Origin of the sequence: Antarctobacter sp., assembly GCF_965277915.1 — a bacterium.
GTDB lineage: Bacteria > Pseudomonadota > Alphaproteobacteria > Rhodobacterales > Rhodobacteraceae > Antarctobacter.
Genome location: NZ_OZ255849.1, coordinates 3,097,354 through 3,151,734, shown reverse-complemented (window position 1 = coordinate 3,151,734; position 54,381 = coordinate 3,097,354). Strand labels below are relative to the sequence as shown.

Sequence of the window (54,381 nt, the reverse complement as noted above, 5' to 3'; positions counted from 1 at the left end):
CTGCACGCGGTCGTCATCGGTCGATTCCTCGTGCTCGACGACCTTGGCCCACGCCACTTTCGCCTCGGGGATGCGTTTGGCCCGGACCAGTGACTTGGCAAAGCCGCGGCGGATGTCGATCCGGTCGGGGTCTTCCTTGAGCGTGCGCTGGAAATAGGACACGGCCTCGTTCGGGTCGCCCACGGTCAGCATGACCTCGTTCAGGTCGCTTTCGTCGACGACGTTCACGCCCTGGAACTTGCGGTCCATTTCAGCGGTGTCGATGCCCTTGTCACAGGCCGACAGCGCGACGACGCCCGCCGCGCAGAGGGAAACGATGATGGGATGGCGCATTTTGCCTGCGTCCTTGTGCTGCTCTGCCTCTCGCCCGCCTTTTCGGCGGTTGTTCTTGTGCCCCGTTTTTCGGGACGATTGACCGTCAACCGCCACTGCGCCGGATCAGGTAGTCCCCATGCCCGCGACGTACGATCTTGTATTCTTGCTCTAACTCCTCACCATAACCGGAATTTTCCATTTTTGCGAGCGCCAAGCGAAGATTGTCGCGAATTGAGTCACTTTGGCCATTGTCCAATGCATAGGCCCGGCGAAAGACCTCGGAGGCCTCGGCGGTCTCTCCCTTTTCGATCAGCACGATGCCGAGGTTGTTCCAGGCTTCGGCCCAGTCCGGTTCTTCCTTGACGGCGCGCCGCAGCAGCGGTTCGGCCTGGTGCAGGCGCCCCAGAGCCAGGTTGGCTGACCCCAGCGCCATCAGCACCTCGGCGGTCAATCCCCGGTCTGCGGCAGCGCGTGTAAAGGCCTCGAGCGCGAGTTCGTGCTGGCCCGCGGCCATCAGGCGGTGGCCCACAGTCAAACCGTCCACCGCTTCGCCCCGAGGGTCGAGACCGGGCGCATAGGGAGATGCGGGATCCTCGCGCGCAAGCGGGCCGCCTGCGGTGCAGGCGGCCAGGGGCAGAATCATCAGGGCGGCCCATAGAGCCTGTTTCATGCAGTCAGTTGCCCACGGCCATGGAGCCCATCTCGGAAATGCCGACCGCGGACGGGCCCACGAGAATGATCAGCAGCGGCGGCACCGTGAGCATCATAGTGGTCAGCGTCATCTTTGTCGGCAGTTTGTTCGCAGCTTCCTCGGCACGCATGACTCTTTTGTCACGCATTTCGCCCGCATAGACCCGCAACGCCTCTGAGATCGAGGTTCCGAAGGTCGCCGCCTGGTTCAGCACGGTCACGAAGGAGGAGATATCTGGCAGGCCACAGCGGTCAGCCATGTCGTTCAGGACCTGGCTCTTGTCCTTGCCGGCTTTCATCTCGTAGCTGATGATCTCGTATTCTTCGGCCAGGGGAGGAAAGGAACTGCGCAGCTCGCGGGCGACACGAACGATGGATTGGTCCATCGACTGGCCCGCCTCGACGCAGACCAGCATCATGTCGAGGCTGTCGGGAAAGCCCTGCTGGATCTGCTCCTGGCGGCTGGCGACGCGCTTGTTGACCCAGTACTTGGGGGCCATGTAGCCAACGCAGCCGGGGCCAAGGATATACATCAGTTTGGTCTGCATCGTTGCCGTCTCTGGGTCGATGAAGAAGATGTAATACACCACGCCCGCGCAGAGCAGGGCGATGCCAAGCGCGAATTGCAGGAAGTAGTAGATCTGTACCGCGTCCTTGGACCGGTAGCCGGCCTGCATCAGCTTGGTGCGGATCTCGGAATATTCCTTGGCGTCCTGGGGTTCCAGGAACTGCGCGTACTTGTTGAGCTTTTCGTTCTTGCTCTTTTCCCGCAACACGGCGCGGGTTTCCGCGTCCAGGCGCTTCTTGCCGTCCTGCTTGAGCTTTTCCAGCGGGTCGGGGCGCGAGTTGAGGAACAACGGGATCGTTGCAACGATCAAGAGCGCCGCCAGTCCTGCGACCACGATCAGCGGACCGGCGGGTCCCAGGGCATCGATGATCATCGTGTTGAGCGTATCGAACATGGGGCAGCCTTTCTCAGACCTTGATATTCACCAGCCAGCGCATGACGATCATGTTCGCGACCAGCATGATGCCGACGATGAAGCAGGCGGGTATGAACCAGGGATGGTCGAGCACCTCGTCGTAGTAGTCGGGCTTGGCGACCTGGATGAAGATCAGAGCGGCGACGGGAAAGCCGGACAGGAATTTGCCCGACCATTGCGCCTCGGCGGTGATCGCCTTGACCCGGCGGAACAGGCGAAAGCGGGCGCGGATCACCTTGGCCAGGCCTTCGAGGATCTCGGCGAGGTTGCCGCCGGCCTGCTGCTGGATCGCCACGGCCACGGCGAGAAAGCGAAGGTCCTGCATGTCCAGCCGTTCGGCCATGTGTTTCAGCGCCTCGCCCACGTCGCGGCCATAGGTCGATTCATCCGCGATTATGCCGAATTCAGTGGCCAGCGGGTCCTTCAGTTCCTTTGCGACGATCGAAATGGCCGAGCTGAACGGGTGGCCGACCCGCAATGAGCGCACCATCAGTTCCACGGCGTCGGGAAGCTGTTCCTCGATCATGCTGAGACGTTTGTTGGCCCGGTGGTTGACCCAGAAATAGACCCCGCCCACGCCCATGAAGACGGACATGACAGCGCGCACGGCGGCGCCGGCCTCTGTCCCGATGCTCAACCCGACAAAGGCAAAGACGGATGCGGCCACCATGACCAGGATCAGCTGCTGTGGCGTGAAGGCAAGCGCCGCCTTCTGTGCCTTGCTGGCCAGCATCGAGTAGATGGGCAGCGAGCGGCTTTGCATGTGCTGGTCCATCTCCTTGCGGAGTTTGGCCAGCACGTCTTCCCGGCGTTCGCCCTTGTCGAGCATTTCCAGGCGGCGGTTGACCCGGTTTGTCAGGCTGATCGACTTGCCGAAGGCGACAAGATAGACGCCGTTGACCAGGATCAGCACGCCCAGGAAGATCCCGCCGTAAATGATCGGTTCTGCGCTGAGCATTGGTGTTACTCCGGTCTGAAGGGTTCGTAGATCGAGGCGGGCACGTCGTAGCCCCACATCCGGAACCGTTCGGCAAAGGCGCTGCGGACGCCGGTGGCCGTGAAGTGGCCGATGATCTTGTTATCGGGTGTCAGGCCGACACGCTGGAAGCGAAAGATCTCTTGCATTGAAATCACATCGCCTTCCATGCCGGTGATCTCGGTGATCGAGGTCATCCGGCGCGAGCCGTCCTGCAGGCGGCTGGCCTGGACGATCAGGTTGACCGCGCTGGCGATCTGGCTGCGCATCGCCTTGAGCGGCATCTCGATGCCCGCCATCGCAATCATGTTTTCCAGTCGCGCCACACCGTCGCGCGCGCTGTTGGCGTGGATCGTGGTCATCGAGCCGTCGTGGCCGGTGTTCATGGCCTGCAGCATGTCGATGACTTCCTCGCCGCGCGTCTCGCCCACGATGATGCGGTCGGGGCGCATCCGCAGGGCGTTCTTCAGGCAGTCGCGCGGGGTCACGGCGCCCTTGCCCTCGACGTTGGGCGGGCGGCTTTCCATGCGGCCGACGTGGGTCTGTTGCAGTTGCAGTTCGGCGGTATCCTCGATGGTCAGGATGCGTTCACTATCGTCGATGAAACTTGACAGCGCGTTGAGCGTGGTGGTCTTGCCGGAACCGGTACCGCCCGAGACGATGATGTTCAGGCGCGTGGCGACGGCGGCCTGAAGGTAGACGGCCATTTCCTCCGTGAAGGCGCCGAAGTTGACCAGGTCGTCGATGCCCAGCTTGTCCTTCTTGAATTTCCGGATTGACACCAGGCTGCCGTCGATGGCCACGGGCGGCACCATCGCGTTGAAACGGGACCCGTCCGCAAGACGGGCGTCGACGTAGGGGTTCGATTCATCGACGCGCCGGCCCACGGCCGAGACGATCTTGTCGATGATCCGCATCAGGTGCTTTTCATCCTTGAATGTCACGTCCGACAGCGTCAGCTTGCCGCTCTGTTCGATGAAGATCTGCTGCGGACCGTTGACCAGGATGTCAGAGATTGTCTCGTCCTTGAGCAGCGGCTCCAGCGGGCCAAGGCCCTTCACCTCGTCGTAGAGGTCGGCCATCATCGTGCGGCGTTCGTCGCGGTTCAGCACGACGCCCTTGTCCTGGAGCGTTTCATTGGCAATCGCGCTGATTTCCTCGCGCAACTCGCCCTCCGAGGCCTTGTCCAGCGCGGCCAGGTTCAGGTTTTCCAGAAGCGCGCGGTGCAATTCCAGCTTGATCTCGCCAAGTCGCTCCTTGCGCTTCTTTTCCTTGTCCACGGGGGCGGCCTGCGCGGCGGGTTTCGCCTTGCGGCGCACGGCGGCTGGCTGGGCGGCAGGCTGCGCGGCGACGGGGGCCGCCGGGGCGGGGGCCTTGACCGGCTGCGCGCCGGGAGCGGAGGTTTTCTTGTAGCGCGAGAACATGTTTTTCCCCTGGGTCAGGCGGCTTCGGCGTCGCTGTCGCCGATCGCATTGAGCTGCTGGGCAAGCTTCACGATTTCGCGGCGCAGCGGGTTCTTGGCAGCGTGGCTGGCCAGCGGCAGCCCGTGATCGCAGGCCTGCATGACGGTGCGGCCGCCATCGGGCAGCTGCACGTCCAACGAAATCGCAAGGCTGTCGGCCAGCCGCTTGACGCGGCTCTTGCCCTGCAGGTCGGTGAATTTGGGTGCGCGGTTCAGCGCGAAACGGATTTTCTCGAAAGGAAGATCCTCGGATTGCAGTGCCCGCTTCAGGCGCAGCGTGTTCTGGGCCGAGCGCATGTCCAGTTCGATCAGCGCGAAATAGAGTTGTGCTTCGGTCAGGACGGTTTCCGTCCACTGCACGACGGTGGAGGGCATGTCGACGATGACGTAATCGAAATGCTCGCGCGTGATGTCCAGCAGGCGTTTGATCTCGGCCGGGCCGATGATGTCCAGCGGCAGGATGTCCGAGGGCGCGGTGAACACCTGCATCTTGTCCTCGAAACTGACCAGCGCCTGGCCAAAGCTGTCGCCGTCCATCGCCTCGATGTCCGAGAGCGTTTCGTAGACGGCCTCGCGGCGGGGCAGGTCGAGATAGGTCGCGACAGAGCCGAATTGCAGCCCCAGGTCGATCAGGCAGACCTTCGGCTGTTTTTCCTTGCCGCCTGTTGCCAACTCGTAGGCAAGATTGACGGCCAGGGTGGTCGCGCCGACACCGCCGGCAAGGCCGTGCACCGCGATCAGTACGCCGTCGCCCCCGCCGGACAGGCGGACACCCTCGGCATTGGTGGCGGGCGCGCTGTCGGGTTGTGCGGCAGTGGGGGCAGGGCGGCGCAGCCGTTCGAGTGCCCCGGCAAGCTCACCTTCGGGCAAAGGATAGGGGACGAATTCATCGGCCCCGTCGCGCAAGAGTTGATGCAGCGAGGCGGGCGTCACGTCCTCGGCGATCAGGATGACCTTGACGCCGTTTTCCTTGGCAACGTGAATGACCTGAGACAACATCGGCAAGTCCGGCTCGTCGATGGCGTCGATGGCCATCGCCACGAATTCCAGCGACCGGCCGTCCGGCTGGTTCAGAAAGGCCGTGGCCTCATCGAACCCGAGGTCCCCCCAGCCTTCGCCAAGCAGGGCTTCCATGTCGTCGATGAGCAGGTCAAAGTTCTGGACGTCGCGGCTGATGGTGCAGGCGACGATTGGTGCCGGCTCCGTTTGCTGTGGTGTCGCGTTGGTCATGCCTGTCGTCCTTTACTCTTGCCGGACCGGGTGAACGTGGCGAAGACTTTTCCCCCGGACCCGCGGTGCGCGACTCGGGTCTTGCGCACGCACTGGTTCTCCAAGGCGACAGTCCCCCACAAACGAGGCAACATTTGGGCTAAAAAACCGAAATTGTACGGTGAACGGGGACTGATGGCGGGGCCTGGAACGCCGCCGCGCCCCTCTGGTGGTCAAGGGGATTTCCGGCTCAATTCACGCGGGTGTGGCGGGGGCGCAGGATGGGCGACCAAGGGGCGGACATGAAAAAAGGGGCCGTCTGGCCCCTTTCCTTGCAGGTCCGTTGTCGGGATCACTCGGTGATCGCGAGGTCCTGGCCTTGCTGTCCGGTCAGCCCCGTCTTGGGCTCGGCGCTGTTGATGTATTCGCGGTAGATGACCTCGGCATATTTGCCGTCCAGCACCGTGGGGTGGCTGGACACAAAACCCGATACTTCGGTCACGGTGCGCCGGTTGCGGCGTTCGCGGCCCTCGGTCACGATCAATGGCTGTGTCTCGCCGTAGGAAACGACGGCTTCGAGCCGCGAACGGCTGATGCCCTGGCTGACGAGGTAGTTCACGACCGCATTGGCACGCCGCAGGCCAAGGCTCTTGTTGTAGCCATTGCTGCCGACCTTGTCTGTGTGGCCGTAGACACGGAACCGGATTTCCGGGAACTGGCGAATCCACTGGGCCTGTTCGCGCAGCGTGTCGCGCGCACCGTGGTCCAGCACGGCGCTGTTGAAGGCAAAGTTGACCGTGGTCATGACCTCGGAGGCGAAACGCTGCGACAGATCGTAGAGGACCTGCTTTTCGCCGGTCATCAGCTGGTGGTTGTTCATCGTGGCGTTGCCGAAGTGACCGGTGTCGATCAGCGCGCCCGCCTCGCGGTCAAACCCGACTGGGGCTTGGCTGCAACCGGCGATCAAGAGGCCCGCGGTCAGCGCGGCGGAAAGGGGGAGCCTGATCATCATTCGCCTCTGCATCAATCCATCACATATCCGTAGGACCCGGTGAAGTCCTGCTTGGCCACTTCCCCCGCAGCGCCGGCCTTGGGGGCTTTCTGGCCCGGCTTGCCGGCGACCTTGCCGCGCAGGAAGAGGTCACGTTCGGTCGGGGGCACGACGCGGTCGGTCGGGAGGGCCAGGTATTCGCCCCGCGTCGGCGTCACCAGGTGCGGGGTGACGATGATCACCAGTTCGGACTGCGACCGCTGGTATTCCGCGCTGCGAAAGAGGGCGCCCAGCACCGGAACGTCACCCAGCCAGGGCAATTGCGAGTTCCGGTCGGTGAAATCGTCCATCAAGAGGCCCGCGATGGCAAAACTTTCGCCGTCACGCAGTTCGACAGTGGTCGAGGTTTCGCGCCGTTTGAAACCATTGATCGAGATGTCTGAGAGCACGATCGAGTTGTTGGTGTCAATCGACGAGACCGCGGCCTCGAGCTCGAGGTTTATCAGGTCGCCATCGACCACCCGGGGGATGAAGTTCAGCTCCACGCCAAAGGGTTTGTACTCGATGGTGATGGTGTTGTTCTGCTGGCTGACCGGCACAGGGTATTCGCCACCCGCCAGGAACTTGGCCTCCTGGCCCGACAGCGCGGTCAGGTTCGGTTCGGCAAGGGTGCGCACGATGCCCTTGCGTTCCAACGCCTCCAGCATGATGCCCACTTCGAGCCCGCCGGCGTTGAAACCGAAGAGAACCGCGCCTTCGACGTCCAGCCCCTGCGGCGCCAGCTTGTCGGCGACGGCGTCGACGGCCGCATCCGAGGCGGCGCTCAGTGTGCCCAGTTCAAGGCCGAGATCGCCGCCAGCGACGGATCCGCCGGTGGCCAGCGAGGTTCGCAGCATCTTGGCGGCGGTGCGTTCCATCTCTGCGAAGCGGACCTTCAGCATGACTTGCTGGACGCCGCCCACCGACATCAGGTTCGACACGCGTTCGGGGGCGTACCGCTGGGCAAGATCCAGCGCCCGCTGCATCCGCGCGGTCGAAGAGACGGTGCCCGACAGCACGATGCCGTCGTTTGCGGTGCGGACCTCGATCTTTTCCTGCGGAAGGATCTGGCGCAGGCGTTCCTTGAACTCGGACACGTCCGGCGAGACCCGGATATCGACGTTCGAGATCAGCTCTCCGGCGGCGTCGAGGATGGTGAGCGTCGTTGTCCCCGGCGCCTTGCCAAGCACATAGATATTGCGGTCGTTCAACGAAGAGATGTCCGCGATCGCAGGGTTGGCGATGGACAGTTCCGCAAAGGGAACGTCGCTTTCGACCACCAGCGCGCGGTTCATCGGAACGTTGAGCACCGGTTGCGTGCCATTGCGCAGGATGCGCAGGTTGTCCGCCTGTGCGTACTGCGCCGCAAGCGGCGCAACCGCAAGCGACAGGCCCAAAAGGGCCGTCTTCAGGAATCTGTCAATGGTCATGTGACCTGCCTCTCGATCACTGCTCGGACGCAGGTCTGACGCCTGCATTTTCCCCGACCATGCGTCATCTCGTGTTTTATTGCAAGAATCAAAGGCTTCAGCCAACCGGCTTATGTGGATAACCCGCAACACGCCGGGTATTTTCGCAACAAAAAGGCCCCCGCCGCGGCAGGGGCCTGATCTTTTCAAGCGGTTGAATTCGCCGTTCGATTTCCCGGATCCGTTGGTGCAGGGGATCGGGATCTCGACCACGTCGGCGCCGCGACGCACCCGGGTGGTGCAGGTCTTGTCCACTTTCTTCTCGGCACGTTCCTCGGCCACGATGCCCAGAAGCGACAGCTGGTCGACCTCGATCGCCTCGGCCACGGTATCGTCCAACTGGGACATCAGCGACAGCGACAGCTTGCCGGTCGACTGGGCTTGCGCAAGGGCGGCAACCTGTTGCGGGCTGGCGGCCACGGTCACGGTGCGGGCGATGGTTGCCGTGTTGTATTCGGTATCGGCGGTCTGGTCGATTGCGATCAGGCGGATCCCGGTCTGGATCAGCTTGGTCACCTCGCCGGAAGAGCGTTCGCCGATCTCTCCGGGCAGGCGGCCCGTCCAGTAGACATCGACCCGGTCTCCAGGACGCAGGAAACCGGACACGCCCGAAGCCACGTCGACCTTGATCGCAAAGGCGCGCTGGCCGCGGTCAAGGCGCGAGGTCAGGCCCGCGTCGCCGCCGGGTTCGGACACTTTCACCTTCATCAGCACTTCGGCCTTCTCGATCGGGCGCATCGCGAGACGCGGTTCCTGACCGTCGATGAAGAAGGGGTTTTCCTCGTCGAAATAGTCCTCGGGGAGGGCCTTCTGCGGCCAATGGGCCAGCACCACGTCCTCTGGCTTGATCTCTTCGCCGTAGTTGATGGCGCGTTTCGTGATGAAGACCTTGGCCACTGGAACAGAGGCGCCGGCCTTGGCGCGCTCCTCTGCAAGGGCGCTTTCATAGGCCCCGATGTAATTCTGCGCCATGTAGACGGCAAAGCCCGCCAGGGCGAGGCCGGCGATCAGCACTAGTCCGAATACGAGTCGCATATGTCACCTCACTTGGACAAAAAGGGATTCGCCGGTCTCCCGGCCCGGATCATCCTGGCGGGGGAATGCGGCAAGAACGGGACACTCGCTGGGCGGTTTGGCGACGCCTGTTCGCCGCAGGTGGCGAACATGATGACGAGCGGCCCGCGCAGCGGGCCGCCCTTGCCAATGTCGTGGCAGCAGGGGGTCAGAAGTCGTCTTGGCGGACGAGTTCGGCGGCGAGGCCGTCGCGCAGGCCGAGTGTCGAGTTTTCCGCGGCAGTATAGGCTGCAATGCAGAAGCCGACGATTGCGGCGGTCAGAACGACCCAGTCCACGGTCACGGCACCATCTTCCTCAGCCGCAAAGGCCTTAATCAGATCACGCATGGTGTAACTCCGGGCTGGAACCGCACAAGCAGAAATGCGGTTGTGAAAAAGGCGCGCGCCGCGTCGGGCACGCGCCTGAACCGTCAGCTGATCGCCGTCGGGCGATCAGGCAACTCAGAAGTCGTTTTCGAGAGCGACGCGTGCGGCGGCGTTGTCGATCAGCGTCTGCGAGTTGGTCTCGATGGTGGTGTAGGCAGCGACGGCCAGGCCCACGACGGCTGCGGTCAGGACGACCCAGTCGACAGTCACGGCGCCATCTTCGTCTTTGCGGAAGTTCTTGATGAAGTTGATCATTGGTTTTCTCCGGTCGACCTTTCGGTCGGTCATGTCATGTGCGGTAGGGAGGGCCAGCCGCCATGCGGCCGGGCCCGTGGGGAGACGCGGCGCTCAGGCCGCGCCCGACTTAGAAGTCGTTTTCGAGAGCGACGCGTGCGGCGGCGTTGTCGATCAGCGTCTGCGAGTTGGTCTCGATGGTGGTGTAGGCAGCGACGGCCAGGCCCACGACGGCTGCGGTCAGGACGACCCAGTCGACAGTCACGGCGCCGTTTTCGTCTTTGCGGAAGTTCTTGATGAAGTTGATCATTAGTTTTCTCCGGTCGACCTTTCGGTCGGTCATGTCATGTGCGGTAGGGAGGGCCAGCCGCCATGCGGCCGGGCCCGTGGGGAGACGCGGCGCTCAGGCCGCGCCCGACTTAGAAGTCGTTTTCGAGAGCGACGCGTGCGGCGGCGTTGTCGATCAGCGTCTGCGAGTTGGTCTCGATGGTGGTGTAGGCAGCGACGGCCAGGCCCACGACGGCTGCGGTCAGGACGACCCAGTCGACAGTCACGGCGCCATCTTCGTCTTTGCGGAAGTTCTTGATGAAGTTGATCATGGTCTCTCTCCGTAGATATCTTGCTTTGCTTTCAGCGACCGTCTTGGGCGTTGCGGGCCTCTCTCACCTTGCCCTGTCCCTCGTCGGTATGAACTTATTAAGCAGTTGGTTTGGGGCGAGAGTGTGGCTCGAATGGATTGATTTTGCAGCCGGGCCGGAATCCTTGTGAATTATGAATAACAGTATGATTTATATGAATAACTTCCCGCTCTCCAGATGCCGAAAGAGTTAACTCCGGCTTCGGAATGCCGCGTTTTCAAGGCGCTGGTTCGGCCTTTCGCAACACTGATGGATAAATTGCACGGATTGTGCGAGACTGTGGAAAAGTCGGACCGAAACACGGGGATCGAGCAGGCCCATGGTCGTCAGAACACTATCGTGCGCCGCTTTTGCGGCTGCTTTGTCCTGTGCGCAGGGCGTGCAGGCACAGGATGCGGCCGGGGCACCGGTGCAGGATTTCACTTTCAAGCGGGTGACACCGCCGAAGGCTGGCGTCAAGAAGCGGATCACCGTCCAGATCGCGCCGCGTGCCAACCCGGCCGTGGCACCGCCACTGCCCACGGCACCCGCGACGGCGCCGACCGTGGCCCCCCAGGCCGCCGCCGCACTGGCGGCTGTGCCGTCGGTCCCGCTGGGCAGCTATTCCTGGTTCTGGAATGCCGTTTCGCCAGAAGCCTCGGCCACCGGCCCGGGGAGATTGGCCCCCGCGCTGGCCACGCTGACCAAGGGACCCGAAGGGCAGAGCGTCGGCGGGCCGCGCCTGCAATCGCTGCAGGACATCGCGCAGGTCCACGGGGTCGATCTTTTGCGTGAGACAGTGGGCACACGGGTCTCTCCGGCCTTCGCCCTGGCGGTGATCGCGGTGGAGTCGGCTGGTGCGCCAAGGGCGCAGAGCAAGGCGGGCGCACAGGGGTTGATGCAATTGATGCCGGCCACCGCCCAGCGGTTCGGGGTCAAGGATGCCTTCGATCCGGTGCAGAACATCCGCGGCGGGGTCGCCTTTCTGGATTTCCTGATGGAGAAGTTCGAGGGCGATCCGATCCTCGTGCTCGCCGGTTACAACGCGGGCGAGAACTCCATCGGGCAGCACGGGGGCGTGCCGCCCTATGCCGAAACACGGGACTACGTGCCGAAGGTGCTGGCAGCCTTCCAGGTCGCCAAGGGCCTGTGCATGACGCCGCCCGAGTTGATCTCGGACGGCTGCGTGTTCCGGGTGATGTCGCAATAAGCGGTTCCGTCCCGGACATGCACTGGGACCTCGCCGGGATCAGCTGCGCAGGACCGCACCCGGGTTCATGATGCCCTTCGGGTCCAGCGCCGCCTTGATCGCCCGCATCGCGGCGAGCTTGGCGGGGTCACCATAGCGTTCCAGGTCATCGACTTTCAGCCGCCCGATGCCGTGCTCGGCACTGACGGAACCCCCGAGTTCATGCACCAGGTCATGCACGCATGTCTTGATCGCGTCCCGCTGTTCGACATGGTCGGCCTTTGTTCGACCCGGGGCGGGGAACACATTGTAATGCAGGTTGCCATCGCCTGCGTGACCGAAACAGTTGATGCGCCAGTCTCCCAGCCGGGCCAGCGCGGGGCCGGCCCGCGAAATGAACTCGGGGATGGCGCCAAGCGGGACTGAAATGTCGTGACTGGAGACGGCCCCCACGAGGCGGTTGGCCTCGGACATGTGCTCTCGCAGCGTCCAGAGCGACTCGGACTGGGCGAGTGACTGGGCCACGATACCATCGGTGACAAGACCTGCCTCATGCGCTTCGGCAAAGAGGGTTTCCAGGGCCTCGGCCGGGTCTGCGCCGCGTCCAAGGCCGATGTCCATCAGCACGCACCACTCTGGTGGTGTGTCCCAGGGTTGGCGCAACTCGGGCAGTTTCTCGGCCAGGAAATCGAACCCGGTGCGGTGCATCAACTCGAAGGCGCTGATCGTTTCGCCCAGTTGGCTGCGGGCCAGCGCCAGTAGGTTGAGCGCCGCCTCGGGTGAGGGGACCGTCAACAGGGCCGTGCCGGTGGCCGCGGGCCGAGGCGCCAGTTTCAGGCTGGCCGCCGTGACGACCCCCAACGTGCCCTCGGCGCCGATCAGCAGGTGGCGCAGGTCATAGCCGGTGTTGTCCTTGCGCAGCCGTTTCAACCCGTGCCAGATCGACCCGTCGGGGAGCACGGCCTCTAGCCCCAGCACCTGATCGCGGGCATTGCCGTAGCGCAGGGTATTGATGCCGCCCGCATTGGTTCCCAGCAAGCCGCCGATCCGGGCGGACCCTTCGGAGGCCAGGGACAACGGAAACAGACGGTCCACGTCGGCGGCGGCACTCTGGACATCGGCCAGGATTGCGCCGGCCTCGACCACCGCGGCGTTTTCCTGCGGGTGGATCGCGCGGATGGCCGACATGCGTTCCAGCGAGACGATCAGAGGCGCGGGGCCGTCCGGTTTCAGCTGGCCCCCGACAAGGCCGGTTCCGCCCCCAAGCGGGATGATCCCGACGCCGTCTTCCGCACAGGTCTGAACGATCTTGGATACCTCCTCCGTCGAGCGGGGCAGGGCGATCCATTCCGCCGTGCTGGTCCAGCGTCCACGCGGTTCTTCGCGGTGTCGGGCTTCTGCGGGACGCAAGGTGTCATCGGGCAGACGCGCCGAAAGGCGCTGGATAAAGGCGTGATCGGCGGGCGCAAGCGGCATTGCTTCCTCATTCTTTGGATGCCCGCATTTGTGGCACGCGGGTCAGAAAGGGGCCAGCCCCTCGCGCTGTCCGAAGTATTTGCCGCCCAAAGAAGACAGGATCAGTCCGGATCGGTCAGGTAGCGTGGCTGCAGAACGATGACGGTGGGCCTTCGCGGCAGATCGCGCAGCGATATCTCGAGTGTCGCATCGCTGCGGCGGTCGATCTGGAAGGTGTCACTGACATCGGCTAGGAACCGTTCCAGCGCGTAGCCGGAAAACCAGTGCATCGGGATCACGATCGAGCTTTTCAGCCTGTCAACGATGCGTTTGACCGTCGAGAGCGGCATTGTCATGCCACCGTCCACAGGCACCATCAGCACATCCGCCCGTCCGAGCGCGGCGTATTGCCGGTCGGTCGGCTCGTGGTGCAGGTGGCCGAGATGAGCGATGCAGAGCCCCTCGACCTCGAAGATGAAGATGGAATTGCCGTTCGGCTCGTTCCCGCCATAGGCCGAGCGGATGTCGGTCGAGACGTTGCGGATCAGCATCTCGCCCAGGTCCAGGTAATGATCCACGCCTTCGCCAAAGACGTCTCCCCATCCCCGCAGGACGTGGGGGATGGCCGGATCAACGGCATTGGTCCAATGGGTCGTGTGGGCGTGGTTCATGGTGACGATGTCGGGGATCAAGCGCGTGGGTCCGATATGTCCATTGTAGTCGGTCACCGCCTCCAGCCCGCCGCGTGTCTGGATCAGGAACGAGGCATGGGCGATGTAGTGGATGCGGACGCTGTATTCGGGGATCGGCGCGGTCCAACTGGCCTTGTGCAGGTATTCGATTCCCGGGGCCGCGTCGGCGATGGCGATACAGTGCGAAGGTCGGCGCTGTTCCTGAGCCTGTAACAGCGTGGCAGTCAGGAAAAGAAGGGCGGCGGCGAGGCGGATCATCGGGCGCTCCTGTCGGGTGACGTCCCGGAAAGGGTAGCGCGCGCGGACCGCTGGCCAAATTCACAATTTCGCCGGGGCGGTCCGGTCAGTGCTCGGGGATGCTTTTCTGCGCATCCGGGTCATGTTTCACGGCGTCTAGCCGACCTCGGTCCGGCCACGCCTGTCAGACCGCAGCGAAGCATAGAGCACATGGGTCCGCCAGCGGCCATTGATCTGCAGGTAGCTTTGCGCCACGCCCTCGTACTTGAAGCCCGACTGCTCCAGCAACCCTCGCGAGGCGACGTTCTCGGGCAGGCAGGCGGCCTCCATCCGGCTCAGCCCCATCTTCTCGAAGGCCTGGTGCACCATCATGGCGATCGCTTCGGACATGTAGCCACGCCGGGTGTAACGTTCCCCGATCCAGTAGCCCAGCGTGCCGGCCTGTGCCGGGCCGCGCCGGATGTTGTCCAGCGTGATCGCGCCCAGCAGAGCCTGGTCTTCGCGGCGGATCAGGAAGAGCGGCAGCGCCGAGCCGGTGCCGATGGAGCGTGAGGCCCAGTAGACGCGGTTGGTAAAGGCCTTGCGCGTCAGGTGGTCGGACGACCACGACGGCTCCCAGGGGGTCAGGAACTCGCGGCTTTCACGGCGCAGGTTCGACCAGGTGGTGAAATCGGAATGCACGGGCGGGCGCAGCGTCAGGCGCTCTGTCTCGAGCTGGACCTTGCGCCGGAACGCCAGCATCATGCCGCTCGGCGTGCCTGCAGCTCGGCGAGCGTGGGGGCCTCTGCGACGGGGCCGTAGAGCGCCATCGCCGCGGCGGCTTCGGCGGCCTGTGCCTGGGCAAAGCGCAGCACGTCCTCGCGTGTGACCGCATCGATCTTGGCCACTGTGCGTTCGATATCCGGCACCTCTCCCCAGATCTGGACCATGCGGGCACTGCGCTCGGCCCGGGACGACGGGCTTTCGAGGCCCATCAGCAGGCCGGCCTTCATCTGGGCGCGGGCGCGTTCGATCTCGGCGGGGCTCATGTCCTCGGCGCTGCGCTTCATCTCGTCCACGGTCAGCGTAATCAGTTCCGGCATCTCGGCGCCCGAGGTTCCGGCGTAGATCGTCGTCATGCCAGTGTCGGCATAGGCGCCGTTCTGGGCAAAGATGGTGTAGCAGAGGCCGCGCTTCTCGCGGATTTCCTGGAACAGCCGCGAGGACATGCCGCCGCCGAGGGCCACGGAATAGATCTGCGCGGTGTAGAAGTCGGGATCGCGATAGCCCGGGGCCTCGAAGGCCAGCGCCAGGTGCGCCTGTTCGAGGTCCTTGGTCCGGCGCGTTTCGCCACCACGGAAGCGGGCGGGATCGGCCCCGAGGGCGCTGCGCGGGACCATGTCGCCAAAGAGCGCCTCGGCCTGTTTGACCAGCGCGTCGTGATCCACCGCGCCCGCCGCAGAAAGGATCATCTGGTCCGGCCCGTAGTGCTCGTTCACGAAATTCGCCAGGTCGCCCCGGTCGAATCCCTGGACGCGCGTGGCTTCGCCCAGAATGGTGCGGCCGATGGGCTGGTCCGGATAGGCCTGTTCCTGCAGCCAGTCAAAGATCACATCGTCGGGCGTGTCATGTGCCTGGCCGATTTCCTGCAAGATGACATGGCGTTCGACCTCGATTTCCTTGGGGTCGAAAACGGGCTCTCGCAGGATGTCGGCGATCACGTCCACGGCCAGCGCCACGTCCGGTTCCAGAACGCGTGCGTAATAGGCCGTGACCTCGCGCGAGGTATAGGCGTTGATATAGCCGCCCACGTCCTCGATCGCTTCTGCGATCTGCAGGGCACTGCGGGTCCTGGTGCCCTTGAAGGCCATGTGTTCCAGGAAATGCGCGATGCCGTTCTGTTCTTCGCGTTCGTGTCGCCCTCCGGCAGTGACCCATAGTCCGACCGCGGCGCTTTGCAGCCCCGGCATGTTTTCGGTCACGACGCGCAGTCCGTTGGAAAGGGTGGCGATCTGGACGGTCACTTGGCGATGCGCTCCTGGATGAGGGTTTCTAGGGCGGCGAGGTCGTTCTGTACCCGTGTCACCCGTTCCGGACGCTCATACAGATCGGCCATGCGATTTGGAAGAGGGGGGCGGATCCCGCTGGCCTTTTCCACGGCGTCGGGGAACTTGGCCGGATGCGCGGTGGCGAGCGTGACCATCGGCGTCGCGGGGTCGCGCTGCGCCTCGCCCACGCGGACACCCACGGCGGAATGCGGGCACAGCAACTCGCCCATCGTGGCATGGGCGGTTCGGATGGTGTCCAGCGTGTCTTCTTCGGACACGCGGGCCGAATCGAAATGCTCTCGCAGGGCTTCCAGCGCGCCCTGGGACACCTTGAAGCCACCGGCTTTCAGTTCGTCCATCAGTTGCGCCACGGCGGCACCGTCGCGGCCATAGGCGTCGAACAGCGCGCGTTCGAAGTTGCTGCTGACCTGGATGTCCATCGAGGGGCTGATCGAGGGATGGACCTCGGAGGTCTTGTAGTCACCCGTGGACAGGCAGCGGTGCAGGATGTCGTTCTGGTTGGTGGCAACGACCAGCCGGTCGATGGGCAGGCCCATCTTCTTAGCGATGTAGCCGGCAAAGATATCACCGAAGTTGCCAGTGGGAACGGTGAAGCTGACCTTGCGATCCGGCGCGCCCAGGCTGACGGCGGCGGAGAAATAGTAGACAACCTGTGCCAGCACCCGCGCCCAGTTGATCGAGTTCACGCCCGCCAGCCGTACGCTGTCGCGGAACTCGAAGTGGTTGAACATGTCCTTGAGCCGCGCCTGGCAGTCGTCGAAATGCCCGTCCAGCGCCAAGGCGTGCACATTGGCCTCGGCCGGGGTGGTCATCTGGCGGCGCTGCACCTCGCTGACGCGGCCATGCGGGAACAGGATAAATACGTCGACGTTGTCCAGCCCCTTGAAGGCCTCGATCGCGGCCGATCCGGTATCGCCCGAGGTCGCGCCGACGATTGTCACACGCTCGCCGCGGCGTTCCAGCGCCTCCTGGAACAGCTGGCCGATCAGCTGCATGGCAAAGTCCTTGAAGGCCAGCGTCGGCCCGTGAAACAGTTCCAGCAGGAAATGCCCCGGAGCCAGTTGCACCATCGGCGCCCGCGCGCCGTGGCCGAACCCGGCATAGGCCTTGGCGATCAGGTCGGCAAAGACCTCGTCGGTAAAGCCATCGCCCACGAAGGGGCGCATCACGCGAAAGGCCGTTTCCTCGTAGCTGAGACCATGCAGGGCGCGAATGTCGTCCGCGCTCATCCGGGGGATGGTTTCGGGGACATAGAGGCCGCCGTCCCGCGCGAGACCGGACAGCATCGCCTCTTCGAATGTCAGCGCAGGCGCCTGTCCGCGGGTAGAGATGTAACGCATGTCAGGCCTCCCTGCCTGTTTTCAGCCGCCTGATCCAGACGCCTGTCATGATGAGCCAGACCGCGGCGAGCGAATACCACGTGATGGCGTATTGCAAGTGATCGTTGGGAATGCCGCTGGTGTCGACGGGCAAGGGCGTCACACCCTTGTCGGCGGGCGACATTGTTCGTGTCACGACCAGCAGCGGTTCGGTGTCCAGTGCCTTTGCCATCGGGGCTAGATCGCGCGCAAACCATGTATTGTCCGCCGGATCGTTGTCGGGGGTCGAAGAATTGCGGTCATCGGGCCAGTGCAGGTTGCCCGTCACCTCCGCCGGTCCGGCGTAGCGCGTTGCGTCCTTTTGGTCGACGGGAACAAACCCGCGATCGACGAGAACACGCCGCCCGTCCTCGGTCTGGAATGGTGAGATCAGGCGCCAGCCCGCGCCGCGCTGCTTGACGGAAACGAGCACGGCCAAGGTCTCGGCGCCAATCTCTCCGGTCAGGGTCGTGGGCTGATAGCGCTGCGCCTCGGGATCGATCATCCGGGGCAGGGGCTGGGGATCGCCAGTGATGGTGGTTTCGATCTCGTCCAGGATCCCGCGTTTCCAGTCCAGACGCTGCATTTGCCAGGTGCCCAGCCACAGCAGGATGGCAATGCCGGTCAGGCCGATCAGCAGGGGGGCGATGTAGCGTCTCAAGCGGGGCTCCGGAAACGTGAAAGGCGCGCCCGGATCGGGCGCGCCTTGGTGTACCTTCTGGGCCGTGAGGTTCAAGGCCTGATATACGACGGGGTTTACCCCGCCGCACCTTCAGCCGCCCCAGATGTAGACAGCGGCGAAGAGGAACAGCCAGACCACGTCGACGAAGTGCCAGTACCAGGCCGCTGCTTCGAAGCCGAGGTGGTTGGTTGCGGTAAAATGGCCGCGGTAGACACGGATCAGGCAGATGAACAGGAAGATCGTGCCGATGATGACGTGCGCGCCGTGAAAACCGGTCGCCATGAAGAAGTTGGCGCCGTAGATGTTGCCGCTGAAGCCGAAGGCTGCGTGGCTGTATTCATAAGCCTGGAAAAAGGTGAAGATCAGGCCCAGCAGGACGGCGATGATCAGCCCCGACTTCACGTCCTGACGGTTGTCCTCGTGCACCAGGGCGTGGTGCGCCCAGGTCGCCGCCGCGCCCGAGCAGAGCAGGATCAGCGTGTTGATCAACGGCAAGTGCCAAGGATCGAAGGTCTCGATGCCCGCGGGCGGCCAGACGCCGTCCACGGCGGGCGAATTGCCGTCGGGATCCATCGGGTACATGGCGTGTTTGAAGAACGACCAGAACCAGGCAAAGAAGAACATCACTTCGGACATGATGAACAGGATGAAGCCGTAGCGCAGGCCGATCAGAACGACCGGCGTGTGGTCGCCGACCTGGTTTTCGGTCACCGTGTCCGACCACCAGCCGAACATCACGTACAGCACGCCGACGAGGCCGATCAGGAACATCCAGGGACCGTTGCCGTGGAACAGCAGCACCGCGCCGAACAGCATCACGAAGCCGGCGACCGACCCGAGGAAGGGCCAGATAGAGGGGTTCAGAATGTGGTAGTCGTGGTTCTTTGCATGCGCCATTGCGGTTCCCTCGTTAGGCGTTAGTTCACGGACGCTTTCGCGTCTTTTTGGGCGTCGAGCGCGGCCTGCGTCTCTTCGGGCAGGTCGATCTCGTAGAAGGTATAGGACAGCGTGATGTGGTTGGTGTGCTTGGCGTCCCGGTCGGTGACGATCTCGGGATCGACGAAGAAGCTCACCGGCATCTGCACGCGTTCACCGGGCATCAGCACCTGTTCGGTAAAGCAGAAGCATTCGATCTTGGAAAAGAAGGCGCCGGCCTCGTAGGGGGCGACGTTGTAGGACGCCTGCCCGGCGATGGGCCGGTCGGTGGGGTTGTAGGCCTCGTAAAAGGCCAGGCCTTCCTCACCGATGCGGATCTCCATCTCGGTCTGCATGGGTTTGAACTCCCACGGCATCCCGCGTTCCCTCGAGGCATCGAAGCGGACCTTGATGGTTTGGTCCAGCACGTCGCCGGCGGCCACGGCCACGTTGGGCGTGCCGCCAAAGCCGGTCACACGGCAGAACCAGTCGTAAAACGGCACGGAGGCCCAGGCGAGGCCCCCCATCAGGACGACGACGCCGACGGTTTGGTAGACCGTCTTAAGCTTGCCATCAATTGCCATCAGTCACTCCCTGTTGCTGTTGCATCTGGAAGTCCCCCCGGGTGACTTTCACGACGGTCAGCCCGAATATTATCGCTATGAATGCTGCCAGCACCAGACCGACGCCGATGTTTCGACCGCGGCGGCGCTTGTGCAGCTCGTGTTCCTTGACCAGGCTCATCCCCAGACCCCCATGCGATCCAGGCCCGCGTCCACCAGGATCGCGCCGAAATGGGCGAAGAGGTAGAGCAGCGAGAGCTTGAAGAATTTCTTTTCCACCTTGTAGCTGTCCGCTTCGGCCTGCGCCTCGTCACGGCGCGCGATCTGCACGGCACCTTTCAGGAACAGGGCGTTCAGCAGCAGCGAGGTGCCCAGGTAGACCGGGCCGCCAACCTGGGTAAAGCCCAGCCCGATGGCAAAGATGGCCAGCAGCACGGTGTAGACGAGGATATGACGGCGGGTCGCGCGGCGGCCGTGGGTCACGGTCAGCATCGGCACGGTCGCGTTGTCGTAGTCCATGCGGACAAAGAGGGCGAGTGCCCAGAAGTGCGGCGGTGTCCAGAGGAAGGTCAGGCAGAACATCAGGACAGAGGCGGTCGAGATGTCGCCGGTCGCGGCGGCCCAGCCGATCATCGGGGGAAAGGCCCCGGCGGCGCCGCCGATCACGATGTTCTGCGGCGTCAGCCGCTTGAGCCACATCGTGTAGATCACGACGTAGAAGAAGATGGTGAAGGCCAGCAGGCCCGCCGCCACCCAGTTGGTGGCGAGGCCGAGGAAGACCACGGCAAAGACCGAGAGGGTCAGGCCGATGGCCAGCGCCTCGTCCCGCGACACCTTGCCGGCGGGGATCGGGCGCTTGGCGGTGCGTTTCATCACCGCGTCGATATCCGAATCGTACCACATGTTCAGGGCGCCCGAGGCGCCGCCGCCCACGGCGATGAAGAGCACCGCGCAGAACCCGATGAAGGGATGTACGCCGACCGGCGCGGCCAGCAGGCCGACAAAGGCGGTAAAGACGACAAGCGTCATCACCCGCGGCTTCAGCAGGGCGAAGTAATCGCCGAACTGGGCCTCGTTCTCGTAGGGGCTGGCGTGCAGGCTGGCGTCGCTCATCTCGGGTCCCTGTGGTCAAAAGATGCGCCGGACGGGCGCACCTTGCAGGTTTGGCATTGGATGGGTTCGTGAACCCATCCGGACTCAGTTGGTCAGGACTTCGCGGACGTCGGTATAGCCGCCCTCGTCGATGGACCGCTGCAGCCAAGCCTCGTAGGCCTCTTCGCTGACGACCTTGACGGTGATCGGCATGTAGGCGTGTGCGATGCCGCAGAGTTCGGAACACTGGCCGTAGTAGACGCCCTCTTTCTCGGGGGTGAACCACAGTTCGGCCAGACGGCCCGGGACGGCGTCCTGTTTCACGCCGAAGGCGGGGATGGTCCAGGAGTGGATCACGTCCGCGCCGGTCACCTGCATCACGACGGTCTTGCCGACGGGCAGGACGATCGCGGTGTCGGTGGCCAGCAGGAAGTCGCTCTTTTCGTAGCCCGCGTCGACCAGTTGCTCCTCGACTTCCGGGGTCATGCGGTTGTCGCCGCCGGTGGCGGGGGAGCCGATCATGTAGGCATCGTAGACCAGGTCGGTGCCGACATATTCATAGCCCCAGTACCACTGGTAGCCGGTCACCTTGATGGTGATGTCGCCTTCGGGGATCTCCTGCTGCTTGAACAGCACCGGCAGCGAGAAGGCGCCGATGAAGACGAGGATGACGATCGGGCCGATTGTCCAGGCCACCTCGAGCGGCGAGTTGTGGGTGAAGGAGCTGGGGTTCGGGTTGGCCTTGCGGTTGAACCGCACGTAGATGAAGGCCATCAGGGCGACGACCAGCAGGCAGATGGCGGTGATGATCACCAGGATCATGCCGTCCAGCCACTGCAGATCGGCCGCCAGTTCGGTGGCGGCGGGCTGGAAGCCCATGCCACCGTCGTGGGGTTTGCCCACGACGGGAAGGTCCTGCGCCAGTGCCGGCGCGGCGATGAAGGCGCTCAGAAGGCCCAAAAGCATCGGTTTGCTTTGCATGTCTCACCCTGATCGGTTGCGAGTGTGGTCGGACAGGAGGAACGCCGCGTCGGACACGGCAGTTCACGCACCTCCCATTGCGTTCTGTCTGTTTAAAATCATATTCTGGAATGCCGGGAAAGCTCGGTCCTTGCGGCAAACCGCCGCTTTTTCTTGATCCAGATCAATCCGGAGGTGCCCATGCCAGCCGCTCCCTTCCGTCCGTTCGAGACCCATCTCGACCTCGATGCCACCTCTGCTCTTGTCCGCGGAGCGCTTGCCGGGGCCGAAGATGGTGAACTGTTCATAGAGCGCGCCCGCTCCGAGGCACTTGTTCTGGATGATGGGCGGGTCAAGACCGCCAGCTACGATTCTTCCGAAGGCTTCGGCCTGCGTGCGGTGCGCGGCGAGGTGGCGGGCTATGCCCATTCTTCCGAGATCAGCGAAGCGGCGCTGAAACGTGCTGTGGACACGGCGCGGCTTGCCATCGGTGATGGCGGCGGGATCATGGCGCCACCGCCTGCGGGCACCAACCGGCACCTGTATTCCGATGCCGACCCTATCGAGGGGGCCAGTTTCCCGGTGAAGCTTGAAACCCTGCGCGAAATAGATGCCTTCACCCGCGATCTCGACCGTCGCGTCGTGCAGGTGACCGCGACCATTGCGGCCTCATTGCAGGAGGTGACGATCCTGCGTGCCGACGGAACACTGGTCTCGGACATTCGGCCGATGACCCGGGTCAATGTCTCGGTCATCGTCGAGGAGAACGGCCGTCGCGAATCCGGCACCGCTGGGGGCGGTGGGCGCGTCGCACTGGACGGGCTGCTGGCACCGCAGGACTGGCAGGCCAAGGCGCGCGAGGCTTTGCGCATCGCGCTGGTCAACCTCGAGGCGGAGGCGGCCCCGGCGGGTGTCATGGACATCGTGCTTGGCCCCGGCTGGCCGGGCATCCTGCTGCACGAGGCCGTGGGCCACGGGCTGGAGGGGGATTTCAACCGGAAGGGCTCGTCCGCCTTTGCCGGTCTGATGGGCCAGCAGGTCGCCGCGAAGGGCGTGACGGTGCTGGACGATGGCACGATCCCGGACCGTCGCGGATCGATCACCGTGGATGATGAGGGCACGCCCTCGGGCAGGAATGTTCTGATCGAAGACGGCAAGCTGGTCGGTTTCATGCAGGATCGGCAGAACGCCCGTCTGATGGGTGTCGAGCCGACGGGCAACGGGCGGCGTCAGAGCTATGCCCATATCCCCATGCCTCGGATGACCAACACCTACATGCTGGGCGGCGATTCGGATCCCGCGGACATCGTGGCCGATCTCAAGGACGGCATCTGGGCCGTAGGCTTCGGCGGCGGACAGGTGGACATTACCAATGGCAAGTTCGTCTTTTCCTGCACCGAGGCGTACCGCGTCAAGAATGGCAAGGTGGGTGCCCCGGTCAAAGGCGCGACGCTGATCGGTGACGGGGCAAACGCGCTGAACCGTATCCTTGCGCTGGGGAATGACATGGAGCTGGACCCGGGCATGGGCAACTGCGGCAAGCAGGGCCAGTGGGTGCCGGTGGGCGTGGGCCAGCCGACGGTGATGATCGGGGGGTTGACGGTTGGCGGGGCGCAGGCCTGAAGCCTGGCGGCACCCTCCCTGTAGCTGACGCAGGTGCTCCGGCGGGGCCGGAGCGGCTTGCCCAATCGGCGCCGGGCAGGCCACCGATCACATCAAGAGTCGTTCCGAAACAGTGGATTACACGAAATCATGCAGGTGACCCTGCGCGATTCACCTATGGTTAACCACTCTGGCGCTATCACTGGTCCTGCAAGAAGACGGGGCCAGGATGCGCGACGAAAGCTACTCTTCCACTCACCCCCCACTCCCACCCACCACGGAAGATCATCGTGTGGATTGGCTCCGTCTCTTGCGCTCGCGTCGCGTGGGGCCGACGACCTTCTGGAGATTGATGAACGAACACGGCAGCGCCGCCGCGGCGCTAGACGCCTTGCCGGATGTCGCCCGCGCCGCCGGTGTCGAGAAATACCAAGCCTGCCCGCGCGGTGTGGCCGAGGCGGAACTCGCCGCCGGGCACCGCGCCGGGGCCTGGCTGCTTTGTCGTGGAGAGCCGGGGTATCCTTTGGACCTTGCCGAACTGCCGGACGCGCCACCGCTGCTTTGGGGGATCGGCGACAAGTCCGCGCTGCGGCGCCCGATGATCGCGCTGGTCGGCGCGCGCAGCGCGTCGTCGTTGGGCACTCGCATGGCCCGGCGCCTGGCCGAAGGTCTTGGAGAGGCCGGGTTCGTGGTGGTGTCCGGTCTAGCCCGCGGGATCGACACCGTGGCTCATCTCGGTGCCCTGCCAAGTGGCACAGTGGCCGTCATGGCCGGTGGTGTCGATGTGCTTTATCCGTCGGAGAATACGCGCCTGGCCGACGACATTTGTCAGCACGGCGGCTGTCGGCTCAGTGAACAACCGATGGGCCTGCAACCGGTGGCCCGGCATTTCCCGACGCGAAACCGGATCGTCTCCGGCTTGTCACGCGGTGTCGTCGTAGTCGAGGCTGCGGCAAAGTCGGGGTCACTGATCACCGCGCGCACAGCACTTGATCAAGGGCGCGAGGTGCTGGCGGTTCCCGGGCACCCGATGGATGCCCGCGCCAGCGGGTGCAATATCCTGATCCGCGACGGCGCACACCTGATCCGCAACGTCGAGGACATTCTCGAGGCACTGCCGCCATTGGAAACGCCTCGTGCCACGGATCAGCCCGCGCTGGACTTGCCGGAACCGACATCAAGCGCGAACCAAGGGGAACGGCCGCCCCAGCGTCGTGAACCGGCTCGGAAAGATCAGGACGGAAACGCGGCCCTCCGCAAGGCCGCGGCACTGCACCAGCAGATTCTCGACCGGCTTGGTCCCTCTCCCTTGGCCGAGGACCAGTTGATCCGCGATCTGGGCGCGCCCGCGGGCAAGGTCTCGCCGGTGCTGACCGATCTCGAACTGGACGGACGTATCCGCCGCCAGCCCGGCGGGTTGTTGTCATTGGTGGTGCGGAACTGACCCCGGGGTCAGCAGACCTCCGGAATCACCGGCCCCCAGGCGGGGCAGAAGGTGGGGTCCGACCACCACACATCCGTGGCACCTATGGCGTGCTGGACGGCGACCCAGGTCGACCCGGAGCGCTGGTACAGCACCTGGATGTCCGGCCCGCCCCAGTCAAAGGGATTGTCCCAGCCGGGCCGCATGGGGATCTCTTGCCGCGTGATCTCACGTCCGCCGGGACGGACCGGATGAAGGCTGGCAAAACCCACGTCGCCGCTGACCCGCAGGTCCGAGACGACGAAGATGACCGGTGCCCCGAGGATCCATTCCGCGTGCGGCCTGATCGCATCCATAAGGTCGGCGCGCAGGGCCGTGCCGCGCGCGGGCTCTTCCCATGCGTTGGCCGACAGAGGCGTGACGGCCAGCGCGATGGCGGCCAGGAAAGAGGCAAATCGGGTCATGTCACTCGCTCCGGTAAATGTGGTGAACGTAGCCGAAAACAGAGCGGCGCGGAAAGCGGCATCGCCAGCGTCACGGCGCCCCGGATTGACAAATGCTTCTTGCGCACCACATCTTGCGCCGCCATACGCGGCTCAAGACAAGGCCTTCGTAAGGCCCGAAAGAAATTTAACGAGGTAGCAGAACCCCATGCCCGTCGTCGTCGTCGAATCCCCTGCCAAGGCCAAGACAATCAACAAGTATCTGGGATCCGACTACACCGTTCTGGCATCCTATGGCCACGTCCGTGACCTGCCGCCCAAGGATGGTTCGGTCGATACGGATCATGATTTCGAGATGAAGTGGGAGATTGCCAACGATTCGCGAAAGCACGTTGCGGCAATCGCTGAGGCGCTGAAATCCGACGACGAACTGATCCTCGCCACCGACCCCGACCGCGAGGGGGAGGCGATTTCCTGGCACCTCAAGGAGGCGCTGACCAAGCGCCGGTCGATCAAGAAATCCACCAAGGTCGAGCGGGTCACCTTCAACGCCATCACCAAGCAGGCGGTCAGCGAGGCGATGAAGAACCCGCGCGACATCGACGCCCCGCTGGTCGAGGCGTATCTGGCGCGCCGGGCGCTGGATTACCTCGTGGGTTTCAACCTGTCGCCGGTGCTCTGGCGCAAGCTGCCGGGCGCACGTTCGGCGGGACGGGTCCAGTCGGTCTGCCTGCGCCTGATTGTCGAGCGCGAGATGGAGATCGAGGCCTTCAAGCCGCGCGAATACTGGCAGGTGAAGGCCCAGCTGACCACGCCGCGCGGCCAGAGCTTCGAGGCCCGCCTGACCAGCCTCGCTGGCAAGAAACTCGACCGTTACGACCTCGCCAACCTGACCGACGCCGAGATGGCTGTCAGCGCTGTTGAAAAACGCGCACTGAAGGTCTTGTCGGTCGAGGCCAAGCCGACCTCGCGCAATCCTTCCGCGCCCTTCATGACCTCTACCCTGCAGCAGGAGGCCAGCCGCAAGTTCGGCATGGGGGCACGCCAGACCATGAACGCGGCGCAGCGCCTGTACGAGGCCGGGCACATCACCTACATGCGGACCGACGGCATCGACATGGCGCCCGAGGCGGTCATGGCCGCGCGCGACGCGATCAAGGATCGTTACGGTGTGGAGTATGTCCCCGACAGCCCGCGCATGTACAAGAACAAGGCCAAGAACGCGCAGGAAGCCCACGAATGCATCCGCCCAACGGACATGACCAAGGATGCCGGGAGCCTGCGCCTGTCCGAGCCCGATCAACGCAAGCTGTACGACCTGATCTGGAAGCGGACGCTGGCCTGCCAGATGGCGGCGGCGCGTCTTGAACGGACCACGGTCGAGATCGGCAGCGACGATGGCCAGGTGGGTCTGCGCGCGACTGGCCAGGTGGTCCTGTTCGACGGGTTCCTCAAGATCTACGAAGAGGGGCGCGACGAGCCCGTCGAAGATGACGACAAGCGCCTGCCGCAAATCATGCAGGGCGAGGCCGCCAAGTTCGACGCGGGCGCCCTCAAGAGCGAACACGCGAAGGCGGTCGAAAAGGCGGTGGGCGAGGCGCGCAATGCCGTCATGTCCGATGACGGCGCCACGCTGGCCACGCAGAGCTTTACCAACCCGCCGCCGCGCTACACCGAGGCGACGCTGGTCAAGAAGATGGAAGAGCTGGGCATCGGACGGCCTTCGACCTATGCCTCGATCGTGACCACGATCCAGGAGCGGGAATACGTCCGCAAGGAGCAGAACCGCCTGATCCCCGAGGACAAGGGCCGGATCGTCACGATCTTCCTGCTCAACTTCTTCAAGCGCTACGTCGAGTATGATTTCACCGCCGCGCTGGAGGATGAACTGGACAGCGTGTCTGCGGGCAACGAGGACTACAAGGACCTGCTGGCCAAGTTCTGGCGCGACTTCAGTGCTGCGATTGCGGAAACGTCCGAGTTGCGCATTTCCGAGGTGCTGGACGTGCTGGACGAGGCGCTGGCGCCGCAGCTTTACCCGCCGCGCGAAGATGGCAGCGATCCGCGTATCTGTCCGAAATGCGGCCAGGGGCAACTGCACCTGAAAACCTCGCGTACCGGCGGATTCGTCGGCTGCGGCAACTACCCGGAGTGCACCTACACCCGCCCCATCGCGGGCGAGGGCGCCGAGGGTGAGGAACGCCTGCTGGGCGAGGATGCCGGGGACGAGATCTGGCTGAAGGCCGGGCGTTTCGGGCCCTATGTCCAGCGCGGCGAACCGACGCCGGAGAACAAGAAGCCGCCGCGGGCCTCGCTGCCCAAGGCGCGCGGCCAGTTCCTGCCGGGCTGGGAGCCGGACGGCATGACTCTGGAAAAGGCGCTGACCCTGCTGACACTGCCGCGTGAAATCGGGATGCATCCCGAGGGCGGCGTGGTCAAATCGAACCTCGGTCGCTTTGGTCCCTTCATCATGCACCAGAAGCCCGACGAGGAAAAACCGGTCTACGTCAACCTCAAGGAATTCCAGGAGGTTTTCGAGATCGGCATGAACCGGGCGGTGGAGATGCTGGCCGAGAAGCGTGCAAACCCTGGACGCGGCCGCGGCGCGGCGGCCAAGCCGTTGCGGGAACTGGGGGATCACCCGGACGGCGGCGCGCTGAGCGTCTACGAAGGGCGCTACGGGCCTTACGTCAAGTGGGAGAAGGTCAATGCGACCCTGCCCAAGGACACCGATCCCAAGGAGATCACGCTGGAGGCGGCTGTCGAATTGGTGAACGAAAAGGCAGCCAAGAGCGGCAAGAAGAAAGCCGCGCCCAAGAAGGCCGCCGCCAAGAAACCTGCCGCCAAGAAGAGCACCGCGAAAAAGAGCACGGCCAGGAAAACTGCTGTCAAGAAAGCGGCCGGCGACCAGGGCTGAAGACGGATTTCGTCAACTGGATGTGATTGGTGCTGCGTCGCGGCGCAGAGTAAGGCTTGCCTGGAAAAACAGGCAAGGAGAGCATCATGAGCAATGGAATGTCCCGCCGCGGCCTGCTGATTGCGGGCGGCGCAGCACTGGTAGTGCCAGCACGGGCCCGGGCCGAGGTGCGCGAAGAGGCCGAGGTCGTGCGCCGCAACATCTCGAGCTTTTCGAGCCAGGATTGGCGCGACCATTTTGACGAGCTCGGCGTGGGCTGTATCGTCTGCGACACCGCCAGCCGCGCGCTCCACTACTGGAACGAAGATGGAAGCGATTATCGCGTCTACCCGACTTCGGTGCCCAAGACCGACGAGTTGACGAAACGCGGATATACCAAGATCGTGCGCAAGAAGGTGGCGCCTTCCTGGACTCCCACACCGTCGCAGATGGAACGCTTTCCGGATTGGCGTCCGGTTGAAGGTGGCGCGCCCGACAACCCCCTAGGCACGCATGCGCTCTATTTCGACTGGCCCGCCTACCTGATCCACGGCACCCATGACACGCGCAAGATCGGGCGTCCCTCATCGGACGGTTGCATCGGCCTGTATAACGAGAAGATCGCCGAGCTCTTCGAGATCACTCCGATCGGCACACAAGTGCGGCTGATCTGATGTGAGCGCTCTCATCCCGGGCTTCCGTTGACATCTTGCTGCAGGGCGGCGAAAACCTCCTGAAATCCGAAACCAAGGGAGGCAACTGCCATGAAGAAGGTCTATGGCTCGGCGGCAGAGGCGCTTGACGGCGTTCTGCACGACGGGATGTTGATTGCCGCGGGGGGCTTTGGCCTCTGCGGCATTCCGGAGCTGCTGATCGATGCCATTGTCGAAAGCGGTGTGAAGGATCTGACCGTGGCATCCAACAACGCCGGCGTCGACGGGTTCGGTCTGGGCAAGCTGCTCGACACCCGCCAGATCAAGAAGATGATGTCCTCATATGTGGGGGAAAACGCCGAATTCATGCGCCAGTACCTGTCGGGCGAACTGGAACTGGAATTCAACCCCCAAGGCACTCTGGCCGAGCGCATGCGCGCCGGCGGCGCGGGTATCCCGGGTTTTTACACCAAGACCGGCTACGGCACGCAGATCGGTGAAGGCAAGGAGGTCAAGGTCTTCAACGGGGAACACTACATCCTCGAGGAAGGTATCTTTGCCGACCTTTCGATCGTGAAAGCGTGGAAGGCCGACGACACCGGAAACCTCGTGTTCCGCAAGACGGCGCGGAACTTCAACCCGCCGGCGGCGATGTGCGGCAAGATCTGCGTGGCCGAGGTCGAGGAAATCGTGCCGCGCGGCTCGCTCGACCCCGATCACATTCACCTGCCCGGCATCTACGTGCACCGGATCATTCAGGGTGAACACGAGAAACGGATCGAACAGCGGACCGTCCGCAAGCGGGAGGAAGCATAATGCCCTGGGATCGCAATCAGATGGCGGCGCGGGCCGCGGAAGAACTCGAAGACGGCATGTATGTGAACCTCGGGATCGGCATTCCGACGCTTGTCGCCAACTACGTCGGCGACAAGGACATCACGCTCCAGTCGGAAAACGGCATGCTGGGCATGGGCCCCTTCCCCTATGAGGGCGAAGAGGACCCGGACCTGATCAACGCCGGCAAGCAGACGATCACGGAACTGGCGCGGACCTCCTATTTCGACAGCGCGACGAGCTTTGGCATGATCCGCGGCGGCAAGATCGCGGCGGCGATCCTGGGCGCGATGGAAGTGGCCGAGAACGGCGACCTGGCGAACTGGATGATCCCGGGCAAGCTGGTCAAGGGCATGGGCGGGGCGATGGACCTCGTGGCCGGTGTCGAGAAGGTCGTGGTGGTCATGGACCACACCAACAAGCACGGTGACTCCAAGCTGCTGAAGGCATGCACGCTGCCGCTGACCGGCAAGGGTGTGGTCGACCGGATCATCACAAACCTCGGTGTGCTGGACGTGGTCGAGGGCGGTCTGAAGATCGTAGAGACCGCCGACGGCGTGACCGAGGACGAGATCCGTGCCGCCACCGAGGCGACCATCGTCTGATCCCTTGGACCTTACTTTCGAAACGAAGGGCGCGCTCGATAGGGGCTCGCCCTTTTTCTTTGGTGCAAAGAGAAAAAGAAAAAGGGCAGGATCCGAAGATCCTGCCCCAGTCGCTTGCGCCAAGTTCGGGAGGAGAGGCGCAATTATTGTCCGGTGGTGTCCGGATTACTTGGCCGGTGCGGCTTTCTTGGCGGTGGTCGTCGCCTTGTTGGCCGTCGCGGTCATCTCGTCGGTGGCCTTCTTGACCGCCGCGGTCGCGTCTTCGGAGTAGTCCTTGCCGGCTGCCATCAGCAGTTCGACGGTGTCCATCTGAACCTTCTTGGCGATCTCGGCAAAGGCGGCGGTGTTCTCAGCCGCGATTTCTGCCTGTGCCGATGCAAATTCGGTCATCGCCTTGGCGTAGTCGGCGGGCTCTGTCTTGGCCTTCGACATCTCGGTCATCTTGGACAGGGTGTCCTTGGTCCAGGAGGCCGACAGCTCGGTCGATTTCTTGGCCGCTTCCAGTGCGACGCCGGACAGCTTTTCGCTCAGGGTCGCGGTGGTCTTGAAAGCGTCGTCCATAGCTTTGGTGTCGACGGGGAATGCGCCCATCATTTCTTTCATCATGGCGGTGATATCGTCGGTCTTTGCCATCTGTCTTGATCCTTCTTCCAATGTTGCGCCGTCTCCGGCGTGCTGCGTTCCACTGACCCGAAGATGGATGCTGCGGCGCAGCATTTCAAGATTTTTCTGCTGCGATGCAGCGAAGATTATGTCGCACCCCCTGTCGCAGGGGGGAGACGACGATCGGCAAGTTTCTGTCAGGCAAAGAAAAAGGGGCAGGATCCGAAGATCCTGCCCCAGGAAATTGCGCCAAATTTGGGAGGAGAGGGCGCAAAATCGTTCGGTCGTAACCGATTACTTTGCCGCGGCGGTTGCCTTCTTGGCGGTCGCGGTCATCTCGTCGGTGGCTTTCTTCATGGCCGCGGTTGCGTCCTCGGAGAAATCCTTGCCGGCTGCCATCAGCAGTTCGACGGTGTCCATCTGAACCTTCTTGGCGATCTCGGCGAGGGCTGCCATGTTTTCGGCTGCCACTTCGGCCTGACCCGATGCGAAATCGGTCATCGCCTTGGCGTAGTCGGCCGGCTCTGCCTTGGCTTTCGACATGTCGGCCAGTTTGGACAGGGTGTCCTTGGTCCAGGTTGCCGACAGTTCCGTCGACTTCTCTGCGGCTTCCAGAGCAACCGCCGACAGTTTTTCGTTCATGGTCGCGGTGGTCTTGAACGCGTCTTCCATGGCCTTGGTGTCCACGGGGAATGCGCCCATCATCTCTTTCATCATCGCGGTGATGTCTTGGGTCTGTGCCATCTCAGTCAATCCTTGTCTCGTGCTGCCTTGGGCCCGCCCCATCGCTCAGCAACTGACGAGAATATGCATGCTGCGACGCGGCATTACAAGAAAAAATTCTGCACCGCAGCATGCCGCTGACAAGTCACTGGTTTTGTTGGGCGGCCTTCAACTTCACATAGGTCCCGGGAGCGGGCGCAAGCGGCTCATAGGCCGAATCGCCAGGCTCGCGCGCGGGGACCTTCTTGCCGGACCGTTTGCGCAACCAGCCCTCCCAATGCGGCCACCACGACCCTTCGCGGAACTCGGCGGTCTCTTTCCAGGCATCGAAGTCTTGCGACAGGTCGTCGTTGACGAAATGTCCGTACTTGCCCTTGGAAGGGGGATTGACGATCCCGGCGATATGGCCGGACTGGCCCATCACGAAATGCTTGGACCGTGATCCCATCATCTGCACACCGCGATAGACGTCGCGCGCCGCGGCAATGTGATCGGTCTCGGCCGCGATGGACATCAGGGGCACATCCACGTCCTTGACGCTCAGCTTTTCCCCGAAAAGTTCGAACGTGCCTTCGGCGAATTCATTGCGCTGGCAAAGCCCGCGCAGGTACTGGCTGAACATCCGCCCCGGCAAGTTCGCCCCGTCGCCGTTCCAGTACAGAAGATCGAAGGCGGGCGGAGTTTCCCCCATCATGTAGGACCGGATCGCCGGGCCGTAGATCAGGTCGTTCGACCGGAGAAAGGAAAAGGTGCGCGCCATGATGAAAGAGGGCAGGATGCCTTCCTGGTCGATCTCCTGTTCGATCCCGTCGGCAAAATCGTCCTGCAGGAAGGGCGTGAACTCTCCCTGGTCGCTGAAGTCGGTCAGCGCGGTAAAGAATGTGGCCGATTTCACCGACTTGTCGCCACGTTTCTTCATCAACGACAGGGTCAGGCTGAGCGTCGTGCCGGCGATGCAATAGCCGACCGCGTTGACCTTGTCGGTGCCGCAGATCTCCTTGGCGACCTCGATCGCCTTGAGGAAGCCCTCGTCGACATATTCCTCGAGCCCGACGTCGCGGTACTTGCCGTCCGGGTTGATCCAGCTGACGACGAAAAGGGTATAGCCCTGGTCGATGACCCAGCGGATCAGGCTGTTCTGCGGTTTCAGGTCAAGGATGTAGAACTTGTTGATCCAGGGCGGGAACAGCACGACGGGGGTCTCGTAGACCTGTTCCGTCGTCGGACTGTACTGGATGATCTCCATCATCCGGTTGCGATAGATTACCTCGCCCTGGGCGGTGGCGATGTTCTCGCCGATCTCGAAGGCGCTGTCATCGGCCAGCCGCACCACCAGTTCACCATTGTTGGCCTCGAGGTCGCTGACAAGGTTTTCCAGCCCGCGCACCAGGCTTTCGCCCTCGGTCTCGACCGCCTTCATCAGTGCGTCGGGGTTCGTGGCCAGGAAGTTGGTCGGCGCGAACATGTCGACGATCTGCTGGCTGAAATAGCGCAGACGCCGCTTTTCCTTTTCGTCCATGTCCTCGATCGCGTCGATCGCGTCGCGGATGGCGTTGGCGTTGATGAGGTACTGTTGCTTGACGTAGTTGAAGTACGGGTGACTGTCCCAAAGCGGATTCTTGAACCGCTTGTCGCTGGGCCCCGGGTTCTCGGGGGCGGTCAGCTTGCCACGGGCCAGCTGTTGTTGCGCCTCGACAAAAGTGGTGACGGTCTTGCCCCAGAAACTGACCTGCTGCTCGATCAGCTTTGCCGGGTTGGTCATCCATTCCTGCATGTAGGCCTGCGCGGCCTTGGTGTACAGCGCATGGTCGGGGCCATTCAGCGCCTGTGGCGTCGGATGGCGTCGGGTCAGGGCCGAAACGAGCCGCTTGCTCAGTTCCTCGACCCGCTCAAGGTTCTCCTCCATCCGCGCGCGGCTTTCGCCTGCGGCAACCTCGTTTGTTGTCATTGGAAACAAATCCCCCTATCCTTCGCAACTGCAGAAATACCGTCGTGGGTTTCGGGGGGCAAAGCGACGAATTGGCTCGGGCCTGGGTGCGCGGCAAGCCGCTGACCCCGCGAAACAAAAGGAGTGCTGTCGTGCGCTACATGGCGACGTATGATTTGATGGAAAGCATCCGCAACACCAACGCGTGGATGGGCGCGACGGCGCGGACGATGGCCTCTTACCCGATGTTCTCGGCCTTTCCCAACCCCGCGCTGGAGTGGATGGCGGCATGGGGTGCCGTGACGGAACGCACATTCGAGCGCATGGTGGTCAAGCCCGACTGGGGGATCCACACGTTCACCTGCGAGGACGGCAAGGATCACCTCGTCGACGTCGCCACCGTGGTGGAAAAACCCTTTGGCAACCTGGTCCATTTCAACGTCTCCGGGCGCGAGGAACAGCCGCGGAAGATCCTGCTGGTCGCGCCCATGTCGGGCCACTATGCCACACTACTCCGCTCGACCGTCAAGTCGCTTATCGTGAATTGCGAGGTCTATGTCACGGACTGGCACAATGCCCGCGACATCCCCGTCTCGGCAGGCAAGTTCGATATCGAGGACTATACGCTGTACCTCATGGACTTCATGCGTCACCTCGGCCCCGATACCCATGTGATCGCCGTGTGCCAGCCGGCGCCGCTGACACTGGCCGCAACCGCCTACCTGGCAGAGCTGGATCCGGATGCGCAGCCGCGCACCCTGACCCTGATCGGCGGGCCGATCGACCCTGACGCCACCCCGACCGACGTGACCGACTTTGGCCGTCGCGTGACGATGGGCCAGCTTGAAGAGACGATGATCCAGCGCGTCGGGTTCAAGTACAAGGGCGTTGGCCGCATGGTCTATCCCGGGCTGCTGCAGCTTGCCTCGTTCATGTCCATGAACGCGGACCGCCATTCTGCTGCCTTCCGCGACCAGATCATCCGGGTCGCGCGCGGCGAGGCCTCGGACCACGACGCGCACAACCGTTTCTACGACGAATACCTGGCGGTCATGGACATGCCGGCGGAATTCTACCTGTCGACGGTTGAACGTGTCTTCAAGAACCGCGAGATCGCCAAGAACGAGTTCATCGTGGACGGGCACCGGGTGGACATGGGGAAGATCACCAAGGTCGCGGTCAAGACCGTCGAAGGGGCGAAGGACGATATCTCGGCGCCCGGCCAATGCGTCGCCGCGCTGGATCTCTGCACCGGGCTGCCGGACGAGAAGAAGGCGAGCCACCTGGAGCCGGGGGCGGGCCACTACGGCATCTTCGCCGGCAAGAGCTGGCGCAACAACATCCGTCCGCTGGTGCTGGAGTTCATCGACGCGAATTCGGATATGCCGAAAAGCCCGGCGGCCGTGCCCGTGAACCTGGCCGATCACCGCTGATCGCTCCGTGATCCGATTGTGCGCGCCTGCGGGCGCGCGCTTTTCCCGTCGTCCTTGCGCGGCAAGCGCGCCGTTCTCCGATAGGGGCGCTGCTCCCGCGCCTGCGGCGCTCCCCCGGAGGTATTTGCGGCCCGAAGAAGCCTGAAGAGCGCCCGGCGTCAGAGGCCCTCGAAGGCGCAGAGGGCATGTACGTCCATGTCCATCGCTTCGAGCCGCTGGCGGCCCCCCAGTTCGGGCAGGTCGATTACGAAGGCACAGCCGATGATCTCGCCGCCCAGCCGTTCGACCAGCTTGATGCCGGCCTCGGCGGTGCCGCCCGTGGCCAGCAGGTCATCGACCAGCAGTACCTTTTCCCCGGCCTCGATGGCGTCGTCGTGGATCTCGACCACCGCCTCGCCGTATTCCAGCTGATATTCCTCGGAGATGACCGCGCCGGGCAGCTTGCCCTTCTTGCGGATCGGCACGAAACCGGCCGAGAGCTGGTGCGCCACGGCGCCGCCGAGGATGAAGCCGCGCGCCTCGAGGCCCACCACCTTGTCGAAGCGGACCCCGGCATAGGGATGCAGGAGCTGGTCGATGGCCATGCGAAAGCCGCGCGGGTCGGCGAAGAGGGTGGTGACGTCCCGGAACATGATCCCCTCGTGCGGGAAATCGACGATGGTCCGGATGTAGTCCTTGATCTCTGTCTTGCGCGGCATGGTAGGGTCCCCGGTTGAAACGCCCGCCTGCGGTAGCGCGGCAGCGGCGGGCTGTGCAAGTCTTCTGCCCGCAGTCGTCCTTTCAGGCGCGGCGCAGTGTTGCCGTCAGCACGCCCATTCCGATCAGCGTGGCGCCGCCCGCCCGGGTCAGCCAAGCCAGGATCGACGGGCGCTGGATCATGCGGCGCAGCCGGTCGGCGGCGAGCGCATAGGCAAGGGCGTTGAGCGCCGCGAGGGTGACGAAGGTTGCCACCAGGATTGCAAACTGCGGCAGCAGCGGCGCCTGGGGCGTCACGAACTGCGGCACGAAGGCGATGAAGAAGGCGATGCTTTTCGGGTTCAACGCGGTTACGGCCAGATTGTGAGCAAAGACGCCGCGCGCGGTCACGCCGCTGTCGGGCAGGACCAGCCCTTTTTGCGGTGCCGAGCGGATCAGCTTTATCCCCAGCCAGACGAGGTAAGCGGCGCCGACCCATTTCAGCACGGTGAACAATGTGGCCGAAGCGGCGACCAGAGCGCCGAGACCCGCCAGCGACAGGCTCATGGCGATGAAATCGCCGCTGGCGACGCCCGCCGCAGAGGCAATGGCCACCGAGCGCCCCTTGCTGAGGGCATAGGACAGGACCAGCAGCACGGTGGGCCCCGGGATCAGCAGGAGAGCGGTGGAGGCGGCGACAAAGGCCAGCCAGAGCTGAAAGTCCATGAGGTTACTCCCGTGGCGGATAGTGTCGGCGCAGGGCCTTGAGATCCTGGGGACCGAGGTCCTTGGATTGATTGTCGTCCTGCGAGAAGATCGACTTGCCGAGGTAAGCGGGATTGCGGATGTCCGTCAACAGGCCCAGGGCCTGGGTCAACTCCTCGATCATGGCGGATTCGTAGTGGCGGATGTCCAGACGCGTGCCAAAGATGATCCGCGCGCGCTGGATCACATGGGTGTCGCTGCGTGACCAGACGATGACCCGCGCGCCGGTCACCGTCATGCCGTCGACCCCCTTGATCCCGGTGCCGCTGAGCGGCGCGGAGCCATCGGTGTCGACCAGGTAGATGCGGATGTCGGCCTCGGCCCCCGGGGCGACTTCGCGGAGCGAGATACCGGCGCCGGCACGATTGATGTACTGGATGGCCCGTGTCAGAGCCGCGCGGGCACGTTTCTGGCGTCCGCCGAGGAAGGCGCGGTCGATCCGGGCGATCTGGACCCGCAGGGGCCGCTCCGTGGGCCAATGGACCATGTCCTTGCGACAGGCTTCGCCCGGAGGGGCGGCGCAGGCGACGAGGCGGTAGAAATCCTCGTCGCTGAGCGGGCCGTCGGTTTCGATATAGTCGACTGCACCCGTCGCCGCGCAGGGCAGGGCGAGTGCCAGCCAGAAGAGGGCAGGTCGCAGCATGGCCAGGCGTCAGTTGCCGCCAAGCATGCGGCCCGCGACCGCGTCGAGCTTGGCCAGTAGCGCGGGATCGCGTTTCTCGGGCGCGGTGAGAAGGGCGTATTCCAGGGCGCGGTCGCAGCCATGCGGGCAGGGCGCGCGTTCGGCGCCCAGCAGGGCGGGCAGGCGGCGGACCATTTCGCGCCCCTTGTCGGCATTGCCGGTCAGGGTCTTGATGATGTCCATGATGTCGACTTCGCCGTGGTCGGGGTGCCAGCTGTCATAGTCCGTGACCATCGCGATGGAGGCGTAGCAAAGCTCGGCCTCGCGGGCGAGTTTTGCCTCGGGCATGTTGGTCATGCCGATCACGTCGCAGCCCCAGCTTTCGCGGTACATCGTCGATTCCGCAAGGGTCGAGAATTGCGGCCCTTCCATCGCCAGGTAGGTGCCGCCCTTGTGGACGGTGATCCCGGCCTCGCGGGCTGCGGTGAAACAGGCCTCACCGAGGCGCGGGCAGGTGGGATGGGCGACCGAGACATGGGCGACGCACCCGGTGCCGAAGAACGATTTTTCACGCCCGAAGGTGCGGTCGATGAATTGGTCGACGACAACGAAATCGCCCGGTGCCATCTCTTCGCGGAAGGAACCGCAGGCGGAGACGGAAATCACGTCGGTGACGCCGATCCGTTTCAGCGCGTCGATGTTGGCGCGATAGGGGACGGTCGTCGGCCCGTGGACGTGGCCGCGGCCGTGGCGCGGCAGAAAGGCCATCTTCACGCCCCCCAGCGTGCCGGTCAGGATCTCGTCCGAAGGGGTACCCCAGGGGCTTTCCACCGCCTGCCATGCCGCGTCTTCCAACCCGTCGATGTCATAGATGCCCGACCCGCCGATCACGGCAATCATCGTTTCCGTCATGTCAATTCCCCGTCCTTGCCCGGCGCCCGGTGTTTCGCTTTGCCCGAAGTGTGCCGGATGCGTGTCCGAGGGCAAGCACCCGAGCGGGGTTTCGTGATACAATCCCGCCGGTGTTGCCTCTGTGGGATACCGGGGCGCCGCGGTTCGGCAGGATACGGAAGTATTCCGTGCATCTTTGGTCCGGTTCGGCTATTAGGCCCTGAATCGCGAACATGCTGCGATGCGGCGTTAGCGGCCACAGGCTGCCCGATGCTGCGCCCAGGAAAGGACCCCCGATGAAAAAAGCTCTCTTGGCGCGTTTCGCCAACCGTGTGGAATTGCCCGACCTGTCCCTGATGCCGGACGAGAAACTGACGCCGGGCCGATGGCGGATCGAGCTCTTGGCGGGTCTGACCGTGGCGCTGGCACTGGTGCCCGAGGCGGTGGCCTTTGCCTTTGTCGCCGGTGTGCACCCGCTGGTGGGGCTTTACGCCGCTTTCCTGGTGGGACTGGTGACGGCGCTGATTGGCGGACGACCGGGCATGATCTCTGGCGCGACCGGGGCGCTGGCGGTGGTCATGGTGGCGCTGGTGGCGCAGCACGGGGTCGAATACCTGTTCGCGACCGTTGTCCTGATGGGGATCCTGCAGGTGATCGCCGGGGCGCTGCAATGGGGCAAGTTCATCCGTCTGGTGCCGCATCCGGTCATGCTGGGGTTCGTGAACGGACTGGCGATCGTCATCTTCCTGGCCCAGCTGGGCCAGTTCAAGGTGCCGGGAACAATGGAAAATACCGGTCACGGCATGGGCGGCGGCGAATGGCTTTCGGGGATGCCGCTGTACCTGATGCTGGGGCTGACGGTGCTGACGATGGCGATCATCTGGGTCATGCCCAAGATCAGCAAGGTCGTGCCTGCACCGCTGGTCGGGATTGTCGTGGTGGCGGCACTTGTGATCGGGTTCGGACTGGACGTGCCGCGCGTGGGGGACCTCGCCTCGATCCAGGGCGGGCTGCCGCCCTTCCACATTCCGGCGGTGCCTCTGAACCTCGAAACGCTTGAAATCATTCTGCCTTACGCGGTCATCCTCGCGGCGATCGGACTGATTGAATCGCTGCTGACCCTGAACCTGGTCGGAGAGATCACGGGCAAACGCGGCGGCGCCAGCCAGGAGTGCATCGCGCAGGGCGCGTCGAACATCCTGACCGGGTTCTTCGGCGGCATGGGCGGCTGCGCGATGATCGGCCAGTCGATGATCAACGTGAAATCCGGCGCGCGGACGCGGATCGCGGGCATCGCCGCGGCGCTGTTCCTGCTGATCTTCATCCTCTTTGCCGCGCCGCTGATCGAATTGATCCCGCTGGCCGCGCTGGTGGGGGTGATGTTCATGGTGGTGATCGGGACGTTTGCCTGGAACTCTTTGACAATCCTCAGGAAAGTCCCGCTGATGGATGCCTTTGTCATCCTGCTGGTGACGGTCGTCACGGTGATGGAGGACCTTGCCGTCGCGGTTGTCGTCGGTGTCATCGTCTCGGCCCTGGCCTATGCCTGGAACAACGCGCGGCGCATTCACGCCAGGACCCGCGAATCCCATACCGACCTCGGCGCCAAGGTCTACGAGATCCAGGGGCCGCTGTTCTTCGGCTCGTCCGACGGGTTCATGGAATTGTTCGACGTGGAAAACGACCCGGACGTGGTGATCGTGGATTTCAACGAAAGCCGGGTTGTCGACCAGTCGGCGCTGCAGGCGATCGAGGCGATCGCGGGCAAATACGAGGAGGCCGGAAAGCGGATCAAGCTGCGCCACCTGAGCCGGGATTGCCACAAGCTCTTGACCAAGGCCGGGCACCTGATGGTGGATAGCGACGACGACCCGGACTATGAACTGGCGGTCGATTACAACGTCCGAACGGGTATCCTGGGCGGGCACTGAGGCCGGGCGGCACGCTGTACGTTTTGTACAAAACGTACGCCGTTTTCAGCATTTTGTACAAACCGGCAAGGTTTCGTTAAGGGCGCCCGTGAAAGGGCGCCCTTTTCCGTTTCAGCCGGCGTCTGCCGGTGCCATTTGCTGCAATGCAGCGACGTCCCTGGCCTCCAGCGCCGGACGGGCCCGGGCAACCAACTCGGGCGGCCAGTCCCACCAAGCCAGCGAATTGAGCACCTCGACCTCTTGCGAGGTGAAGCGCATCCTGACCACCTGCGCCGGGTTGCCGGTGACAACGGCGTAGTCGGGCACCGTGTCGCGCACCACCGCGCCCGCGCCGACGATGACGCCGTTGCCGATCCGTGCACCGGGCAGGACCAGCGCGCCATAGCCCAGCCAGACGTCATGGCCGATCACCGTGTCGCGGCTGTCGGGCTGGTAGCCCAGCATGGTCGACGGGTCGAAGACCGCGAAGGGAAAGGTGGTCACCCCGTCCGTCGCGTGATTGGCCGAACTGCCGATGAACCGGACCCCGTGGGCGATCTGGCAGTACTTGCCGATGTGCAGCCACTCCTGGCTGAAGGGGAACAGGTAGGGGGCGAGCCGTGCCGCCCAGTCCTCGGGCGGGTCGAAGTCCGAGGCATAGGTGTAGTCGCCCACCTCGAACCGCGGGTGGTCGATCACGTTTTTCAGGAAAACCGTGCCGCGATGCGGGGTGCCGTCGGGCAGGATGATGGGAAAGGCCGCGTCGGCTGCGGGCAGGGAAGGACCCGGCATGGATGGATCAGGCATGATGCCTCCTTTGAACTCTGGGAAAATGTCAGGGGTTCAAAGGGTCTGGTCCATCACTGCCTCCATCGTTGAGAGGTCTGGATAGCACGTCCGGCGCCGGAATGCGAGAGGGCGGGGCCATGCGGATCCGCATGGAGGGCATGCGGGGCGGAAGTTGCTGTCGCTGCGACGAGTGCACGTCACGAACCGGTTGGTCGGCGCGGACCTTCGCGGTTGGTTGTATGATTGTCGGCAGTGCGGACAATCCTGACTTTCGCTGCGAATGCGCCAATGTCCACCTGCTATTCAATGTTGCTCTATTCGTAGTTCTGTTTCGTCGGGCAGAACTTAGCCAAAGCAGAGATTTGTCGTTTTTCGCAACCCGCAATACCCCATCGCGATAGCTTCGCCATCGAAATATTGGCCTCGCGCACAATCCCGGCGTTCTTCTTCGTAACTTTGATTATTCCAGGGCCGTGCCGGGCAACTGGCCGAAGCGCCAACGCAACTGTTTTGGACAGCGGGACAACGGTTAAGCCGTTGGCGGCACACTTGATCGCACTTCCAATGATGAAAGCCTCAACATTATGGCTTGCCCTCAGGAAAACGACACTAAAGTTGCGGTAGAACTCAAGGATCTCAGGTTCTATCATGCTATTCCGCGCTGAAACGACGGTGTTGTGCTTCATCTCAGTGAAAAAGGTTTCGTCTTGCGCAAGTTCAGCGGGCATCGGACCCAATAGTTTTTCAACCTCATGAACGGCTTCTTCGATAAACCGATGGTCGCGATCGTGAACGAAGTCCGGTGAACGCCAAAATTGTCTATGTAAAACTTCGAAAAAAGCATCTTTCGATGAGGGATCCAGTCTCGGGTAGATGCCCTTACTGACCATGCTTATCATCTTGTCTGTATTGGCTTTCCAATCGTCGTCTAACCGCCCAAATGCCTTTTCCAGTTCATCATGCGATGCATTTCCATCCTTGAAAGTGTTGTCGTTTCGGATCTTAAAAACTGACTTGGTGTTTCGCGGCAAAACTCCGCGACCCTCTTCCGAACTGAAATGCCAGAGCTTTCCGTTTTTGGCTTTGAAACGGTTCTGGACGGATTGAGCCACGAAATGATGTGCCTTAGATCTACCCATCCTTTAAATGCCTTATGCAGACTACCTAAACTTCACACGAAACTGACCTTCACTGCGGTACAGCAAGCTGTCAACAAGGGCTCTTGCCAGCTTTCGCCGCACCCCACGCGAATGACCGCTGTCGGGGAACGAGCGCGACTTTGGCACGCGCGCTCCCCGTCTACAGCTGTTGGCCGCCCGTCGTTATTCCCCCGGGCGCTTCAGTTCGAATTTCTCCCGCACGACGGTGTAGTCGCGATAGCCCATGCGGCTGAGCGGGTTGAAGGTCAGCACGTCGAAGATGCCGTCCTTCAGGCAGGTGTCGCGGATGTGCACGCCGGTCACCTCTCCGAAGACGGCGAAATTCGCCTTGCCGGGCAGTTGCACGATCTGGGTCAGCTTGCATTCCAGGTTCGCCGGGGCCGCCGCGACGCGTGGACAGGCGATGGTCTCGCACTCGGCCTTCTCAAGGCCCGCCTCGGCGAATTCGTCGACATCCTTGCCGAAGAAGGCGGAGGTCGCGTTCATCGCGTCGCGCATCTCGTATTCCACGATGTTGACGCAGAAGACGCCGGTTTCGCGGATCTGGGCGACGCTGTCCTTGGTATCGCCGCGGTCCTCCTTGGCCGAGGTCGAGGAGAACATGACCTGCGGCGGGACGTAGGCAACCGCGTTGAAAAAGGAATAGGGGGCCAGATTGTCGTGCCCGTCGGCCCCCCTGGTCGAGATCCAGCCGATGGGGCGTGGTGTCACGATGGCGTTGAACGGGTTGTGCGGCAGGCCGTGGCCATCCTCGGGACGATAGAACAAGGGCGTCGCTCCTGTTTGCGCGTGGGTTTATCGCGTGATACGCGGCCTTGCGCCGGAATGCACGGGGGCAGGGGGCAGGACTGGTGTTCACGCTTGCACAGGAAACAGCGGACGACTGGTGGGAGGTCGAGGCCCTTTACGACCTCGCTTTTGCGCCGGGGCGCTCGGCGCTGTCGTCCTACCGCCTGCGCGAGGACGTGGCACCCGTGGCGGCCCTGTGCCGCGTGGCGCGGGACGAGAGCGGGACCCTCGGCGGAGCGATCCGCTATTGGCCGGTGCGCGTCGGGGATCACGACGCGCTGCTCCTGGGACCGGTCGCGGTGCACCCCATCGCCCAGGGCGAGGGGCTGGGCGCGGCGCTGATCCGGGACACGGTGGCGCGGGCAGGGGAACTGGGCCTTGCGCGGGTGCTGCTGGTGGGGGATGCGCCCTATTACGGACGCTTCGGGTTCCGGCGTCTGGAGGGCGTCGAGATGCCGCCGCCGACCAACCCGGACCGGGTCCTGGGGCTGGAGCTGGTGCCCGGCGCCTGGGCGGGTGTCGCGGGGGCGGTGACGCGCGCGGCTTGATCGCGGGCCTGTCTGATCCCATCTTTTTGGGGATCGAGGAGGGTCTGGACGTGAGCGATACGAAACTTCCTGTGCGGTCCCACGAGGCGGAAATCGCCGCCCTGGCCAAGCGTTACAATGAGGCCGGGTCCATCGGGATGCAGGTCCTGTCGCTGATTGGCGGGCAGGCGGGCAACCTGCTGGAACGGCTGCCGGACCATGCCAAGGACCGGCTGGAAGAGGCGACGCGGCGGGCGCTGACCGTGGCGATGCAGGCGGCGCAGCAGTCGCGCGGCATGGTGCCGGACCAGAAGGGCTGGCTGAACACGGCGCTTGCCACGGCGATGGGCGCGGCGGGCGGATCGGGCGGTTTGCCGACGGCGCTGGCCGAACTGCCGGTCACGGTGACGGTGCTGTTTCGGGCGATCCAGGGGATTGCAGCGGAATACGGGTTCGACCCGAATGATCCGGAGGTGGCGCGGGAATGCCTGACGGTCTTTGCGGTGGCGGGCCCGCTCGAAGAGGATGACGGTGCCGAGATGGGGTTCCTGGCGGCACGGGTGACGGTGACCGGCGCGGCGGTGCACAGCCTGATCGCGCGGATCGCGCCGAAACTGTCCGTCGCGATGGGGCAGAAGCTGGCGGCGCAGACGGTGCCGGTACTGGGCGCCGTGGCGGGGGCGGCGACGAATTACGCCTATACCAGCTATTACCAGCAGATGGCGCATGTGCATTTCGGCCTGCTGGCGCTGGTGGAACGGACCGGCCTGCCGCGCGACGAACTGGTGGCCGAGCTGAAAAAGCAGATGGCGGAACCGCGGTTAACGCGGAATTAGGCTTAACCGCGGTATGTGAGTCGTACCGAGGGCGGAAAGTCCCGGAACGAAGCGCCCGTCCCACGAAAGGCCCGGCTTCGCCGAAGGCCGCGCCAAAAGCACAGGGGATAGGGTCTCCATCCGCGCAGAAAGCGCGGGCGGCGCTCTGGCCAGAACGGTAGGGGCGAACTCGTGTAGACAGTCCTGGAACCCGGTCACATGCCGAAGGCTGTGACCGGGTTTTTTCACGGGCTGTCCCCCGGACGCGGGCCCGGTCAGTCGTGCGGCGGATTGCGGCTGGCGTGGATCTCGCGGATGCGGTCCGGCCAGGTCGAGCGGATATAGGCCAGCACCTGCCAGATCTCCTCGTCGGACAGCGTGCCCGCGAAGGCCGGCATACCGCTGGTGAAACTCTTGAGCCCCAGATCGGCCACGACCGCCTGCCCGCCGCGTTTCGTATAGTCGAAGAGATCGGCGTTGGAATGGTGCCAGGTGTGGCCGGTCTCGTCGTGCGGCGGCGCCGGATAGATGCCGTCGGCGTCCGGGGTCTGCCAGTCGGGCTGGCCCTGCAGGTCCGCACCGTGACACGCGGCGCAGTTCTCGGCATAGATCACCTTGCCTGCGGCAATGTCGCGCCCGTCGAGTTCATGCCCCGCAAGGGCCGGCACGGGCAGGAGGGCGAGGACCAGCGCGCGCATCACGCCACCTCGACCCATGTCTTCATGCCCGAGGCCTGATGCCCCAGCATGTGACAATGCAAGAGCCATTTGCCCGGGTTGTCGAAGACCACGAGTATCTCGCGTGTCTCGCCCCGCATCAGCAGGGTGGTGTCGCGCAGGTCGCCCGTGGTGCCGTCCGCGGTCACCTCGTGAAAGTGGTGCCCGTGCAGGTGGATGCCATGCGGAAAGGCGGTGTCGTTGATCAGTCGCAGGCGCGCGGTTTCCCCCCGGTCGAAGCTGGCCCAGGGGGCGTCCGGCAGGCCAGAGACGCCGTTGAAAGACCAGATGTCATCGCCGGCGTGCTGTCCCCCCATCGCGCCGCCCTGCATCCGCAGGGTCAGGCTGCGGGCGGTGTCAGAGGGGGTCGGGCGGTGGCCATCGGGCAGGGCGGCGATGGGTGTGTCGCGTGCGGGCACGGGGGCCTCGCCGGGTTCGAGCGCGCCCATGACAAAGGCCTCTTCGGGGGTGGGAAAGAGAAAACGGACCGTGTCGGTCACGTCGCCGATCACGTCGATGCGCTGCGCCGGGGCGAGCGCGACCCGGGACAGGTCGCGCGGTTCCGGCAGGGGACGGCCGTCAAGCGCCACCACCCGGCCTGCGATCCCGTCGAGCACCAGCGGAAAGACCCGCGCGGTGGCGGTGTTGATGATGCGCAGGCGCAGACGCTGGCCCCGGTGCACCGTGACGTCCGGCAGGATCGCCTTGGCGAAATTGCCCAGCCGCCCGGCATGGGCAAAGTCGTGCATGTTGCCGAAATCGCCCGCCATCTTGCCGGAAGGCTCCAGCCGCCAGTCGTCGAGGATCACGGTGATGTCGTGATCGACATCCGGGGGCGTGGCCTCTTCGACGATGAGCGGTCCGTAAAGGCCGCGCGCCACCTGTTCCCAGCTTTGGTGGTGCGAGTGATACCAATAGGTGCCCGCGTCCGGCGCAACAAAGTCGTAGTCGAAGGTCCCGCCGGGGGCGACTGCGTCCTGCGTCAGGCCGGGCACGCCGTCCATCGCGTTGGCGATGCGGATGCCGTGCCAGTGCACCGCGGTTGGCTCGGGCAGGTTGTTTTCAAGGGCGACCGACAGGCGGTCGCCCGCGCGCAGGCGCAGTTCCGGGCCGGGGGTCGACCCGTTGAAGCCAAAGCCGGCCGTCTGTCCCTCTCCGGCATCGAGGATCTGCGAGACCACGGGTTCCGCCCGCAGGGGATGCGGCGCTGCCCAGGCCATGCGCGGCAGCGCCGAGGCGGCCAGGGTCGTGCCAAGGAACTGGCGGCGGCTCAGCGGCATGGTCACTCCCGGTAGAGGCTGTGGCAGGATTTGCAGGCCTCGCCCAGCCGCTGCACGGCGGGCACGAGGTCGTCCGGTGTCGTAAGCGAATTCGACACGTCCAGCGCGGCGGATTCCAGGGCCTCGGCCTTGGCGGTGAAATCGGCGAAATCGGTCCAGATCGCGGGCTTGGCCTCGGACTTGGGATCGGTCTCGCGCGCCTCGAACAGCGCCGGGGTTTCGGCGGAATGGCGCGCGATGTTTGCCGCGGCGGCCTGCGCGGCGCTGGCGTCGAAGGTCGTCTGCCCCTTGGCCATGCGGCCCAGCACCTTCATCGCGTCACCGATGGATTTCATCGAGTCCATACGGGCCATGACGGCCTGGTTCTGGACCCCGGAATGGGCAAAGGCGGCGGCGCCGGCCAGGATGAAGAGGCCGGCGAAAATCGGTTTGCGCATGTCTGTCCCCGTGTTTGTCGTATCGGGGCAGAGTTGAAGCAGGGGCGGCCCCTGTCAAGGCGCCGACGGGCAACTTGGCGTGAGGGCCACGCGCTCAGGAATTGTCGCGCAGGTATTCCATGACGGCCTGGCGCACCGATTGTTCGCCGCGCATCTTGGATTCCTCGATCACGTCACGGACCTCTTTCAGCGAATACCGCATCAAGAGCGATTTTACCGGGCCGACCGAGGCGGGCCGCATCGAGAGCGAGCGCAGCCCGATGGCCGCCAGGACCAGCGCCTCGATCGGGCGTCCCGCGTCCTCGCCGCAGAAGCTCAGCGGCGTGCCGGTGCTTTCGCAGCGCGCGACGATGTTCTCGATGAAGCTGAGGAAAGAGATGTTCAGCGTGTCGTAGCGGCGGCGGACCAGCTCGTTTTCGCGGTCGGCGGCGAAGAAGAACTGTTTCAGGTCGTTGCCGCCGATCGACAGGAATTCAACCTCTTCGAAGAAGCGCCGCGAGGCATAGGCCAGGCTGGGCGTTTCCAGCATGGCGCCGACCTCGATGCGTTCGGGCACCGGATGGCCAAGACGGCGCTCGCGGGCCAGCACCTTGTCCACCTCGTCGCGGGCGCGGGCGTATTCCTCGTACTGGGCGATGAAGGGAAACATGATGGTCAGCGGGCGGCCATTGGCGGCGCGCACCAGCGCCTGCAACTGCATCCGCATCACCCCGGGGCGGTCCAGGGCAACCCGGATCGCCCGCCAGCCGAGCGCCGGGTTGGGCTCGTCCAGCGATTTCATGTAGGGCAGCACCTTGTCCGAGCCGATGTCGAGGGTGCGGAAGATCACGCGCTTGCCCTGGGCGGCATCCAGCACCTTGGCGTAGATATCCACCAGCTCGGTGCGTTTCGGCATCTTGTTGCGGATCAGGAATTGCAGTTCTGTCCGGAACAGGCCCACGCCCTCGGCGCCGGAGCCGGCCAGAGACGGCAGGTCGGCCATCAGGCCGGCGTTCATGTGCAGTTCGATCCGGGCGCCATCGGCGCTGGTGCATTTCGTGTCGCGGATCGACGAATACCGTTCCTGCGCCTTGGCCTGCATCGCCATCTTGTCGCGGAAGGCGCTGACCACGGTTTCGTCCGGGCGCAGGTGCACGATGCCCTGGTCACCATCGACAAGGATCTGGTCGCCGTTCAGCGCCTCGTTGGTGATCCGGTCGGCGTGGATGACCAGCGGAATCGCCAGCGCGCGGGCGACGATGGCGGCATGGCTGCCGACAGAGCCTTCCTCCAGCACCACGCCCTTGAGCTTGCGGTTGTATTCCAGCAACTCGCCGGGGCCGATGTTGCGGGCGATCAGGATCGGGTTCTCGGGCAGTTCGGCGCCGGTCTGGTTGCCCTGGCCGGTGAGGATCCGCAAGAGTCGGTTCGACAGGTCGTCAAGATCGTGCAGCCGGTCGCGCAGGTAGGTGTCCGTCACCTGCGCCATGCGGGCGCGGGCGGTGGACTGCTCCTTTTCCACCGCTGCCTCGGCCGAGAGACCGCGGGCGATGTCCTCTTCCATGCGGCGCATCCAGCCCTTGGAATTGGCGAACATGCGGTAGGCTTCGAGCACCTGGGCGTGTTCGCCATCGCTGCCGGCGCCGGCCAGCATCTCGTCGACCGAGACGCGCAACTGGTCGACCGCGTCGTGCAGGCGCCGGAGTTCGGTGTCGGGGTCGTCGGCCACCGGGTTGGTGACGACCACGCGCGGCTCGTGCAGCCAGGCATGGCCCATCGCGCTGCCTTCCTGACCGGTGCCGCCCCGGAACAACAGCGACTGCGTATGGCGGGCCTTGAGGGCCGCGCCTTCGCCGACGAAGGCGCCCAGTTCCGTCATCTCGGCCAGGACCATTGCCACGACCTCGAGCGCGTAGACCTCGTCCGCGGTGAACTCGCGCGCCTGCTTGGACTGGACGACCAGCACCCCCAGCTTGGAGCCGAGCCGCTGGATCGGCACGCCGAGGAAACTGGAATAGATCTCTTCCCCGGTTTCCGGCATGTAGCGGAACCCGCGTTCCGAGGGAGCGTCCGCGGCGTTGATCGTCTTGCCGGTGGAGGCGACGCGGCCCACAAGGCCCTCGCCCAGCTTCATCCGGGTCTGGTGCACGGCCTCGGGCTTGAGGCCCTGGCTGGCGCAGAGTTCCAGCGTTTCGTTGTCACGGAACAGGTAGATCGAGCAGACCTCTGTCCCCATGCTGTCGGCGGTCAGATGGGTGATCTTGTCCAGGCGCGCCTGCCCGGCGGCATCCTCGGCCATCGTGTCGCGCAAGCGGCCAAGCAGCTTGCGGCTTTCCGATTCGGTATTTGTCGGCATGGATGTCTTCCCGCGCCTCTCCGGTGGATGCGATCCGGAGCAATAGAGCATTGAGCGCCCCATTGGAAACCGCTTTTCGCGGACGGGGCGAGAATATACCCGCTATGCGTGTGATATGCACTGCCGGATCGGTCGGAAATCAACCGTCCGGCCTGGGTGCGACGGCGCCGGCGTCAGCCAGCCTTGTCCAGTTCGAAGGCATCGTGCAGCGCCTGCACGGCCAGTTCCATGTACTTGCGTTCGATTAGGACGGAAATCTTGATCTCGGAGGTGGTGATGACCTGGATGTTGATGCCTTCGTCGGCCAACACGCGGAAGAACTTGGCCGCGACACCGGCGGCCGAGCGCATGCCGATACCCACGACCGAGACCTTGGCCACGTTGGTATCGGCGACGATGCCGTGGAAATTGATGTCACCCTTGGCCTTGGCCTCTTCCATCGCCTTCTCGGCGCGCGCCACCTGGTTGGTGGGGCAGGAAAAGGTCATGTCGGTGCGGCCCTCGTCCGAGATGTTCTGCACGATCATGTCCACGTTCACCCCTGCCTCGGCCAGGGGAGTGAAGATCGCGGCGGCGATGCCGGGCCGGTCAGCGACCGAGACCAGGGTCATCTTGGCTTCGTCGCGGGAGTGGGCCACACCGGCCACGATATTGCTTTCCATGATCTCTTCCTCGTCGCAGACCAGCGTTCCCGCCGCGTCGTCCATTTCCTCGAAGCTCGACAGCACCCGCAGCGGCACCTTGTAGCGCATTGCCAGCTCGACAGAGCGGGTCTGCAGCACCTTGGCACCCAGGCTGGCCATTTCCAGCATCTCCTCGAAGGCGATCCGGTCCAGCTTGCGCGCCTTTTCGCAGATCCGCGGGTCGGTCGTATAGACCCCGTCGACGTCGGTGTAGATGTCGCAGCGTACCGCGCCGAATGCGGCGGCAAAGGCCACGGCGGTAGTGTCCGACCCGCCCCTGCCCAGCGTGGTGATGCGGCCCTCTGGGCTGATCCCCTGGAACCCGGCCACGACGGCGACCTTCATGCCCTCGGCGAATTTCGCGGTGATGTTCTCCGGCGGGATTTCCTCGATCCGGGCAGAGGCATGGGCCGAGGTGGTTTTCACCGGCACCTGCCAGCCCTGCCAACTGCGGGCGGGGATGTCCATTTCCTGCAGCGTCAGCGCCATCAATCCGGCGGTGACGTTTTCGCCCGAGGAGACCACCGCATCGTATTCGCGCGCGTCGAACAGCGGCGAGGTGTCCTCGACCAGGCCCACCAGCTTGTTGGTTTCGCCGGACATGGCCGAGACGATGACGATCACGTCATGGCCCTTGGCGACCTCGACGCCGACGCGCTTGGCGGCGCGGCGGATGCGGTCCAGCGTGGCGACGGAAGTGCCGCCGAATTTCATCACGAGCACGGACATGGAGGTCCCCCTTCAGATCGCAGGGCGTTTACGCCGCGTTTCCGTCGCGCGCAAGGGCGCTTTGGCCGCAGGTCGGCCGTTGTGGCGATGTCACCGCGGCTCAGCGGTCACGCGGCGTTCGGTGGTCCACCGGGGCCATTCTGCCAGACGCGACCAGCGCCTCGGGCGAGGCGGTGTCCTCGGTCGTCTGGGCGCTGAGTGCCAGCCAGCCCTGCGCCCGCCGCTGCAGCACAAAGCTGGTGATCCACAGGCGGTCCGGACGAGGGCCGCCGTCGGGCGCGGGCTGGCCGGACAGCGTGAACCTGCAACGTACGAGCGCGCTGTCGTCCGACAGCGTGGTGGTTGCGGTCCGGCTGGGGGTCAGGACCGTCCTGGCGAAGGCGGTCCTGAAAATGCGGTCGTACGGTTTGGCGATCGCGGCACGTCCCTGCCAGCACAGCCCGGTGACCGTGATGAAAACCGCGTCTTCGGTGAACAGCGCGGCCAGCGTCTGTCCGCTGCGGCTGTGCCAGGCGGCGGCGAAGGCCGCCGGAAAGCGCGCGGGTTCAAGGACGGGGTCAATAGGGATGTGCGCGGCCATCCCAGGTCTCGAAACAGCCGGTGTGGTCGATGTCCAAGGCGTCGATGCGGTCCACCAGTCCGCGGGCGGCTTCGGCGGGGGTGATTTCCGCCGCCCCGCCGCCCATGTCGGTCTGCACCCAGCCGGGGTGGTAGATACCGACGGCGATGCCCAGCGGTTTCAGGTCCGCGGCCAGGTTGCGGCCAAGGTTCAGCGCCGCCGCCTTCGACGCGCGGTAGATATAGCTGCCGCCGGGCGCGCGGGTGTGCGAGGCCATCTGAGACGAGATGATCGCGATGCGCGGCATGTCCGACAGTTGCAGGTTGGGCAGGAGCGACTGCACGCTGAGGAAGACGCCGGTGACGTTCACGGCGAAACTCTCGGCCCACATTTCCGGCGGGTAGCCGTCGGCGAGGCTCTGTCCCTTGTCCAGGTAGACGCCGGCGTTGCAGATCAGCGTGTCGATGGTCCGGCCTTCCAGCCTTGTGGAGAGGGCGCGGTGCGAGGCCGGGTCCGTGACTTCCAGCGGCAGGTATTCCGGGTGGTCGCGCGCGGTGCCAAGCACCTTGTTGCCGCGCGCGGTCAGGGCGCTGTCCAGCGCCGCGCCGATGCCGCGGTTGGCGCCGGTGATGAGGATCTGCATGGGCGGGCTCCCTGATGTCTGCCCGTTTTGCCTAGCGCAATGGCGCGGGCCGGAACAGGGGTCAGTTGCTCTTGCGCGTGGGGGTAAAGGGCAGTGGTGCGACCTTGATCCCGTCCTCGATCAGCGCTTTGGCCTCATGGCCCTTGGCCTCGCCCCAGATCGGGCGTTCCGGAGCGTCACCGGCATGCATGGCCCGGGCTTCTTGCGCGAACCGCGTGCCCACATAGTCCGAGTTCGCCTCGACATGGGCCTTGAGCGCGGCCAAGGCCTGTTCGGCGGGGTTCGCGGGTTTGGACAGCGGTTTTTCCGGGGCGGTTTCGGGCGTGTCCCCAAGTCCGACGCGGGGCGCCATCAGCGCCTTTTCCACCTTTTCCGTTCCGCAGACGGCACAGGCGACGTGGCCCGCGGCCTGCAGCTTGTCAAAGGCGGATGCGGATTGGAACCAGCTGTCGAACTGGTGTCCGTCGGCACATTTGAGACTGTACTGGATCATCTCCCGGCTCCGGATGGCAATCATATGAAAGATAAGGATAACGCGCGGCGGATCAAGTTCGCTCTGGCGGCGGCAGCTGGGCAAGGATGCTGTCCGCCAGCGCGTCGAGGCTGCTGTCCTGGCGCAGGGCGGCACGGGCCGCTTGGCCAGATTTCTCTTGTTCGGCAGGATCTTGCAGGGCGGTCAGCGCATGGGCAAGCGTTTCTGCATCGGTGATTTCCGGTGCGATGTCCCGCAGCCGCGAAAAGGCGGCGGTAAAATTACGCGTATCCGGTCCGTGGATCAGCGCGGCGCCAAATGCGGCGGGCTCATAGGGGGTGTGTCCGCCCCGGTCGCTGAGCGTTCCACCGATGAAGACCCGGCCCGCGCGGGCATACCAGAGCGGCATCTCTCCCAGCGTGTCGGCCAGGTAGACCTGCGCCGTCGCGGGGTCTTGGCTGCGGCTGCGGCGGGCGACGGTCAGGCCCAGTGCGCGGGCCTCTTCGGCGATTTCATCCGCCCGGCGGGGATGACGCGGGGCGAGGATGAGTTTCAGCCCCGGTGTGTCGCGCAGGCAGGTCTTGTGGGCGGTGAGCGCGACGCGCTCGTCGCCTTCGTGGGTAGAGGCGGCAAGCCAGGTCAAGTGACGGGGCAAGGCGGCGTCCAGCCCTGGATCGGCCACCGGGGCGGGGGGCGTGTAAAAGGCCTTGAGGTCGACGACCGGCCCCCGGGCACTGGCGGGCAGGCCGAGATTGGCCAGCCGCTCTGCGCTTGCGGCATCCTGCGCCGAGGCGAACGCGACCCGATTCAGTGTCCGACCGGCCAGTTTCGGCAGCCGTGCCCAGTTGCGCGCGGTGCCCGCGCTCATCCGTGCGCCCAATAGCAGGACCGGGCCGGGGCAGCTGAGGAACCGGTTTGGCCAGAGCTCGGCTTCGAGCGCGACATGGGCGCGAACCTGCCAGCCCTGCATGATCCGGCGCGTCGGGCCGCGCAGGTCCAGCGGCGCGAGCCGGGCGGTGACACGCGGCAAGCCCCAGCGTTCGGCCAGCGCCACGCCGGTGTCCGTGTTGGCGGTGATCAGCCAGTGCAGGTCCGGGCGAGCGGCGATCAGGCGTTCGAGAAGCGGACGGACAGAGGCAAGCTCTCCGTTCGAGGCGCCGTGCAACCAGACATGCGGGCCGGGAGTGGGCGTGCCGGGCGACAGCCGGGACCGGGCCGCGGAGAGCCCACCCCGACGCAGGACAGTCGCCAGGGTGCCGGTGGCAAAGAGGCTGAGGAGCAAGCGATAGAGAAACACAGGTGATCCGGTCATTGCGCGGGCCAACTGCCCGGACCTGCGGATAGGCCCTGCGACGGGGCCTTGGCAAGAGTGGACGAGATCGGCCCCATATGGCTAGCGGATCCCGGTTTGCACGACGAGAATGCGGAAACTTGCCGGTGTGAGTTTTCAGTGGGTTAGCGGAGGAGACTTTCTGGGGGAACGCCCGCCTTGGTGCGGTGTGCGTTTACAAAATGCAATATTCATTCTTCAGAAGTAGGGCGTTATGGCTACGTTTCTTGTCGTTTCAGGACTTTCTCGACGGCGTCTCCAGCCCGAGTTGGGGTTTGGTGGCGGCGCTCCGCGGCTCTGCTGTACGATCTTGGCGGCGACATTGGGGGTGATTTCCGATCATGTATTTGAATCAACGGGTTGTCCCCTTTTCTTCCTGTGAACCGATGCCTGGCAAGAAACTGCAAGAGATGGCCGGAACAGCGGGAAAACCGATCAGATGTCGCTTGGTCAGGTTTTCAATTCAAAAACAGATGTTTGCGCGGCGCTTCTCACAAGTTTCGTTTGGCGTGAGTGCCGCCACGAAATTTCGCCGGGCCCTTGCTCTCATCCAACTGGTAACTTGATCGCCGCAGCCAAAGGCCATGCACCGGCCCGCGAAATGTCGAACCTGGGGGAATGGTGCTGCTGGAGAGAATTGAACTCTCGACCTCTCCCTTACCAAGGGAGTGCTCTACCTCTGAGCTACAGCAGCAGCGTGTGGCGGGCCTCTTAGACCGGAAATTCTGACCGCGCAAGAGGTCGAATTGAAAAAACCGACAAAGCTTTGCCGACTGCCCTGCCTCAGGCTGGACCAGCAATCATGGCTGAGGTACACCCGCGCCATGAAGCAGGATGATAAACGGCGGGGCCAAAGTGGCAATGACGGCAGGGATGCGCGGCTCAAAGCGGCGCTGAAAGCCAATCTTGCGCGCCGCAAGGCCCAGGCCCGGGCGCGGCAGGACGCCGCAGAGCCCGCTGCACCAGAGAATGGCGACACGCCGGGCGAGGAATAGGACAGGCATGGATTCGATTGTTGTGACGGGGAACGGCCCGCTGGCCGGGGAGATTCCCATCGCGGGCGCCAAGAACGCCTGCCTGACGCTGATGCCGGCGACACTGCTCAGCGACGAGCCGCTGACGCTGACGAACGCGCCGCGCCTGTCGGACATCCGCACGATGACGCTGCTGCTGCGGTCGCTGGGCGCCGAGGTGTCGACCCTGGCCGATGGCCGGGTGCTGGCCATGTCCTCGCACGGCGAGATCACCCAGCGGGCGGAATACGACATCGTGCGCAAGATGCGCGCCTCGATCCTGGTGCTGGGCCCGCTGCTGGCGCGCGAGGGCTATGCCGAGGTGTCCCTGCCCGGAGGCTGTGCCATCGGCGCGCGGCCCGTGGACCTGCACCTCAAGGCGCTGGAAGCGATGGGCGCCGAGATGGACCTGCGCGACGGCTATGTGCACGCCAAGGCGCCGGCGGGCGGGCTGCGGGGCGGCATCGTCACCTTTCCCTTCG

General features: G+C 64.3%; 56 protein-coding genes, 1 tRNA gene and 1 pseudogene (2 of these 58 cut by a window edge). 13 read left to right on the top strand and 45 right to left on the bottom strand.

What is annotated here, in order from left to right:
• The 13 genes and pseudogenes from ACQY5B_RS16275 to ACQY5B_RS16215 form a co-directional block, all read right to left on the bottom strand.
• Window positions 1-333, bottom strand: the start of a protein-coding gene (locus ACQY5B_RS16275; protein ID WP_420328534.1) for a tetratricopeptide repeat protein. It extends 519 nt beyond the left edge of the window; the window shows 333 of its 852 coding nt (coding positions 1-333); the start codon lies at window positions 331-333; the stop codon falls past the left edge of the window.
• An 85-nt stretch (window positions 334-418) separates the two neighbouring features.
• Window positions 419-958, bottom strand: coding sequence for a tetratricopeptide repeat protein (locus ACQY5B_RS16270; RefSeq protein ID WP_305970341.1), 540 nt, complete (start codon window positions 956-958; stop codon window positions 419-421).
• A 31-nt stretch (window positions 959-989) separates the two neighbouring features.
• Window positions 990-1,967 carry a type II secretion system F family protein gene (locus ACQY5B_RS16265; RefSeq protein ID WP_305970340.1) on the bottom strand — a complete coding sequence of 326 codons (978 nt, stop codon included), beginning with the start codon at window positions 1,965-1,967 and terminating at the stop codon, window positions 990-992.
• A 13-nt stretch (window positions 1,968-1,980) separates the two neighbouring features.
• Window positions 1,981-2,946 (bottom strand): type II secretion system F family protein, encoded by a 966-nt coding sequence (locus ACQY5B_RS16260; RefSeq protein ID WP_305970339.1) that lies wholly within the window; start codon window positions 2,944-2,946, stop codon window positions 1,981-1,983.
• 5 nt (window positions 2,947-2,951) lie between these two features.
• Complete coding sequence (locus tag ACQY5B_RS16255) at window positions 2,952-4,388, bottom strand: TadA family conjugal transfer-associated ATPase (RefSeq protein WP_305970338.1); 1,437 nt, start codon at window positions 4,386-4,388, stop codon at window positions 2,952-2,954.
• 14 nt (window positions 4,389-4,402) lie between these two features.
• Window positions 4,403-5,656: a CpaE/TadZ family protein gene (locus ACQY5B_RS16250; protein WP_420328538.1), complete on the bottom strand. Its 1,254-nt coding sequence runs from the start codon at window positions 5,654-5,656 to the stop codon at window positions 4,403-4,405.
• A gap of 331 nt (window positions 5,657-5,987) precedes the next feature.
• Window positions 5,988-6,644 (bottom strand): OmpA family protein, encoded by a 657-nt coding sequence (locus ACQY5B_RS16245; protein WP_305970336.1) that lies wholly within the window; start codon window positions 6,642-6,644, stop codon window positions 5,988-5,990.
• Between the two features lie 14 nt (window positions 6,645-6,658).
• The gene (locus ACQY5B_RS16240; protein WP_305970335.1) at window positions 6,659-8,095 is read right to left on the bottom strand and encodes a type II and III secretion system protein family protein; all 1,437 of its coding nucleotides are present in this window, start codon (window positions 8,093-8,095) and stop codon (window positions 6,659-6,661) included.
• Between the two features lie 306 nt (window positions 8,096-8,401).
• Window positions 8,402-9,106 (bottom strand): annotated as a pseudogene (gene cpaB / locus ACQY5B_RS16235) (Flp pilus assembly protein CpaB); the annotation flags it as partial.
• A 250-nt stretch (window positions 9,107-9,356) separates the two neighbouring features.
• Window positions 9,357-9,536 carry a Flp family type IVb pilin gene (locus ACQY5B_RS16230; protein ID WP_305970333.1) on the bottom strand — a complete coding sequence of 60 codons (180 nt, stop codon included), beginning with the start codon at window positions 9,534-9,536 and terminating at the stop codon, window positions 9,357-9,359.
• 114 nt (window positions 9,537-9,650) lie between these two features.
• Window positions 9,651-9,830 (bottom strand): hypothetical protein, encoded by a 180-nt coding sequence (locus ACQY5B_RS16225; RefSeq protein ID WP_219515130.1) that lies wholly within the window; start codon window positions 9,828-9,830, stop codon window positions 9,651-9,653.
• Window positions 9,831-9,939: 109 nt separating this feature from the next.
• Entirely contained in the window at window positions 9,940-10,119 is a 180-nt protein-coding gene (locus ACQY5B_RS16220) for a hypothetical protein (RefSeq protein ID WP_043138327.1), read from the bottom strand.
• 109 nt (window positions 10,120-10,228) lie between these two features.
• Entirely contained in the window at window positions 10,229-10,408 is a 180-nt protein-coding gene (locus ACQY5B_RS16215; RefSeq protein ID WP_219515130.1) for a hypothetical protein, read from the bottom strand.
• Between the two features lie 358 nt (window positions 10,409-10,766).
• Here ACQY5B_RS16215 and ACQY5B_RS16210 point away from each other — a divergent pair, with 358 nt between their 5' ends.
• Window positions 10,767-11,636 carry a lytic transglycosylase domain-containing protein gene (locus ACQY5B_RS16210; RefSeq protein ID WP_305970961.1) on the top strand — a complete coding sequence of 290 codons (870 nt, stop codon included), beginning with the start codon at window positions 10,767-10,769 and terminating at the stop codon, window positions 11,634-11,636.
• A gap of 39 nt (window positions 11,637-11,675) precedes the next feature.
• Here the strand turns inward: ACQY5B_RS16210 and ACQY5B_RS16205 are convergent, their stop codons facing one another.
• The 11 genes from ACQY5B_RS16205 to coxB form a co-directional block, all read right to left on the bottom strand.
• The gene (locus ACQY5B_RS16205) at window positions 11,676-13,091 is read right to left on the bottom strand and encodes an FAD-binding oxidoreductase (RefSeq protein ID WP_420328541.1); all 1,416 of its coding nucleotides are present in this window, start codon (window positions 13,089-13,091) and stop codon (window positions 11,676-11,678) included.
• A 101-nt stretch (window positions 13,092-13,192) separates the two neighbouring features.
• Window positions 13,193-14,020 (bottom strand): MBL fold metallo-hydrolase, encoded by an 828-nt coding sequence (locus ACQY5B_RS16200; RefSeq protein WP_420328542.1) that lies wholly within the window; start codon window positions 14,018-14,020, stop codon window positions 13,193-13,195.
• Between the two features lie 135 nt (window positions 14,021-14,155).
• Complete coding sequence (locus ACQY5B_RS16195) at window positions 14,156-14,740, bottom strand: GNAT family N-acetyltransferase (protein WP_305970965.1); 585 nt, start codon at window positions 14,738-14,740, stop codon at window positions 14,156-14,158.
• On the bottom strand, window positions 14,740-16,002 hold the full coding sequence (locus tag ACQY5B_RS16190; RefSeq protein ID WP_420328544.1) for a M16 family metallopeptidase: 1,263 nt from the start codon (window positions 16,000-16,002) through the stop codon (window positions 14,740-14,742). The genes ACQY5B_RS16195 and ACQY5B_RS16190 overlap by 1 nt, the downstream gene beginning before the upstream one ends.
• The gene (gene thrC, locus ACQY5B_RS16185; protein ID WP_420328546.1) at window positions 15,999-17,387 is read right to left on the bottom strand and encodes a threonine synthase; all 1,389 of its coding nucleotides are present in this window, start codon (window positions 17,385-17,387) and stop codon (window positions 15,999-16,001) included. The genes ACQY5B_RS16190 and thrC overlap by 4 nt, the downstream gene beginning before the upstream one ends.
• Before the next feature lies 1 nt (window position 17,388).
• Window positions 17,389-18,066 (bottom strand): SURF1 family protein, encoded by a 678-nt coding sequence (locus tag ACQY5B_RS16180; RefSeq protein ID WP_420328548.1) that lies wholly within the window; start codon window positions 18,064-18,066, stop codon window positions 17,389-17,391.
• A 111-nt stretch (window positions 18,067-18,177) separates the two neighbouring features.
• Window positions 18,178-18,984, bottom strand: coding sequence for a cytochrome c oxidase subunit 3 (locus ACQY5B_RS16175; protein WP_305970955.1), 807 nt, complete (start codon window positions 18,982-18,984; stop codon window positions 18,178-18,180).
• Between the two features lie 20 nt (window positions 18,985-19,004).
• The gene (locus ACQY5B_RS16170) at window positions 19,005-19,586 is read right to left on the bottom strand and encodes a cytochrome c oxidase assembly protein (RefSeq protein ID WP_420328551.1); all 582 of its coding nucleotides are present in this window, start codon (window positions 19,584-19,586) and stop codon (window positions 19,005-19,007) included.
• Complete coding sequence (locus ACQY5B_RS16165) at window positions 19,576-19,746, bottom strand: cytochrome c oxidase system small membrane protein (protein WP_305970953.1); 171 nt, start codon at window positions 19,744-19,746, stop codon at window positions 19,576-19,578. Before ACQY5B_RS16165 ends, ACQY5B_RS16170 begins: the two co-directional genes overlap by 11 nt.
• The gene (cyoE, locus tag ACQY5B_RS16160; RefSeq protein WP_420328552.1) at window positions 19,743-20,678 is read right to left on the bottom strand and encodes a heme o synthase; all 936 of its coding nucleotides are present in this window, start codon (window positions 20,676-20,678) and stop codon (window positions 19,743-19,745) included. The genes ACQY5B_RS16165 and cyoE overlap by 4 nt, the downstream gene beginning before the upstream one ends.
• Before the next feature lie 84 nt (window positions 20,679-20,762).
• Entirely contained in the window at window positions 20,763-21,623 is an 861-nt protein-coding gene (coxB, locus tag ACQY5B_RS16155) for a cytochrome c oxidase subunit II (RefSeq protein WP_371931792.1), read from the bottom strand.
• Between the two features lie 195 nt (window positions 21,624-21,818).
• On the opposite strand from coxB, the gene tldD reads away from it, so the two are divergent.
• Window positions 21,819-23,240 (top strand): metalloprotease TldD, encoded by a 1,422-nt coding sequence (gene tldD, locus ACQY5B_RS16150; RefSeq protein WP_420324481.1) that lies wholly within the window; start codon window positions 21,819-21,821, stop codon window positions 23,238-23,240.
• A 208-nt stretch (window positions 23,241-23,448) separates the two neighbouring features.
• Window positions 23,449-24,663, top strand: coding sequence for a DNA-processing protein DprA (gene dprA, locus ACQY5B_RS16145; RefSeq protein WP_420324482.1), 1,215 nt, complete (start codon window positions 23,449-23,451; stop codon window positions 24,661-24,663).
• A gap of 8 nt (window positions 24,664-24,671) precedes the next feature.
• On the opposite strand, the gene ACQY5B_RS16140 is transcribed toward dprA, so the two are convergent.
• Complete coding sequence (locus ACQY5B_RS16140; RefSeq protein ID WP_420324483.1) at window positions 24,672-25,106, bottom strand: hypothetical protein; 435 nt, start codon at window positions 25,104-25,106, stop codon at window positions 24,672-24,674.
• A 187-nt stretch (window positions 25,107-25,293) separates the two neighbouring features.
• On the opposite strand from ACQY5B_RS16140, the gene topA reads away from it, so the two are divergent.
• The 4 genes from topA to ACQY5B_RS16120 all read left to right on the top strand — a co-directional run bounded on the left by topA (window position 25,294) and on the right by ACQY5B_RS16120 (window position 30,073).
• The gene (topA, locus tag ACQY5B_RS16135; protein WP_420324484.1) at window positions 25,294-28,002 is read left to right on the top strand and encodes a type I DNA topoisomerase; all 2,709 of its coding nucleotides are present in this window, start codon (window positions 25,294-25,296) and stop codon (window positions 28,000-28,002) included.
• 86 nt (window positions 28,003-28,088) lie between these two features.
• Window positions 28,089-28,655, top strand: a complete 567-nt coding sequence (locus ACQY5B_RS16130) for a L,D-transpeptidase (protein ID WP_420324485.1) — start codon at window positions 28,089-28,091, stop codon at window positions 28,653-28,655.
• Between the two features lie 90 nt (window positions 28,656-28,745).
• Window positions 28,746-29,450: a CoA transferase subunit A gene (locus tag ACQY5B_RS16125; protein ID WP_305970946.1), complete on the top strand. Its 705-nt coding sequence runs from the start codon at window positions 28,746-28,748 to the stop codon at window positions 29,448-29,450.
• Window positions 29,450-30,073 carry a 3-oxoacid CoA-transferase subunit B gene (locus ACQY5B_RS16120; protein ID WP_420324486.1) on the top strand — a complete coding sequence of 208 codons (624 nt, stop codon included), beginning with the start codon at window positions 29,450-29,452 and terminating at the stop codon, window positions 30,071-30,073. The genes ACQY5B_RS16125 and ACQY5B_RS16120 overlap by 1 nt, the downstream gene beginning before the upstream one ends.
• Window positions 30,074-30,238: 165 nt before the next feature.
• Here the strand turns inward: ACQY5B_RS16120 and ACQY5B_RS16115 are convergent, their stop codons facing one another.
• From ACQY5B_RS16115 to ACQY5B_RS16105, 3 genes are all read right to left on the bottom strand, one after another.
• Window positions 30,239-30,706, bottom strand: coding sequence for a phasin, PhaP (locus tag ACQY5B_RS16115; RefSeq protein WP_305970944.1), 468 nt, complete (start codon window positions 30,704-30,706; stop codon window positions 30,239-30,241).
• A gap of 264 nt (window positions 30,707-30,970) precedes the next feature.
• Window positions 30,971-31,420, bottom strand: coding sequence for a phasin family protein (locus ACQY5B_RS16110; RefSeq protein WP_305970943.1), 450 nt, complete (start codon window positions 31,418-31,420; stop codon window positions 30,971-30,973).
• Window positions 31,421-31,544: 124 nt separating this feature from the next.
• Window positions 31,545-33,347, bottom strand: coding sequence for a PHA/PHB synthase family protein (locus tag ACQY5B_RS16105; RefSeq protein ID WP_305970942.1), 1,803 nt, complete (start codon window positions 33,345-33,347; stop codon window positions 31,545-31,547).
• Between the two features lie 131 nt (window positions 33,348-33,478).
• On the opposite strand from ACQY5B_RS16105, the gene phaZ reads away from it, so the two are divergent.
• Window positions 33,479-34,759: a polyhydroxyalkanoate depolymerase gene (gene phaZ, locus ACQY5B_RS16100; RefSeq protein ID WP_305970941.1), complete on the top strand. Its 1,281-nt coding sequence runs from the start codon at window positions 33,479-33,481 to the stop codon at window positions 34,757-34,759.
• A 158-nt stretch (window positions 34,760-34,917) separates the two neighbouring features.
• Here phaZ and ACQY5B_RS16095 read toward each other — a convergent pair whose 3' ends face one another.
• The 4 genes from ACQY5B_RS16095 to ACQY5B_RS16080 form a co-directional block, all read right to left on the bottom strand.
• Window positions 34,918-35,457: an adenine phosphoribosyltransferase gene (locus tag ACQY5B_RS16095; RefSeq protein WP_305970940.1), complete on the bottom strand. Its 540-nt coding sequence runs from the start codon at window positions 35,455-35,457 to the stop codon at window positions 34,918-34,920.
• 82 nt (window positions 35,458-35,539) lie between these two features.
• Entirely contained in the window at window positions 35,540-36,160 is a 621-nt protein-coding gene (locus tag ACQY5B_RS16090) for a LysE family translocator (RefSeq protein ID WP_305970939.1), read from the bottom strand.
• Between the two features lie 4 nt (window positions 36,161-36,164).
• Window positions 36,165-36,842, bottom strand: coding sequence for a DUF2927 domain-containing protein (locus ACQY5B_RS16085; protein WP_305970938.1), 678 nt, complete (start codon window positions 36,840-36,842; stop codon window positions 36,165-36,167).
• Between the two features lie 9 nt (window positions 36,843-36,851).
• Window positions 36,852-37,733: an S-methyl-5'-thioadenosine phosphorylase gene (locus tag ACQY5B_RS16080; RefSeq protein WP_420324487.1), complete on the bottom strand. Its 882-nt coding sequence runs from the start codon at window positions 37,731-37,733 to the stop codon at window positions 36,852-36,854.
• 275 nt (window positions 37,734-38,008) lie between these two features.
• On the opposite strand from ACQY5B_RS16080, the gene ACQY5B_RS16075 reads away from it, so the two are divergent.
• Window positions 38,009-39,643: a SulP family inorganic anion transporter gene (locus ACQY5B_RS16075; protein ID WP_420324488.1), complete on the top strand. Its 1,635-nt coding sequence runs from the start codon at window positions 38,009-38,011 to the stop codon at window positions 39,641-39,643.
• Between the two features lie 111 nt (window positions 39,644-39,754).
• On the opposite strand, the gene ACQY5B_RS16070 is transcribed toward ACQY5B_RS16075, so the two are convergent.
• The 3 genes from ACQY5B_RS16070 to ACQY5B_RS16060 form a co-directional block, all read right to left on the bottom strand.
• Window positions 39,755-40,429, bottom strand: a complete 675-nt coding sequence (locus tag ACQY5B_RS16070; RefSeq protein WP_420324489.1) for a CatB-related O-acetyltransferase — start codon at window positions 40,427-40,429, stop codon at window positions 39,755-39,757.
• A 296-nt stretch (window positions 40,430-40,725) separates the two neighbouring features.
• A complete protein-coding gene (locus tag ACQY5B_RS16065; protein WP_420324490.1) occupies window positions 40,726-41,523 on the bottom strand; it encodes a DUF4238 domain-containing protein in 798 nt (265 codons plus the stop codon).
• Between the two features lie 210 nt (window positions 41,524-41,733).
• Window positions 41,734-42,339, bottom strand: a complete 606-nt coding sequence (locus ACQY5B_RS16060; RefSeq protein ID WP_420324491.1) for a flavin reductase family protein — start codon at window positions 42,337-42,339, stop codon at window positions 41,734-41,736.
• Window positions 42,340-42,422: 83 nt separating this feature from the next.
• On the opposite strand from ACQY5B_RS16060, the gene ACQY5B_RS16055 reads away from it, so the two are divergent.
• Both ACQY5B_RS16055 and ACQY5B_RS16050 read left to right on the top strand, forming a co-directional pair.
• Window positions 42,423-42,908, top strand: coding sequence for a GNAT family N-acetyltransferase (locus tag ACQY5B_RS16055; protein ID WP_420324492.1), 486 nt, complete (start codon window positions 42,423-42,425; stop codon window positions 42,906-42,908).
• Window positions 42,909-42,952: 44 nt separating this feature from the next.
• Complete coding sequence (locus ACQY5B_RS16050; RefSeq protein ID WP_420328631.1) at window positions 42,953-43,723, top strand: EcsC family protein; 771 nt, start codon at window positions 42,953-42,955, stop codon at window positions 43,721-43,723.
• Between the two features lie 254 nt (window positions 43,724-43,977).
• On the opposite strand, the gene ACQY5B_RS16045 is transcribed toward ACQY5B_RS16050, so the two are convergent.
• The 10 genes from ACQY5B_RS16045 to ACQY5B_RS16000 form a co-directional block, all read right to left on the bottom strand.
• Complete coding sequence (locus ACQY5B_RS16045) at window positions 43,978-44,400, bottom strand: c-type cytochrome (RefSeq protein ID WP_305970963.1); 423 nt, start codon at window positions 44,398-44,400, stop codon at window positions 43,978-43,980.
• The gene (locus ACQY5B_RS16040) at window positions 44,400-45,698 is read right to left on the bottom strand and encodes a multicopper oxidase family protein (RefSeq protein WP_420324493.1); all 1,299 of its coding nucleotides are present in this window, start codon (window positions 45,696-45,698) and stop codon (window positions 44,400-44,402) included. Before ACQY5B_RS16040 ends, ACQY5B_RS16045 begins: the two co-directional genes overlap by 1 nt.
• Window positions 45,699-45,700: 2 nt before the next feature.
• Entirely contained in the window at window positions 45,701-46,135 is a 435-nt protein-coding gene (locus tag ACQY5B_RS16035; protein ID WP_420324494.1) for a c-type cytochrome, read from the bottom strand.
• Window positions 46,136-46,229: 94 nt separating this feature from the next.
• A complete protein-coding gene (gene ptsP, locus ACQY5B_RS16030; protein ID WP_305970928.1) occupies window positions 46,230-48,470 on the bottom strand; it encodes a phosphoenolpyruvate--protein phosphotransferase in 2,241 nt (746 codons plus the stop codon).
• Window positions 48,471-48,643: 173 nt separating this feature from the next.
• A complete protein-coding gene (locus ACQY5B_RS16025) occupies window positions 48,644-49,882 on the bottom strand; it encodes an aspartate kinase (RefSeq protein WP_305970927.1) in 1,239 nt (412 codons plus the stop codon).
• 100 nt (window positions 49,883-49,982) lie between these two features.
• Window positions 49,983-50,462, bottom strand: a complete 480-nt coding sequence (locus ACQY5B_RS16020; RefSeq protein WP_420324495.1) for an SgcJ/EcaC family oxidoreductase — start codon at window positions 50,460-50,462, stop codon at window positions 49,983-49,985.
• Window positions 50,440-51,084, bottom strand: a complete 645-nt coding sequence (locus tag ACQY5B_RS16015; protein ID WP_420324496.1) for an SDR family NAD(P)-dependent oxidoreductase — start codon at window positions 51,082-51,084, stop codon at window positions 50,440-50,442. The genes ACQY5B_RS16020 and ACQY5B_RS16015 overlap by 23 nt, the downstream gene beginning before the upstream one ends.
• Before the next feature lie 61 nt (window positions 51,085-51,145).
• Window positions 51,146-51,577, bottom strand: a complete 432-nt coding sequence (locus tag ACQY5B_RS16010) for a DUF1178 family protein (RefSeq protein WP_420324497.1) — start codon at window positions 51,575-51,577, stop codon at window positions 51,146-51,148.
• Between the two features lie 52 nt (window positions 51,578-51,629).
• Complete coding sequence (locus tag ACQY5B_RS16005) at window positions 51,630-52,868, bottom strand: 3-deoxy-D-manno-octulosonic acid transferase (RefSeq protein ID WP_420324498.1); 1,239 nt, start codon at window positions 52,866-52,868, stop codon at window positions 51,630-51,632.
• A 637-nt stretch (window positions 52,869-53,505) separates the two neighbouring features.
• Window positions 53,506-53,580, bottom strand: a tRNA-Thr gene (locus ACQY5B_RS16000).
• 130 nt (window positions 53,581-53,710) lie between these two features.
• Here ACQY5B_RS16000 and ACQY5B_RS15995 point away from each other — a divergent pair.
• Entirely contained in the window at window positions 53,711-53,881 is a 171-nt protein-coding gene (locus ACQY5B_RS15995) for a hypothetical protein (RefSeq protein ID WP_420324499.1), read from the top strand.
• Window positions 53,882-53,888: 7 nt separating this feature from the next.
• Window positions 53,889-54,381, top strand: partial view of a UDP-N-acetylglucosamine 1-carboxyvinyltransferase gene (gene murA, locus ACQY5B_RS15990; protein ID WP_305970906.1) — the start only. Its footprint extends 779 nt past the window's final position; the window shows 493 of its 1,272 coding nt (coding positions 1-493); the start codon lies at window positions 53,889-53,891; the stop codon falls past the right edge of the window.

What these genes read in the sequence shown, in the direction of transcription:
- ACQY5B_RS16270 (WP_305970341.1), bottom strand. Translation starts at nt 958, where the DNA reads ATGATTCTGCCCCTGGCCGCCTGCACCGCAGGCGGCCCGCTTGCGCGC.
- ACQY5B_RS16265 (WP_305970340.1), bottom strand. Translation starts at nt 1,967, where the DNA reads ATGTTCGATACGCTCAACACGATGATCATCGATGCCCTGGGACCCGCC.
- ACQY5B_RS16260 (WP_305970339.1), bottom strand. Translation starts at nt 2,946, where the DNA reads ATGCTCAGCGCAGAACCGATCATTTACGGCGGGATCTTCCTGGGCGTG.
- ACQY5B_RS16255 (WP_305970338.1), bottom strand. Translation starts at nt 4,388, where the DNA reads ATGTTCTCGCGCTACAAGAAAACCTCCGCTCCCGGCGCGCAGCCGGTC.
- ACQY5B_RS16250 (WP_420328538.1), bottom strand. Translation starts at nt 5,656, where the DNA reads ATGACCAACGCGACACCACAGCAAACGGAGCCGGCACCAATCGTCGCC.
- ACQY5B_RS16245 (WP_305970336.1), bottom strand. Translation starts at nt 6,644, where the DNA reads ATGATCAGGCTCCCCCTTTCCGCCGCGCTGACCGCGGGCCTCTTGATC.
- ACQY5B_RS16240 (WP_305970335.1), bottom strand. Translation starts at nt 8,095, where the DNA reads ATGACCATTGACAGATTCCTGAAGACGGCCCTTTTGGGCCTGTCGCTT.
- ACQY5B_RS16230 (WP_305970333.1), bottom strand. Translation starts at nt 9,536, where the DNA reads ATGCGTGATCTGATTAAGGCCTTTGCGGCTGAGGAAGATGGTGCCGTG.
- ACQY5B_RS16225 (WP_219515130.1), bottom strand. Translation starts at nt 9,830, where the DNA reads ATGATCAACTTCATCAAGAACTTCCGCAAAGACGAAGATGGCGCCGTG.
- ACQY5B_RS16220 (WP_043138327.1), bottom strand. Translation starts at nt 10,119, where the DNA reads ATGATCAACTTCATCAAGAACTTCCGCAAAGACGAAAACGGCGCCGTG.
- ACQY5B_RS16215 (WP_219515130.1), bottom strand. Translation starts at nt 10,408, where the DNA reads ATGATCAACTTCATCAAGAACTTCCGCAAAGACGAAGATGGCGCCGTG.
- ACQY5B_RS16210 (WP_305970961.1), top strand. Translation starts at nt 10,767, where the DNA reads ATGGTCGTCAGAACACTATCGTGCGCCGCTTTTGCGGCTGCTTTGTCC.
- ACQY5B_RS16205 (WP_420328541.1), bottom strand. Translation starts at nt 13,091, where the DNA reads ATGCCGCTTGCGCCCGCCGATCACGCCTTTATCCAGCGCCTTTCGGCG.
- ACQY5B_RS16200 (WP_420328542.1), bottom strand. Translation starts at nt 14,020, where the DNA reads ATGATCCGCCTCGCCGCCGCCCTTCTTTTCCTGACTGCCACGCTGTTA.
- ACQY5B_RS16195 (WP_305970965.1), bottom strand. Translation starts at nt 14,740, where the DNA reads ATGCTGGCGTTCCGGCGCAAGGTCCAGCTCGAGACAGAGCGCCTGACG.
- thrC (WP_420328546.1), bottom strand. Translation starts at nt 17,387, where the DNA reads ATGCGTTACATCTCTACCCGCGGACAGGCGCCTGCGCTGACATTCGAA.
- ACQY5B_RS16175 (WP_305970955.1), bottom strand. Translation starts at nt 18,984, where the DNA reads ATGGCGCATGCAAAGAACCACGACTACCACATTCTGAACCCCTCTATC.
- ACQY5B_RS16170 (WP_420328551.1), bottom strand. Translation starts at nt 19,586, where the DNA reads ATGGCAATTGATGGCAAGCTTAAGACGGTCTACCAAACCGTCGGCGTC.
- ACQY5B_RS16165 (WP_305970953.1), bottom strand. Translation starts at nt 19,746, where the DNA reads ATGAGCCTGGTCAAGGAACACGAGCTGCACAAGCGCCGCCGCGGTCGA.
- cyoE (WP_420328552.1), bottom strand. Translation starts at nt 20,678, where the DNA reads ATGAGCGACGCCAGCCTGCACGCCAGCCCCTACGAGAACGAGGCCCAG.
- coxB (WP_371931792.1), bottom strand. Translation starts at nt 21,623, where the DNA reads ATGCTTTTGGGCCTTCTGAGCGCCTTCATCGCCGCGCCGGCACTGGCG.
- tldD (WP_420324481.1), top strand. Translation starts at nt 21,819, where the DNA reads ATGCCAGCCGCTCCCTTCCGTCCGTTCGAGACCCATCTCGACCTCGAT.
- dprA (WP_420324482.1), top strand. Translation starts at nt 23,449, where the DNA reads ATGCGCGACGAAAGCTACTCTTCCACTCACCCCCCACTCCCACCCACC.
- ACQY5B_RS16140 (WP_420324483.1), bottom strand. Translation starts at nt 25,106, where the DNA reads ATGACCCGATTTGCCTCTTTCCTGGCCGCCATCGCGCTGGCCGTCACG.
- topA (WP_420324484.1), top strand. Translation starts at nt 25,294, where the DNA reads ATGCCCGTCGTCGTCGTCGAATCCCCTGCCAAGGCCAAGACAATCAAC.
- ACQY5B_RS16130 (WP_420324485.1), top strand. Translation starts at nt 28,089, where the DNA reads ATGAGCAATGGAATGTCCCGCCGCGGCCTGCTGATTGCGGGCGGCGCA.
- ACQY5B_RS16125 (WP_305970946.1), top strand. Translation starts at nt 28,746, where the DNA reads ATGAAGAAGGTCTATGGCTCGGCGGCAGAGGCGCTTGACGGCGTTCTG.
- ACQY5B_RS16120 (WP_420324486.1), top strand. Translation starts at nt 29,450, where the DNA reads ATGCCCTGGGATCGCAATCAGATGGCGGCGCGGGCCGCGGAAGAACTC.
- ACQY5B_RS16115 (WP_305970944.1), bottom strand. Translation starts at nt 30,706, where the DNA reads ATGGCAAAGACCGACGATATCACCGCCATGATGAAAGAAATGATGGGC.
- ACQY5B_RS16110 (WP_305970943.1), bottom strand. Translation starts at nt 31,420, where the DNA reads ATGGCACAGACCCAAGACATCACCGCGATGATGAAAGAGATGATGGGC.
- ACQY5B_RS16105 (WP_305970942.1), bottom strand. Translation starts at nt 33,347, where the DNA reads ATGACAACAAACGAGGTTGCCGCAGGCGAAAGCCGCGCGCGGATGGAG.
- ACQY5B_RS16095 (WP_305970940.1), bottom strand. Translation starts at nt 35,457, where the DNA reads ATGCCGCGCAAGACAGAGATCAAGGACTACATCCGGACCATCGTCGAT.
- ACQY5B_RS16090 (WP_305970939.1), bottom strand. Translation starts at nt 36,160, where the DNA reads ATGGACTTTCAGCTCTGGCTGGCCTTTGTCGCCGCCTCCACCGCTCTC.
- ACQY5B_RS16085 (WP_305970938.1), bottom strand. Translation starts at nt 36,842, where the DNA reads ATGCTGCGACCTGCCCTCTTCTGGCTGGCACTCGCCCTGCCCTGCGCG.
- ACQY5B_RS16080 (WP_420324487.1), bottom strand. Translation starts at nt 37,733, where the DNA reads ATGACGGAAACGATGATTGCCGTGATCGGCGGGTCGGGCATCTATGAC.
- ACQY5B_RS16075 (WP_420324488.1), top strand. Translation starts at nt 38,009, where the DNA reads ATGAAAAAAGCTCTCTTGGCGCGTTTCGCCAACCGTGTGGAATTGCCC.
- ACQY5B_RS16070 (WP_420324489.1), bottom strand. Translation starts at nt 40,429, where the DNA reads ATGCCTGATCCATCCATGCCGGGTCCTTCCCTGCCCGCAGCCGACGCG.
- ACQY5B_RS16045 (WP_305970963.1), bottom strand. Translation starts at nt 44,400, where the DNA reads ATGCGCGCGCTGGTCCTCGCCCTCCTGCCCGTGCCGGCCCTTGCGGGG.
- ACQY5B_RS16040 (WP_420324493.1), bottom strand. Translation starts at nt 45,698, where the DNA reads ATGCCGCTGAGCCGCCGCCAGTTCCTTGGCACGACCCTGGCCGCCTCG.
- ACQY5B_RS16035 (WP_420324494.1), bottom strand. Translation starts at nt 46,135, where the DNA reads ATGCGCAAACCGATTTTCGCCGGCCTCTTCATCCTGGCCGGCGCCGCC.
- ptsP (WP_305970928.1), bottom strand. Translation starts at nt 48,470, where the DNA reads ATGCCGACAAATACCGAATCGGAAAGCCGCAAGCTGCTTGGCCGCTTG.
- ACQY5B_RS16025 (WP_305970927.1), bottom strand. Translation starts at nt 49,882, where the DNA reads ATGTCCGTGCTCGTGATGAAATTCGGCGGCACTTCCGTCGCCACGCTG.
- ACQY5B_RS16020 (WP_420324495.1), bottom strand. Translation starts at nt 50,462, where the DNA reads ATGGCCGCGCACATCCCTATTGACCCCGTCCTTGAACCCGCGCGCTTT.
- ACQY5B_RS16015 (WP_420324496.1), bottom strand. Translation starts at nt 51,084, where the DNA reads ATGCAGATCCTCATCACCGGCGCCAACCGCGGCATCGGCGCGGCGCTG.
- ACQY5B_RS16010 (WP_420324497.1), bottom strand. Translation starts at nt 51,577, where the DNA reads ATGATCCAGTACAGTCTCAAATGTGCCGACGGACACCAGTTCGACAGC.
- ACQY5B_RS16005 (WP_420324498.1), bottom strand. Translation starts at nt 52,868, where the DNA reads ATGACCGGATCACCTGTGTTTCTCTATCGCTTGCTCCTCAGCCTCTTT.
- ACQY5B_RS15995 (WP_420324499.1), top strand. Translation starts at nt 53,711, where the DNA reads ATGAAGCAGGATGATAAACGGCGGGGCCAAAGTGGCAATGACGGCAGG.